The sequence below is a fragment of the Azospirillum sp. A1-3 genome, from assembly GCF_023806445.1.
Taxonomy (GTDB): Bacteria; Pseudomonadota; Alphaproteobacteria; order Azospirillales; family Azospirillaceae; genus Azospirillum.
The window spans coordinates 1518222-1573113 of the sequence record NZ_JAMSLU010000001.1 but is presented as its reverse complement, the minus strand read 5'-3'; the positions used below and the strand labels follow the sequence as shown (position 1 = coordinate 1573113).

General features: G+C 67.1%; 55 protein-coding genes (2 of these 55 only partly in view). 23 read left to right on the top strand and 32 right to left on the bottom strand.

Going from position 1 to position 54892, the window contains the following annotated elements; translation table 11 throughout:
- Together dprA and M5E06_RS07420 are read right to left on the bottom strand one after the other, a co-directional pair.
- Positions 1-857 carry the 5' portion of a DNA-processing protein DprA gene (gene dprA / locus M5E06_RS07425; RefSeq protein WP_252137699.1) on the bottom strand. It extends 280 nt beyond the left edge of the window, so 857 of the gene's 1137 nt are visible here — the first part of the coding sequence; it begins with the start codon at positions 855-857; its stop codon lies beyond the left edge, outside the window.
- Positions 858-1364: 507 nt separating this feature from the next.
- Entirely contained in the window at positions 1365-2162 is a 798-nt protein-coding gene (locus M5E06_RS07420) for an oxepin-CoA hydrolase, alternative type (protein WP_252137698.1), read from the bottom strand.
- A gap of 275 nt (positions 2163-2437) precedes the next feature.
- On the opposite strand from M5E06_RS07420, the gene M5E06_RS07415 reads away from it, so the two are divergent.
- Both M5E06_RS07415 and M5E06_RS07410 read left to right on the top strand, forming a co-directional pair.
- On the top strand, positions 2438-3070 hold the full coding sequence (locus tag M5E06_RS07415; protein WP_252137697.1) for a rhomboid family intramembrane serine protease: 633 nt from the start codon (positions 2438-2440) through the stop codon (positions 3068-3070).
- Between the two features lie 779 nt (positions 3071-3849).
- The gene (locus tag M5E06_RS07410) at positions 3850-4938 is read left to right on the top strand and encodes a TRAP transporter substrate-binding protein (RefSeq protein WP_109149873.1); all 1089 of its coding nucleotides are present in this window, start codon (positions 3850-3852) and stop codon (positions 4936-4938) included.
- Positions 4939-5028: 90 nt separating this feature from the next.
- Here the strand turns inward: M5E06_RS07410 and M5E06_RS07405 are convergent, their stop codons facing one another.
- Positions 5029-5472 carry a MaoC family dehydratase gene (locus tag M5E06_RS07405; RefSeq protein ID WP_136704228.1) on the bottom strand — a complete coding sequence of 148 codons (444 nt, stop codon included), beginning with the start codon at positions 5470-5472 and terminating at the stop codon, positions 5029-5031.
- 147 nt (positions 5473-5619) lie between these two features.
- On the opposite strand from M5E06_RS07405, the gene M5E06_RS07400 reads away from it, so the two are divergent.
- Positions 5620-6213: a TetR/AcrR family transcriptional regulator gene (locus M5E06_RS07400; RefSeq protein ID WP_252137696.1), complete on the top strand. Its 594-nt coding sequence runs from the start codon at positions 5620-5622 to the stop codon at positions 6211-6213.
- Positions 6214-6304: 91 nt separating this feature from the next.
- On the opposite strand, the gene sciP is transcribed toward M5E06_RS07400, so the two are convergent.
- From sciP to M5E06_RS07370, 6 genes are all read right to left on the bottom strand, one after another.
- Complete coding sequence (gene sciP, locus M5E06_RS07395; protein ID WP_109073795.1) at positions 6305-6631, bottom strand: CtrA inhibitor SciP; 327 nt, start codon at positions 6629-6631, stop codon at positions 6305-6307.
- Positions 6632-6821: 190 nt separating this feature from the next.
- On the bottom strand, positions 6822-7571 hold the full coding sequence (locus M5E06_RS07390; protein ID WP_252137695.1) for a flagellar hook assembly protein FlgD: 750 nt from the start codon (positions 7569-7571) through the stop codon (positions 6822-6824).
- An 81-nt stretch (positions 7572-7652) separates the two neighbouring features.
- Positions 7653-9518: a flagellar hook-length control protein FliK gene (locus M5E06_RS07385; RefSeq protein ID WP_252137694.1), complete on the bottom strand. Its 1866-nt coding sequence runs from the start codon at positions 9516-9518 to the stop codon at positions 7653-7655.
- A 301-nt stretch (positions 9519-9819) separates the two neighbouring features.
- Positions 9820-10329, bottom strand: coding sequence for a flagellar basal-body protein (locus tag M5E06_RS07380; RefSeq protein WP_149267690.1), 510 nt, complete (start codon positions 10327-10329; stop codon positions 9820-9822).
- Positions 10322-10693 carry a rod-binding protein gene (locus M5E06_RS07375; RefSeq protein WP_252137693.1) on the bottom strand — a complete coding sequence of 124 codons (372 nt, stop codon included), beginning with the start codon at positions 10691-10693 and terminating at the stop codon, positions 10322-10324. The genes M5E06_RS07380 and M5E06_RS07375 overlap by 8 nt, the downstream gene beginning before the upstream one ends.
- Before the next feature lie 5 nt (positions 10694-10698).
- Complete coding sequence (locus M5E06_RS07370; protein WP_252137692.1) at positions 10699-11841, bottom strand: flagellar basal body P-ring protein FlgI; 1143 nt, start codon at positions 11839-11841, stop codon at positions 10699-10701.
- Positions 11842-12071: 230 nt separating this feature from the next.
- Between M5E06_RS07370 and M5E06_RS07365 the strand changes: the two genes are divergently transcribed.
- The gene (locus tag M5E06_RS07365; RefSeq protein ID WP_109073789.1) at positions 12072-12497 is read left to right on the top strand and encodes a flagellar assembly protein FliX; all 426 of its coding nucleotides are present in this window, start codon (positions 12072-12074) and stop codon (positions 12495-12497) included.
- A gap of 256 nt (positions 12498-12753) precedes the next feature.
- Positions 12754-13173 (top strand): RNA polymerase-binding protein DksA, encoded by a 420-nt coding sequence (dksA, locus tag M5E06_RS07360; RefSeq protein WP_012974451.1) that lies wholly within the window; start codon positions 12754-12756, stop codon positions 13171-13173.
- 128 nt (positions 13174-13301) lie between these two features.
- On the opposite strand, the gene ybaL is transcribed toward dksA, so the two are convergent.
- Complete coding sequence (ybaL, locus tag M5E06_RS07355; RefSeq protein WP_252137691.1) at positions 13302-14999, bottom strand: YbaL family putative K(+) efflux transporter; 1698 nt, start codon at positions 14997-14999, stop codon at positions 13302-13304.
- A gap of 126 nt (positions 15000-15125) precedes the next feature.
- Between ybaL and M5E06_RS07350 the strand changes: the two genes are divergently transcribed.
- A complete protein-coding gene (locus M5E06_RS07350) occupies positions 15126-15383 on the top strand; it encodes a helix-turn-helix transcriptional regulator (RefSeq protein ID WP_252137690.1) in 258 nt (85 codons plus the stop codon).
- An 86-nt stretch (positions 15384-15469) separates the two neighbouring features.
- A complete protein-coding gene (locus tag M5E06_RS07345; RefSeq protein WP_109149881.1) occupies positions 15470-15688 on the top strand; it encodes a DUF6494 family protein in 219 nt (72 codons plus the stop codon).
- Positions 15689-15692: 4 nt separating this feature from the next.
- Here the strand turns inward: M5E06_RS07345 and M5E06_RS07340 are convergent, their stop codons facing one another.
- On the bottom strand, positions 15693-16658 hold the full coding sequence (locus tag M5E06_RS07340) for an ATP-grasp domain-containing protein (RefSeq protein WP_252137689.1): 966 nt from the start codon (positions 16656-16658) through the stop codon (positions 15693-15695).
- A 324-nt stretch (positions 16659-16982) separates the two neighbouring features.
- On the opposite strand from M5E06_RS07340, the gene M5E06_RS07335 reads away from it, so the two are divergent.
- The 3 genes from M5E06_RS07335 (at position 16983) to M5E06_RS07325 (ending at position 17777) form a co-directional block, all read left to right on the top strand.
- Entirely contained in the window at positions 16983-17129 is a 147-nt protein-coding gene (locus M5E06_RS07335) for a DUF1289 domain-containing protein (protein WP_252137688.1), read from the top strand.
- An 86-nt stretch (positions 17130-17215) separates the two neighbouring features.
- A complete protein-coding gene (locus M5E06_RS07330; protein ID WP_252137687.1) occupies positions 17216-17380 on the top strand; it encodes a hypothetical protein in 165 nt (54 codons plus the stop codon).
- Between the two features lie 205 nt (positions 17381-17585).
- Positions 17586-17777 carry a hypothetical protein gene (locus M5E06_RS07325; RefSeq protein ID WP_252137686.1) on the top strand — a complete coding sequence of 64 codons (192 nt, stop codon included), beginning with the start codon at positions 17586-17588 and terminating at the stop codon, positions 17775-17777.
- 214 nt (positions 17778-17991) lie between these two features.
- Here M5E06_RS07325 and flgH read toward each other — a convergent pair whose 3' ends face one another.
- The 4 genes from flgH to flgF are packed head-to-tail and all read right to left on the bottom strand — an operon-like array spanning position 17992 to position 21131.
- Positions 17992-18756 carry a flagellar basal body L-ring protein FlgH gene (gene flgH / locus M5E06_RS07320; protein ID WP_199232072.1) on the bottom strand — a complete coding sequence of 255 codons (765 nt, stop codon included), beginning with the start codon at positions 18754-18756 and terminating at the stop codon, positions 17992-17994.
- Positions 18757-18769: 13 nt separating this feature from the next.
- Positions 18770-19543 (bottom strand): flagellar basal body P-ring formation chaperone FlgA, encoded by a 774-nt coding sequence (gene flgA, locus M5E06_RS07315; protein WP_252137685.1) that lies wholly within the window; start codon positions 19541-19543, stop codon positions 18770-18772.
- A gap of 48 nt (positions 19544-19591) precedes the next feature.
- The gene (flgG, locus tag M5E06_RS07310; RefSeq protein ID WP_085089735.1) at positions 19592-20377 is read right to left on the bottom strand and encodes a flagellar basal-body rod protein FlgG; all 786 of its coding nucleotides are present in this window, start codon (positions 20375-20377) and stop codon (positions 19592-19594) included.
- A gap of 31 nt (positions 20378-20408) precedes the next feature.
- Positions 20409-21131 carry a flagellar basal-body rod protein FlgF gene (gene flgF / locus M5E06_RS07305; protein WP_252137684.1) on the bottom strand — a complete coding sequence of 241 codons (723 nt, stop codon included), beginning with the start codon at positions 21129-21131 and terminating at the stop codon, positions 20409-20411.
- Between the two features lie 488 nt (positions 21132-21619).
- Between flgF and M5E06_RS07300 the strand changes: the two genes are divergently transcribed.
- Genes M5E06_RS07300 through M5E06_RS07285 form a run of 4 tightly spaced genes read left to right on the top strand, consistent with a single transcriptional unit; the run spans position 21620 to position 24909 of the window.
- Positions 21620-22174: a flagellar basal body-associated FliL family protein gene (locus tag M5E06_RS07300; RefSeq protein WP_252137683.1), complete on the top strand. Its 555-nt coding sequence runs from the start codon at positions 21620-21622 to the stop codon at positions 22172-22174.
- A 28-nt stretch (positions 22175-22202) separates the two neighbouring features.
- Positions 22203-23276, top strand: a complete 1074-nt coding sequence (gene fliM, locus M5E06_RS07295) for a flagellar motor switch protein FliM (RefSeq protein ID WP_085089732.1) — start codon at positions 22203-22205, stop codon at positions 23274-23276.
- Positions 23273-23926, top strand: a complete 654-nt coding sequence (locus tag M5E06_RS07290) for a DUF6468 domain-containing protein (protein WP_252137682.1) — start codon at positions 23273-23275, stop codon at positions 23924-23926. Before fliM ends, M5E06_RS07290 begins: the two co-directional genes overlap by 4 nt.
- Positions 23923-24909 (top strand): MotE family protein, encoded by a 987-nt coding sequence (locus tag M5E06_RS07285; protein WP_252137681.1) that lies wholly within the window; start codon positions 23923-23925, stop codon positions 24907-24909. Before M5E06_RS07290 ends, M5E06_RS07285 begins: the two co-directional genes overlap by 4 nt.
- 152 nt (positions 24910-25061) lie before the next feature.
- Here M5E06_RS07285 and parC read toward each other — a convergent pair whose 3' ends face one another.
- Together parC and recO are read right to left on the bottom strand one after the other, a co-directional pair.
- Positions 25062-27287, bottom strand: a complete 2226-nt coding sequence (gene parC, locus M5E06_RS07280; protein ID WP_252137680.1) for a DNA topoisomerase IV subunit A — start codon at positions 27285-27287, stop codon at positions 25062-25064.
- A gap of 20 nt (positions 27288-27307) precedes the next feature.
- Positions 27308-28030 carry a DNA repair protein RecO gene (gene recO / locus M5E06_RS07275; protein ID WP_252137679.1) on the bottom strand — a complete coding sequence of 241 codons (723 nt, stop codon included), beginning with the start codon at positions 28028-28030 and terminating at the stop codon, positions 27308-27310.
- Positions 28031-28224: 194 nt separating this feature from the next.
- Here recO and M5E06_RS07270 point away from each other — a divergent pair, with 194 nt between their 5' ends.
- Both M5E06_RS07270 and M5E06_RS07265 read left to right on the top strand, forming a co-directional pair.
- On the top strand, positions 28225-30768 hold the full coding sequence (locus M5E06_RS07270) for a sensor domain-containing protein (protein ID WP_252137678.1): 2544 nt from the start codon (positions 28225-28227) through the stop codon (positions 30766-30768).
- Positions 30769-30804: 36 nt separating this feature from the next.
- Positions 30805-31188 (top strand): hypothetical protein, encoded by a 384-nt coding sequence (locus tag M5E06_RS07265; RefSeq protein WP_085089726.1) that lies wholly within the window; start codon positions 30805-30807, stop codon positions 31186-31188.
- 31 nt (positions 31189-31219) lie between these two features.
- Here M5E06_RS07265 and M5E06_RS07260 read toward each other — a convergent pair whose 3' ends face one another.
- Genes M5E06_RS07260 through M5E06_RS07250 form a run of 3 tightly spaced genes read right to left on the bottom strand, consistent with a single transcriptional unit; the run spans position 31220 to position 33994 of the window.
- On the bottom strand, positions 31220-32002 hold the full coding sequence (locus tag M5E06_RS07260; RefSeq protein WP_252137677.1) for an SGNH/GDSL hydrolase family protein: 783 nt from the start codon (positions 32000-32002) through the stop codon (positions 31220-31222).
- Positions 31999-32781, bottom strand: a complete 783-nt coding sequence (locus M5E06_RS07255) for an SGNH/GDSL hydrolase family protein (protein ID WP_252137676.1) — start codon at positions 32779-32781, stop codon at positions 31999-32001. The genes M5E06_RS07260 and M5E06_RS07255 overlap by 4 nt, the downstream gene beginning before the upstream one ends.
- 40 nt (positions 32782-32821) lie before the next feature.
- Entirely contained in the window at positions 32822-33994 is a 1173-nt protein-coding gene (locus M5E06_RS07250) for an OpgC family protein (protein ID WP_252137675.1), read from the bottom strand.
- 598 nt (positions 33995-34592) lie between these two features.
- On the opposite strand from M5E06_RS07250, the gene M5E06_RS07245 reads away from it, so the two are divergent.
- Positions 34593-35690, top strand: coding sequence for a TRAP transporter substrate-binding protein (locus M5E06_RS07245; RefSeq protein WP_252137674.1), 1098 nt, complete (start codon positions 34593-34595; stop codon positions 35688-35690).
- Positions 35691-35868: 178 nt separating this feature from the next.
- On the opposite strand, the gene M5E06_RS07240 is transcribed toward M5E06_RS07245, so the two are convergent.
- The 11 genes from M5E06_RS07240 to M5E06_RS07190 all read right to left on the bottom strand — a co-directional run bounded on the left by M5E06_RS07240 (position 35869) and on the right by M5E06_RS07190 (position 47343).
- The gene (locus M5E06_RS07240; protein ID WP_252138525.1) at positions 35869-36648 is read right to left on the bottom strand and encodes an MBL fold metallo-hydrolase; all 780 of its coding nucleotides are present in this window, start codon (positions 36646-36648) and stop codon (positions 35869-35871) included.
- A 26-nt stretch (positions 36649-36674) separates the two neighbouring features.
- A complete protein-coding gene (locus M5E06_RS07235) occupies positions 36675-37469 on the bottom strand; it encodes a TatD family hydrolase (protein WP_252137673.1) in 795 nt (264 codons plus the stop codon).
- An 8-nt stretch (positions 37470-37477) separates the two neighbouring features.
- Entirely contained in the window at positions 37478-39028 is a 1551-nt protein-coding gene (gene metG, locus M5E06_RS07230) for a methionine--tRNA ligase (protein ID WP_252137672.1), read from the bottom strand.
- Positions 39029-39077: 49 nt separating this feature from the next.
- Positions 39078-40211, bottom strand: a complete 1134-nt coding sequence (locus tag M5E06_RS07225; RefSeq protein WP_252137671.1) for a DNA polymerase III subunit delta' — start codon at positions 40209-40211, stop codon at positions 39078-39080.
- Positions 40208-40867 carry a dTMP kinase gene (tmk, locus tag M5E06_RS07220; protein ID WP_252138524.1) on the bottom strand — a complete coding sequence of 220 codons (660 nt, stop codon included), beginning with the start codon at positions 40865-40867 and terminating at the stop codon, positions 40208-40210. Before tmk ends, M5E06_RS07225 begins: the two co-directional genes overlap by 4 nt.
- An 11-nt stretch (positions 40868-40878) precedes the next feature.
- A complete protein-coding gene (locus M5E06_RS07215) occupies positions 40879-42069 on the bottom strand; it encodes a D-alanyl-D-alanine carboxypeptidase family protein (protein WP_136704205.1) in 1191 nt (396 codons plus the stop codon).
- Positions 42070-42156: 87 nt separating this feature from the next.
- Entirely contained in the window at positions 42157-43116 is a 960-nt protein-coding gene (locus tag M5E06_RS07210; protein WP_252137670.1) for a septal ring lytic transglycosylase RlpA family protein, read from the bottom strand.
- A 131-nt stretch (positions 43117-43247) separates the two neighbouring features.
- Positions 43248-44042: a YdcF family protein gene (locus M5E06_RS07205; protein WP_252137669.1), complete on the bottom strand. Its 795-nt coding sequence runs from the start codon at positions 44040-44042 to the stop codon at positions 43248-43250.
- A 75-nt stretch (positions 44043-44117) separates the two neighbouring features.
- Positions 44118-44708 (bottom strand): class I SAM-dependent methyltransferase, encoded by a 591-nt coding sequence (locus M5E06_RS07200; RefSeq protein ID WP_252137668.1) that lies wholly within the window; start codon positions 44706-44708, stop codon positions 44118-44120.
- A 38-nt stretch (positions 44709-44746) separates the two neighbouring features.
- On the bottom strand, positions 44747-45451 hold the full coding sequence (locus M5E06_RS07195) for an exopolysaccharide biosynthesis protein (RefSeq protein ID WP_252137667.1): 705 nt from the start codon (positions 45449-45451) through the stop codon (positions 44747-44749).
- Entirely contained in the window at positions 45448-47343 is a 1896-nt protein-coding gene (locus tag M5E06_RS07190; RefSeq protein WP_252137666.1) for an ABC-F family ATP-binding cassette domain-containing protein, read from the bottom strand. Before M5E06_RS07190 ends, M5E06_RS07195 begins: the two co-directional genes overlap by 4 nt.
- A 270-nt stretch (positions 47344-47613) precedes the next feature.
- Between M5E06_RS07190 and betB the strand changes: the two genes are divergently transcribed.
- From betB to M5E06_RS07165, 5 genes are all read left to right on the top strand, one after another.
- Complete coding sequence (betB, locus tag M5E06_RS07185) at positions 47614-49083, top strand: betaine-aldehyde dehydrogenase (protein ID WP_252137665.1); 1470 nt, start codon at positions 47614-47616, stop codon at positions 49081-49083.
- A 27-nt stretch (positions 49084-49110) separates the two neighbouring features.
- Positions 49111-50886, top strand: coding sequence for a choline dehydrogenase (gene betA, locus M5E06_RS07180; RefSeq protein ID WP_252137664.1), 1776 nt, complete (start codon positions 49111-49113; stop codon positions 50884-50886).
- A 46-nt stretch (positions 50887-50932) separates the two neighbouring features.
- Positions 50933-51910, top strand: a complete 978-nt coding sequence (locus tag M5E06_RS07175; protein WP_502801962.1) for a choline ABC transporter substrate-binding protein — start codon at positions 50933-50935, stop codon at positions 51908-51910.
- 222 nt (positions 51911-52132) lie between these two features.
- Positions 52133-52555 carry a nucleoside-diphosphate kinase gene (ndk, locus tag M5E06_RS07170; protein WP_085089708.1) on the top strand — a complete coding sequence of 141 codons (423 nt, stop codon included), beginning with the start codon at positions 52133-52135 and terminating at the stop codon, positions 52553-52555.
- A 155-nt stretch (positions 52556-52710) separates the two neighbouring features.
- On the top strand, positions 52711-53223 hold the full coding sequence (locus M5E06_RS07165) for a hypothetical protein (protein WP_109074353.1): 513 nt from the start codon (positions 52711-52713) through the stop codon (positions 53221-53223).
- Positions 53224-53250: 27 nt separating this feature from the next.
- Here the strand turns inward: M5E06_RS07165 and M5E06_RS07160 are convergent, their stop codons facing one another.
- Entirely contained in the window at positions 53251-53592 is a 342-nt protein-coding gene (locus M5E06_RS07160) for a cupin domain-containing protein (protein WP_252137663.1), read from the bottom strand.
- Between the two features lie 275 nt (positions 53593-53867).
- Between M5E06_RS07160 and M5E06_RS07155 the strand changes: the two genes are divergently transcribed.
- Positions 53868-54892: the start of a response regulator gene (locus tag M5E06_RS07155; RefSeq protein WP_252137662.1), read on the top strand. The gene runs 1510 nt beyond the window's last position; the window shows 1025 of its 2535 coding nt (coding positions 1-1025); its start codon is at positions 53868-53870; the stop codon falls past the right edge of the window.

The following is a 54892-nucleotide window of genomic DNA, read 5'->3' as shown; positions in this document are numbered from 1 at the left end:
CGCAGCACGTCGTCGGCCCGTTCCACCAGCGTGGCGCCCTGGCGCAGCAGGTTGTTGGTGCCATGGCAGCGCGGATCGAGCGGGGAACCCGGCACCGCCATCACCTCGCGCCCCTGTTCCAGAGCCATCCGCGCGGTGATGAGGGTGCCGGAGCGCAACGCCGCCTCCACCACCAGCACACCCAGTGACAGGCCGGAGATCAGGCGGTTGCGGCGGGGAAAATGGCGGGCCTGCGGCTGGGTGCCGATGGGGCTTTCCGCCACCACCACACCCTGCGCCACGATGTCGCGGTACAGCCCGTCATTTTCCGGCGGATAGACGACGTCGATGCCGCCGGCCAGCACGGCGGCGGTGCCGCTGGCGATCGAACCGGCATGGGCGGCGGTGTCGATGCCGCGGGCAAGGCCGGAGACGACCAGCAGTCCGGCCGCTCCGAGTTCGCGCGCCAGCGATTCGGCGAACTTCTTGCCGTTCAGCGAGGCGTTGCGCGCGCCGACGATGGCGACCGCGCGCCGCCGCAGCAGATGGGCGTGTCCGGCGACGGAGATCACCGGCGGCGCATCATCCACCGCGGCCAGCGGCTCCGGATAATCAGGTTCGCAGGCGCAGAGCAGTTGAGCGCCGAAACGCCGGTTCGCCTGCATCTCCCGCTCCGCCTCGGCCTTGGAGGCGATGCGCAGCGGCTTCGCCCGCCCGCCGCGCCGCGCCAGATCCGGCAGGGCGTCCAGTGCCCTGGCGGCGCTGCCATACTGCTCAAGCAAGCGGTGAAAGGTGATCGGCCCCACATTCTCCGTGCGGATGAGGCGGATCCAGTCGAGCCGTTCGGCGTCGGTCAAGGGGCGGCGCGGTTGTGTCATGCGAATAGTTTCTACAACCGATACGCAGCTGGATTCAACATGCAATCGTGTGAAATTGGGATGACGATCGCTATGGCGAGAATTTGTCGCGCTGGGCAGCCTCAAGGCTGAAGACGCCTTGCCGAAATGCAACTTGTCCAATGTCCCCGTCGCGGGGCTACAGGTCGCTTGCCGCCTTGAACTCTTCGGCGGCGATGGTACCCTCAGCGGTCAGGAGGTGACGCGAGTTCTCGTCCTGAAGGCGGAGCCGGTTTCCCGACCCCGCCCCTTGGCTCTTACCTGTCCTGATCCTTGTTGAAGCCGGCTTGGAACTCGATCTTCAACTTGAACCAGAAGCGGTTGAGCCACCTCAGGAACTTCTTCACTCGCGTCACTTCCTTTCGGACGCCGTTCGGCAGCATGCCGCACGGCCCGCAAAGAGCAGCCGGAACATACCCATGTGTCAATTGCGGCGGGGTGACGCGCGTTCGGGCGCCGCGATCCGCGACGCCCGGCCCTTCGCATCCCTCAGCGTTTGTGGAAAACCGGCCGGCGTTTCTCGAAGAAGGCGGTGATGCCCTCCTTCGCCTCGCCATGGTGCAAGGCCTCGACGAACAGGTCGCTTTCGCGAGCGAGCTGGGTGGCGAAGCTGCCATAAGCCAGCTCCATCAACTTCTTCGCCCGGCCCATGGCGCCGGCCGGCCCCTCGGCGATGGTCTGCGCCCAGGCGGTCGCCTCGTCCAGTGCCCGGCCCGGCGCGGTGACGCGGTTGACGACGCCGGCGGCATGCAGGCGCGCCGAATCGACTGGGCCGCCAGTCAGCATCAGTTCGGCATAAAGCTGCGGCGGCAGCGCGCGGGCAAGCGAGGCAGAGGCACCGCCGTCGGCGGTCAGCCCGACCCTGACATAGGCGGTCAGGAACTGCGCATCCTCCGCCGCGACGATCAGGTCGCAGGCCAGCGCCAGCGAGAAGCCGGCGCCGGCGGCCGGCCCCTCCACCGCGGCGATGATCGGCTTGGGGCATTCGCGCATCGCCCGGACCCAGCCGTGGAAACGTTCGATCCCGTCACGATTCTCCGACCGTGAGCGGCTGCCGTGGTGATAGAGGTTGTTCAGGTGCCCGCCGCTGCTGAAGGCGCCGTCTGCGCCGGTCAGCACGATGGCGCCGATGCCGGGATCGTGCGTCGCCTCGTCCAGCGCGTCGCGGCCGGCAGCCATCATCTTCAAGCCCAGCGCGTTGCGGGTGCCGGTATCGCTCATGGTCAGCACCATGACGCGCCCCTGGCGGTCCACCGTCATGCTGCCGGTATCCTGACGTTCGTTCATGGTCGTTTCTTCCCCGTTTGTCATTGCCCGGCGAAGGGACTCTCACCGGGTGGTAGAGCCACTGTGCCAGCCGGTGCCCGGCGCTCCAATCCGTCCGACCGGTATAGGAGGACCCTGAGCAGCGGAGAAAACCGCTGTTTTTCGCCAATACCCATTCTTACATTGGGGTGAGACTTATCGCCGCGCGAAGCGGCGGCACCGAACAGCGGGGGCAGGGGATGGCGCTGGCGCTGGACCGGCGTGGCCGGAGCGGAGGAACTGGACCGGTCGCTGTCGTGCCCCTACCGCCCTATGCCAACCGCACCGTCATCCTTGTCTGCGTGCTGGCCTTCGTCCTGCGGTTGCCGCCGGAATCCTTCGCCTTCGTCCCCGCCTATTTCTTTGGAACGGTCGAACTGGCCGGGCCGCTGCCCACCGGTGCGCTGTGGCGCGGGCTGTTCGGGCATGTGCTGATCCATGGCGACCTGACGCATCTGGTCTCCAACATGGCCGTGCTGTGGCTGTTGGGCGACGTGGTGGAGCGGGAGGCCGGGCATCTCCGCTATCTGTCGCTGTTCTTCACTGGAATGGTGGCAGCGGCGCTGATGGAGGGGCTGCTCGCCGTCGACCGGATGGCGCCGTTGATCGGAGCGAGTGGGGCGATCTGCGCGCTGATGGGCGCCTTCCTGTGGATGCGGCCGCGCTTCGGGCTGTTGTCGCGACGCTTGCCCCGGCGGTTGGTCCAGGGGGCGATCCTGGTTTTCGCGCTGTTGAACGCGGCAATGACGCTGGTGCCGCTGAAAGCCGACTCGCCGCTTGCCGAGGTCGGCTGGGCGGCGCATGCGGGCGGGCTGGCGGCCGGACTGCTGTTGGGCGGCGTGTTGCTGTGCCTGCATCCCAAGCACGGCCGGCCGGTTGGCGTTCCTTGAGCGATCGCGATTCTCCCCCGTCGCCGATCGTGAAGCGCATGCTGGGGTGAGGCGTTGCCGTCGGCGTGAAAAAGCACTATTTTCGGGGAAGGCGCGCCGAGGTCGTGACCCCCGGCGCGCCGACCCGATCAGCGGTTCAGGTACTCAAGCACCAGCTTGACCACCTGCAACAGCAGGATCAGGAGAGTGAGGATTTTGTCCATCCTCTTGCCCTCCGTTGGTGCGGCGCGGGCGGTGGCCGTTCCACCGCCCCGACCGCGCGGCAAACATGCCAAGCATCCCATCCCGTTGGAAGCTGCAAGTTGCATGCGATCGCGTGCGCTCGCCTTTATGTGCGTACGAAGCGATTGCAGGCGGCGCGGCCGATGGCGTGTCTCGGACTTGGTGTGGATGAACGAAAGTAGGGGTGGGTGCTATTCCGCGCGTCGCATATATCATCGGTACACGTAACCATTCAGATGACGGCAAGACGGTTCCGCGGTTGATCGATGCGGCTGATGGATGCTCTCAGGAGCGGACGCCAGTCTTCGTTTCTTCCGGCGATGCATTGCTTTGAAAATCCCGCAGAGGTCGACGGACTTCTGTCGCTGTTTCAGTCGCGCCTGCGCACTGTATTTTCCATGCGATGGAATAGGGTGGGAATGGAAGCCATGCGTTTTGACGAATTGTCCTACAGCCATCGCGATTTTTAGAATTGTTCAGGCACCATAGTGCCTTTTGTTCGGCAAATGGCGTCATCGTTCAACCGACGCCATGGCCATAACGATGAGGAAACGTTCATGAAGCGTCGTTCCTTCCTGACCTCCGCCGGTGTCGGCGTCGCCGCCAGCACCCTCGCGGCCCCCGCCATCGCGCAGACCCAGCCGGAGATCCATTGGCGTCTGGCGTCCAGCTTCCCCAAGAGCCTGGACACCATTTACGGCGCCGCCGACACCATCGCCGCCCGCGTCGCTGCGGCCACCGACGGCAAGTTCCAGATCCGTCCCTTCGCCGCCGGTGAACTCGTCCCCGGTCTGCAGGTTCTGGACGCGGTGCAGAACGGCACGGTCGAATGCGGCCACACCGCCAGCTATTACTATGTCGGCAAGGATCCGACCTTCACCTTCGACGCGACGGTGCCCTTCGGCCTGAACGCCCGCCAGCAGAACGCCTGGATCTACAATGGCGGCGGCATGGCGCTGCTGCGCGAGTTCTTCGATGGCTACGGCGTCGTGAATTTCCCGGCCGGCAACACCGGCGTGCAGATGGGCGGCTGGTTCCGCAAGGAGATCAAGACCGTCGAGGACCTGAAGGGCCTGAAGTTCCGCATCGGCGGCTTCGCCGGCCAGGTTCTGGCCAAGCTGGGCACCGTGCCGCAGCAGATCGCCGGCGGCGACATCTATCCGTCGCTGGAAAAGGGCACCATCGACGCCGCCGAGTGGATCGGCCCCTATGACGACGAGAAGCTCGGCTTCAACAAGGTCGCCAAGTACTACTACTATCCGGGCTGGTGGGAAGGTGGTCTGACCGTCTCGCTGCTGGTCAACAAGCAGCAGTGGGAACAGCTGCCCAAGCAGTACAAGGCCGTCCTGGAGGCCGCCTGCTTCGAAGCCAACGTGACCATGGCCGCCAAGTACGACGCCGAAAATCCGGCGGCGCTGAAGCGTCTGGTCGGCGGCGGCGCCCAGCTGCGTCCCTTCCCACGCGACGTGATGGAAGCCTGCTACAAGGCCGCCACCGAGCTGTATGAGGAAACGGCGAAGACCAACCCGAAGTTCGCCAAGATCTACGAGCCGTGGAAGAAGTTCCGCGACGACGAGTATCTGTGGTTCCGGGTGGCCGAGAACTCCTTCGACAACTTCGCCTTCACCGCCGGCCTGAAGCGCTGACGGCAGAAACCCGCGACTGAGAGAGCAAAAACTGCCGCCCCCGCATCCACTCCCGGATGCGGGGGCTTTCTTTTTCAGGTGTTTGCTATTTCAGGTGGGGCGGCCGGGTGCCAGCAGGTTGGCGATCATGGTCTGCACCACCTCGTCATTCTGGTTGAAGGTGGTGGTCTTCACCCGCAGCACGCCCTGGTCGGGACGTTTGGCGGAGCGGCGGGCCTCCATCACCTCCATCTCGATGCGCAGCACGTCGCCGGGCCGGGTCGGGCGGGGCCAGCCGATGGAATCGACACCCATGCCGATATAGCCGCCCGCCAGTTCGGCATCGCTGCCGACGATCATCCGCATGGTCATCCCGGCGGTATGCCAGCCACTGGCCGCCAGCCCGCGGAACAGCGTGTCCTTCGCCGCATCGGGATCCAGGTGGAAGGGCTGCGGGTCGAACTTCTCGGCATAGGCGACGATCTCCGCCGCCTCGACCGTCAGCGGCCCGCCGGTGAAGCGGTCGCCCACCGTGACATCCTCGAAATAGCGCATCCCCCGGAACTCCGTTCATTGTGGTGGTCAGGTCCGGATCGCCCGGCGATGATACAGACCTGTCTCTTCGTTGCGATGGTAGAGACAGGTCTGTATCATTGTCAACGGCGGGCTTGAACCCGGCCGTTCGGAACGGATGGGGTGGGAATGTCAGAGGCGACGAGCGCAAGGAAGCCGGCGCGGGAGCGGATTCTCGATACGGCGGCGGAACTGTTCTATCGCGAGGGCATCCGCGCTGTCGGCATCGACACGATCATCGCCAAATCCGGCGTCGCGAAGATGAGCCTGTACCGGAACTTCGCGTCCAAGGACGATCTGGTCTGCGCCTATCTGGAACGCAGCATCGCCCAGCATGGCGCGTGGTGGGACCGAGTGGTGGCCCGCCATCCCGGCGATCCGCGCGCCCAGATGAAGGCGCTTTTCGTGGCGCTGGCCCACTGGATCGATCATCCGAAATTCCAGGGCTGCCCCTTCACCAGCGCCGCCGCCGAACTGCGCGACCCCGCCAACCCCGCCCGTGCGCTGGCTTTGGCCCACAAGCGGATGGTCCGCGACCGCCTGCACAGGTTGGCGGTGGCGGCCGGAGCCGACGATCCGGACCGGCTGTGCGCCCAATTGCAGTTGCTGATGGAAGGCGCCTATGCAGCCGGGCGGGTGCTGGACTTGGGACCGGCCAATGACGCGGTGGCAAGCGCGGCTGCGATGCTGATCGACGCGGCGTGTGCGCAGGCGCGGCCATAGGCGACGGATGCCCCCGGCCTCAATCGCCCCAAACGCAACGAAGCGCCGCAGGTCAGCCCTGCGGCGCTTCGTCGACTCTGTATGCGCTGCCTCAGTCCGCGCCGATGCGGTCGCGGACGGGCTGGCCGGGGCGGTAATCCTGCAGGCGGGTGGCGCGCAGGCCGCGCATGCCGTGGCTGTCGATCAGCCGCTGCCAGGACAGGAATTCCTCCACCGACAAGGTATAGCGGCGGCAGGCCTCTTCCAGGCTGATCAGGCCCGAACGGACGCCGGCGACCACTTCCGCCTTGCGGCGCATCACCCAACGCTTGGTGTCGGGCGGGGGAAGGTCGTTTTCGGTCATGGGACGCCCCTCAGGACCAATGACCGATGCACCGGCTGCAGAGTCGTCGCCGGTGTCGAGTTCGATGAGTGCCATGCGCGGACGCTCCAACCCAAACTGTGGATTCCACGATTTCGGGGTACTGTAGGCGCCGGCACTTAACAAATGCCTAAACGAAAGGGTTAACTTTTTATCGGGTGGTAGTTGCCTGTCCGAACGGATGGGGGCGGTGGCGACGCCCCGTCCGGCAAGCGGACCGACAATCCGGATGTGCAACGAGTCCCGATCAATAGACGGTGGTCAGCTTCGACAGCGGGACTTCGCTGGTGCCGATGTTCAGCACGGTTTCGCCGTCCTTGCTGCTGCCGATACCGGCGACGGTGCCGAAGGTGTAGGTGGTGGTCTTGATGGTGTCGTTCTTGTTCTCCGCCACCGGCGCCACGTTCATGCGATAGGTGCCGGGCTGCACCGCACGGCCGTTGTTGTCCTTGAAGTCCCAGCTGACCGCATGCTTGGTGCCGGCGGTGGTCTCGCCCGGCATCGAGCGGATGATGTTGCCGTTGGCATCCAGGATGTCGACGCGCACCGACTTGGCCGAGGTTTCCAACTCGTAGCCCAGCGGCGCCTGGGCCATGCCCTGGCTGTACTGGAAGCTGTCGCCCTCGAAGGCGACGGTGCGACCAAGATAGGCGAGGTTGGTCGACGCGGTGCCGGCCGATTGCAGCTGAACCAGCTTGTCCAGCCGGCTGTTGGTGCCGATGTTCTGCTCGACGTTGGCGAAATCGACCAGCTGCTTGGTCATGTCGTTGGTGTCGAGCGGTTTCAGCGGGTCCTGGTTCTTCATCTGCGTGGTCAGCATGGTGAGGAACGTCTGGAAATTGTCACCGAGGCCCTTGGTCGCCGACGCGGTCTTGTCGGCATCGGTCTGCGGGGTCTTGGCGGTTTCGGACGCCGTCTTCGACCCGGTGGACAGGCCACCCGAATAGGTGCCGTACTGGTTCAGGGTCGGGCTGGTGGTGTTGGTCGTCGTGGTCATGGCGGTCGTCCTTCATTGGCCTTGCGGCCGATATCTCTCATGTGACGGTGGGCTGAGGCGGGATGGCCGCCGGCGTCGCCGTCAGGCGCGGATGTCGACGCGCCCGTTGCCGAGCGTTGCCGTGTAGACGGCGCTGTCGGTCACGTCATCGTCGCCACCCCCGCCGAAGCCGCGGCCGCGCCGACCCGATCCACCGTTCTTGCCGTCGCCCCGGCCGTCGCCGGCGAAGGGGTTGCCTTCGCCGCGCAGGCTGAAGTTCAGGCTGTTCGAGTCCGTCTGCAGTCCGGCGTCTTGCAAGGCGCGTTCCAGGCTGCGGCTGTCACGCTGCAGAAGTTCGAGGGTCTGCGCCTTTTCCACCGCGACCATCGCGTTGACCCGGCCATCGGCACCGATGTCCAGCTTGATGTCGATCCGGCCCAACTCGGCCGGATGCAGGTTGATGGTGAACTGGTCGACCTCGTCGCCGACATTCTTCTTGATGTGGACGGCGATCTGGTCGTGCACGCCCATCGGCATGCCGGCGCCGCGCGACGGGCGGAGCGTCGCGGTCGCCTGCGGCTGGTCGAGGCCGGGAATGCCGCCGTGGACGCCTTCCATCGCGGCCAGGGCCGGGTGGGTGTGCGGGCTGGCGGTGGACGTGCCGGATGCCCCGCCGGCCGAGCCGGCCGCATCGATGCCCTCCAGCGCCGCGGTGGCCGTACCCGTCGCAGCGGACGTCACGGCTTCCGCCACCGGGACGGCGGGCGGAGCCGGCGGAACCGGCTGCTGCGGCATCGCCTGAGTTTGGGGCTGGGCGTCGTTCCGGCCGCTGCCCTCGCTGCCGGCATGCTTGCCGTTCTGCTTGGCTTCACCCGTCTTGGCCTTGGCTGCGGCCAGCAGGTCGGCGAAGCGGTCGGGCAGGGCGACGTCCTCGTCGCTCGGCAGGGCTTCGGCGCGGGCGTCGGCCTGGGAGGCGTCCGTGGTCTTCGCGGCGTCGCCATCCACGGCACCACCCTTGCCGGCAGCCTTCGCGGCCACGTCGGCACCGGCGGCCTGTCCGCCCGCCGTCGCGCCGGCAGCGGCAGCGGCAGCGGCAGCCTGCGCCTGGGCAAGCTGGGCGGCGGGATCGAGGGCGCCGGCCGTGCCGGTCGCCGCGGCTCCGGCCTTGGCAGTGTCTTCTGCGCCGGCGCCCGCCTCGTCGGTGGGATCCTTCGCCGCGGCCTGTCCGGCCGGCATCAGTCCGGCGAGGATCAGATCGCTGGCTTGCGGCACCGGCAGCGGCGGCACCGGCTGAGCGGCCGGAGGCTGTTCTGTGGTGGACTGGTCGCCGGGCTGGGCCTGTTCGTCGGTTGTGGCGGTCGGGTCACCGTCGCCTGCGGCATCGGCCGACGCGGTTTCGCTCTGACCGGCATCCTCAGTTGAAGCGGTGGCATCCTCAGTCGCAGCGGCTTCGTCGGCCGCCACGGTCTTGGTGTCGTCCGTCTTCGCTGCGGAAGTCTTGGAGGGATCGGCCTTCGCCCCGTCTGCCTTCGGATCCTTCGCCGGCTTTTCGGCTTTGGCCGGCCGGCGGTCGTCCTGCCCGGCCTGAACCTTGCGGTCGTCGTCGGCCTTGGCGGTCTTCGGTTCCGGAGCGGGGGCCGTGTCGAGGGCATCGGTGGCCGGACGGGCGGCCTGGGCCGTGCGCTCGCGGGTCAGGTCCGGCTTCGGTTCGGCGCGCACCGGTTGCTTGCGCTGGGCCTCCGCCTTACGGGCGTCGCTGGCCTCCTTGACCGCGTCCTTTGCGGCGTCCTTGGCGGAATCGCGTGCCGCCGCATCGGCCTGCTCGCGCTTGCGCGCGGCGGCGTCGGTCAGCATGCGGTCCATCATCTTGGAAAACAGGTCGTTTTTTGCCCCCGTCCCCTGCGTCTGCTGGGACTGGCTGAGACCGTCGAACAAGGACGCGGCGATGTTGTTCGATTGGACTTCCATGGAACGGCCTCTCAGGGACGGCGGAACGCACCGACAGCGATGCGGAGAGACCAATGCAACAGGCGGGCCAGTTGGTACTCCGCGCCATTGGGCCATTCATGCGCTGCGGGGTGGCAGTTCCCGCCGCATGATGCAGGCCGGACCGGCAATTTCCGCCGGGTGTAGGGTCTTTCTTGCCGCAGCGGCCCAATCCCAAGGAACCGGCCCCCAAGGACAAAGGCCCGCAAAGAAAAAGGCCGCCCCTGTGGAGAGAGGCGGCCGTCCGAAAAATCTCGGCAGTCACGGATGAAGGCGGTTGGGATCAAAGACGGGTGTTCAGCGCCGCCGAGGTGCGCGGCCCGCTGGGCGGCGGGGAATAGCCGCGGCCCCCGCCCATGTGGGCGGCATAGGCGGTGGTCGGCGCCTTTTGCTGGCGGGTGATGACGGTGACCACGGTGTCGACCATCACCTTCTGCGCCTCGCCGCCGATGCGCAGGGCCTCCGCATTGTCGGCGGTGGCGGCATAGAGCTTGCCGGTCGCATCCTTCAGCGCGGTCTTCATCTCCTGCGGCAAACCCATCAGCCCTTCGCGGTCGACGCGCAGCATGCGGCTGATCTCCTCATAGACCAGCGTCATCGGCTGCTTGTCCTTGACGATCTGCGCCAACTCCTTGGCCGGGCGGCGGGCACGGACGGCGGCGGCCTCGCGCTCCAGCAGGGCGGTCAGGCGGCCCATCAGCTCGACCAGCGCCACCGCGCGTTCCTGCGCATTCTTCGGCAGGTTGGCGGCCGGCTTGGCCGGCTGGGGGAAACGGACGTCGACCTTATCCATGGCTGGCCTCCTGGGCGCGAAGAAGCTCTGCGTAAACCTGCTTGGCGATGCCGAAGCCGCCGCGCTGGGTGATCTGCTTGCCGAACTGCTCGACCAGCATCGGCCGGAACATTTCCTCGCCGCGCCCGCCGCCGAAGGTCTCGTCGGTCTGGATCCCCTCGAACATCGGGCTCAGCATCTGCGACACGAACTGGCTTTCGAACTCGTTGGCCGACTTGCGCAGCTGGGCAAGCTTTGCCGGGTCGGTCTTGGCCTCCAGATCGGAAATCTTTGCCAGGGTCCGCACACCGAATCCGGCGGCCTGGGCGCGCTCGACAAGCGAGGAACTGCGCGGGGCCGAAGCGGCGGAAAGGGTGGGGCTCATGGACATCAGATCACCTCGATCTCGGCTTGCAGGGCTCCGGCGGCCTTGATCGACTGGAGAATGGCGATCATGTCCCGCGGACCCACCCCAAGCGCATTCAAGGATTGTACCAACTCCTGCAGGGTCACCCCGGAATTCATCACAGCGAGGCGGTTGTTGGACTGTTCGTCGACCTGGATGTCGGTGCGCGGCACCACTGCGGTCTGGCCCTGGCTGAAGGGGCCGGGCTGGCTGACCTGCGGGGTTTCGGTGATGCGGATGGTCAGGTTGCCCTGGGCGATGGCGACGGTGGAGATGCGGACATTCTCGCCCATCACGATGACGCCCGATTTCTCGTCGACCACCACGCGGGCGACCTGATCGGGGGTGATGCGCAGCTGTTCGATCTCCGTCACCAGCCCCACCACGTCGCCGCGGCGCGTCTCCGGCACGTTGATGAGGACGGAGGCCGGGTCGGTCGCCTGGGCGCGGTTGCCGCGCAGCTGGATGTTGATGGCGGTCGCCACCCGCTGGGCGGTGGTGAAGTCCGGATTGCGCAAGGACAGCCGCAGCACGGGCAGCTCGGCCAGCGAGAACTGGATTTCCCGCTCCACGATCGCGCCGGAAGAGATGCGGCCGGAGGTCGGCACGCCGCGGGTCACGCTGGCGCCCTGGCCCTGGGCGGTGAAGCCCGAGACCGCGATCGGCCCCTGCGCCACGGCATAGACCTCCCCGTCGGCGCCCATCATCGGGGTGACCAGCAGGGTGCCGCCCAGCAGGCTCTTGGAGTCGCCCATCGCCGACACGGTCACGTCGATGCGCGTTCCCTGCGCCGCATAGGCGCCCAGCGTCGCCGTCACCATCACCGCCGCCACGTTCTTGGTGCGCAGGTTGGTGCCGCGGGTGTTGACGCCCATCCGTTCCAGCATGCCGGTCAGGCTCTGCTCGGTGAAGGGAGAGTTGTTCAGGCTGTCGCCGGTGCCGTTCAGACCCACCACGAGGCCATAGCCGATCAGCATGTTGTCGCGCACGCCCTCGACATCCACGATGTCCTTGATACGGGCGGATGCGGCCAATGCCGGTGCGGCCGGGATACCGAACGCCAGCAGGGCGGTCAGCACGGCCAGAACGGCACGGCGGCGCAGAAGGCGAAGGGCGGTGGGAAGCATGACGCGGACACTCCTGAACTCGTGCCCATCCCTATACAAACGCCGTGCCAGACGACGGAAACGGCAGCAATCCGTGCTTGTCCTGAAAAACGGCCCAAAGATGGCGCCTTTCGGTCACAGCCGACCGGCAAATTTTGCCCGATTGCGGCAAACCTTGACCGGATGTTAAGGTTGGTCCATCTACAGTGCGCGCGTTTACGAATCCTTTACTGCAAACGGTTGCACGGATCATGAAAGTCGAAGGCTCCGGTAACATACGCGGCAGCGGTTCGGTACGCCGCACCGGCAAGTCCGAAGGCTCGTCCGGCGCCGCGTTCTCCAAGCAATTGGTGGGGGAGGCGGGCTCGGCCCACGGCGTCAGCGGCACCGCCGCCACCGCCGGGGTTTCGGGCGTGCTGGCCTTGCAGGAGGTCGATGCGACCGACGACGCCACCGCGCGCGCCTCGCGCGGCAAGATGCGGGCGGAGGAGATGCTCGACCGGCTGGAGGAAATCCAGCACGGCCTGCTGTCTGGCACCCTGTCGATGCAGAAGCTGGTCGATCTGGCGAAGGTGGTGCAGACGCGCCGCGCCCAGGTCGACGATCCCAATCTGGCCGAAATTCTGGACGAGATCGACCTGCGGGCGCAGGTCGAACTGGCGAAGCTCACTTCCTGAGCCTTCCCGAGCCGGTGGGCCGACGCCCCGTTGCCGTGAGCCGGCAGTCAGGCGGGGCAGGGCGCGGCCAGACCCATGGTCCCATGCCCCGATGGGGTAGCGGCACGGCGCGGCCAATGTGCCACTCTGACAAATCTTTTTTATTCCAATGGCTTGTTTGGTCGTTTTAGGGGCGAACCAATGGGTTGCGGTCCCGGCGTGGCGTGCCTATACTCCGCGCCGCCCGGATCACCCCTTTTTCGCTGGATGCTTTCGGATGACGTCGCCGCTTCTGCCCCAGAACTATTCCCCGTCGGAAGACGAGGAGTTCATGAACCCGATCATGCGGGAGTATTTCCGCCAGAAGCTGCTGCGCTGGCGCGCGGAGCTTCTTGCGGAATCAACCGGCACGCTGAACAGCCTCCAGGAAGGCGGTATCCAGGAACCGGATATCGCCGACCGCGCCTCGGCGGAGACCGACCGCGCGCTGGAGCTGCGCACCCGTGACCGCGAACGCAAGCTGATCTCCAAGATCGACGCCGCGCTGGAGCGGCTGGTCGACGGCAGCTACGGCTATTGCGAGGAGACGGGCGACCCCATCTCCGTTCGCCGGCTGGACGCCCGCCCGATCGCGACGCTGAGCCTGGAGGCCCAGGAGCGTCACGAGCGGATGGAACGGACCCAGCGCGACGACTGACGCCGCGCCGTCTTTCGGCAGGTCACGGCCTTCCCGGTGCCGGTCGCCGGGGGAGGGGCGTGTGCATCGCCGGAAGTTGCACCGACGGATTTGAAAGCGCCGGTCCCTGACCGGCGCTTTCGCTGTTTTCAGGTCGCTGCCAGCAGTCCGGCTCCATTTGCCTCGTCCCCATCGGTGCGGCCGGCATATTCGAACATCCGCCGCGCGATCTCGCGTTCGCCCATGAAGACGACATCGGCGCCGGTGCGGTCGAGATGGGCCACCGCCTCGTCGCTGTGGGCACGGGCGGCGATGGCGATCGTTGGATTCAGTGTCCGGGCCTGCTGCACCACGCCGCCACCCTCCAGCGCATCGGGAACGGTGACCAGCAGCAGCGAGGCTCCCTGCACCCCGGCGCGCTCCAGAATTCCAGCCGCCGCTGCATTGCCGTAGACCGCACGCACGCCGGCCGCCTGCAGGGTCTTCACCCGTTCGCGCTGCAGGTCGATCACCACCACCGGCCGCTCTTCCTCCGCGGGCACCTCCTGAAGGGCCTGCGTGACGAAGCGGCCAACCCGCCCATGGCCGACGACGATGACATGGCCGCTCAAGGCTTGGTAATCGCGGAGTTCCGGCGCGGTGTCGGCCGGCGGCAGCGGCTCCGCCTCATCCGGGAACAGGCGCTGGACCGCTGCGAACAGCAGCGGGTTGGCGGTGATCGACAGCAGGGCGCCCGCCAGGATCAGCCCCTGGCCCTCTTCCGGCAGGATGCCCAGTTGCATGCCAAGCGCGACCAGAATGAAGGAGAACTCGCCGATCTGCGCCAGACTGACCGCCACCGTCACCGCCGTGCGCAACGGATAGCGGAACAGCAGGACGAGACCGAAGGCCGCCGCCGACTTCCCCAGCAGGATGATCGCCAACGTCGCCAGCACCGCCCATGGTGACCGGGTCAGCACCGAGGGGTCGAACAGCATGCCGACCGATACGAAGAACAGCACGGCGAAGGCGTCCTGCAGGGGCAGGGTCTGTTCCGCCGCCCGGTGGCTGAGATCGGATTCGTTCAGCACCATCCCGGCGAAGAAGGCGCCCAACGCGAAGGACACGCTGAACAGGGTAGCGGAGCCATAGGCGATGCCGAGCGCCAGCGCCAGGACGCACAGGGTGAACAGCTCGCGCGAGCCGGTGCGGGCGATGCGGTCCAGAACCCAGGGCACGATCCGCCGGCCGCCGACCAGCATCAGGGCGACGAACAGTGCGACCTTGCCCAGCGTCAGCGCCAGCGACCACAGCACCTCGCCGTCCAGCCCGCTGCCGCTTTCCAGCATGGTGGCCACCGGCGGCAACAGCACCAGCGCCAGCACCATCGCCAGATCCTCGACGATCAGCCAGCCGATGGCGATCCGTCCCCGTTCGGTGCGGAACAGGTCCAACTGCTCCAGCGCGCGCAGCAGCACCACCGTGCTCGCCACCGACAGCGCCAGGCCGAATACCAGCCCCGCCGCCAAATTCCAGCCGAGAAAGCGGGCCAGCCCCCATCCCATCGCTGTGGCGATGGCGATCTGCACCACCGCGCCCGGAATGGCGATCGACCTCACCTTCATCAGGTCGCTCAGCGAGAAATGCAGCCCCACGCCGAACATCAGCAGGATCACCCCGATTTCCGCCAACTGCGATGCCAACTGCATGTCGCCGACGAAGCCCGGCGTGAAGGGGCCGATGGCGACGCCGGCCAGCAGATATCCCACCAGCGGCGACAGGCGCAGCCGGTGGGCCAAGGCGCCGAAGACGAAGGCCAGGACGATGGCGGCCACCATGGTGGCGATCAGGGGAACGTGATGGGGCATGCGGCGGCGTCTCCGGCGGCAGGGGAAGGGCGCGGATGGAACTTGGATTCCGGGGTGGTAATGCCAATATTGTGGTGAAAATGGTCAACTTCAACGTTTCTGGCCAAGCTTTCTCGGAGAAAAAATATGCTTACGAAGGGTGTTTTGACTCCGGGTCAGTGCCGAGCGGCCCGCGGCTTTCTCGACTGGACGCAGGAGGAGCTGGCGGATCGGGCGACGGTCTCCCGCGGGACCATCCGCGACTTCGAAAAGGGCCGTCACGCTTTGCACCGGAGTACGGAGACCCTGCTGACCGCGGCCTTCACTGCCGCCGGCCTGCGGCTGGTTGCGCGTGAGGACGGGGGACCGGGCGTGCTGTATCCTGGCGAGACGTTGTCCGAATAAGGGCAGGGCCGGCCATGGAACCAACCCCGCTCCCCGAGGGTTCGGAACGGCAGGCGAAACAGCGGTTCCCAACCCGGAGGCCGGACATGGACAACGAGACCTTCAACCTTGACCTGCGCAAATTCCTCAAGCAGGTCGGTGTCACCTCCCAGCGGGAGATCGAACTGGCCGTCGGCCGCGCGCTGGCGGAAGGACGGCTGGCCGGGATGAAGTCACTGCCGGTCCGTATGGTGCTGACGGTCGACGGCATCGACCTGACGCACGAGGTCACCGGCGAACTGTCGCTGGACCAGCCGCCGCAATGACCGGTCAGGCGGAATTCAGCTGCGGCGTGATGTTCAGGATCGCCGCGGTCATCCGCCGTTCGCTCCAAGGCACGTCATGGTGGGCCGCGGTCAGATAGCGGCTGTTGGCATCGCGAGCCCATTCCGCCGGGAACAGGGCAACCGTCTTGCCGGAGGTCCGTCCGAACACGCCTTCATGGGGCCGGCCGTCCAGCGCGCAGGCCATCGCCCGGCACAGGTCGCTGCCCGCCAGACTGCCGAGATGGGTGGTCTGGGTCGGACGGCCGTTGAACTCCAGGAAGACGGGCGGGCCGCCATCCTCCGGCAGGATGGCGTCGATGCCGCCGAAGCCGGAGTAGCGCGTCAGTTCCACCATCCGGCGGGCCATGTCCATCAACTGCGGCAGGTCCGCCAGTTCGATCACCGAGGCCGGGCCGAAGGGTTCCCGCTGGTGTTGCAGAGTGATGTAGGCGAAGCCCTCCAGCATCCGCCCGCCCAGCGCGCAGAACGACACCGAAGCCGCCCGTCCGCGCACGAACTCCTGCGCGACGGCCCGCCGGTCGGCCGGAAAGGCGCTCATCTGCTCCAACCCCGTCAGCAGTTCGGACGCATGCCGGGCGTCGGACGCGAGAAAAACCCCGCGGCCGGCGGTACTGCCATCGTATTTCAGCAGAAGCGGCGCGCCGAGGGCGGACAGGTCGTTTGGACCGGTGCGCCGCGGATCGACCACGACCTGACGTGGCGTCCGAATGCCGGCTTCCGCCGCCAGTTCGACGCAACGCGAGCGCGTCTCTTCCCAGCAGACGCCGTCGTACCAAACCTGGAGTAAGCGCAGCTTGTGTGCGTCGGCGCTGTCCTCGGCCACCTGCGCAAGAAGGCGGCCGGCCAAGCCGAGCACCTTGACCGCGCTTTCCTCGCAACCGATGACGATGTTCGCACCCAGTTGCGTCGCCGCACGCGCGGCGGTGACCGTCAGATCGTCGACCGACATTCCCGGGGAGAAAGAGTGCCGCCCGTCGACATGGTCGCTGAACTCGAGCAGAGAATTTTGGGGGCAGATCGCGAAGACGCGAAATCCTGCTGCTTTCAGCGCGGCGGGCATTCTGGCGGTGCCGTGACGATACATCGCGCAGGACACCAGCAATGCCGTTGGCATACATACCTTCGCAGGGTGTGGAAAGAGCGGATGCTTTATACGCTAAACACCCCGACCGCAACCCATTCCGCCTATGCCTCCGACCCGGACGCTTGAGATGGAATTTGCTTTCCGATAGGGATGGATCCGCACCGACAACCGTAAGGAAAGCCCACTGCCATGAGCGACGATCCCGATTGTCTGGGCATGTGTGCCATCGACGGCGACGTCTGCACCGGCTGCGGCCGCACGCTGGACCAGATCAACGCCGCTCTGGACCGTACCGAAAGCGATAACGACGGTGAGACCACCCGCCCGGCCGTCTGAGGCCGCCAGCCTTCTTCCGGGACGATCTCCGGCCGACGCTGTTTCCCACTCATCGCCAGTCGGAAAAACGACCGAGGAGCAGCAAGATGGCCGACCAGCCCAACCGGAATCCGGCCGATGCCGGCCGCAGCGAATCGCCGCAGAAGCCTGCCGACACCGACAAGGCCGGCGGCGGAAAGATCAGCCGCGTCACCGAGAAAGCCCAGGAGGAAGCCGCCAAGGACCGCGCCCGCGAAGGCGGCTACCAGTAGGCGGCAACCATCCCAAAGCGAGACGGCCCGGCTCTCCCCCTGGGAGGCCGGGCCGTTTCTTTTTGGGGTGGCGCCGGACCGGCATTCGTTCTGTAAAGGGATTGGTCGCGGGCCAAGTTCGTGAAGCACGCCACAGCGGATCAAAGGGCCGGTGCGTATGGTCATCCTCATCCTGCCGATCCTGGCTTGTCCGAGGAGATGAACAATGACGAGCGACCTCACCTTGTCCCAGAGCATCACCAACGCGGCTGATCTGATCGACTGCGTTGCCCAGCGCGAGGCTTACCGTCGCGCGACCGAACTTATCGGGCCGGCCTTGGGGCGCGTCGGCGGCAACATGGCGGTCGGCGTGATGGATGGGTTCACCGCGGTATCGCAGCAGTCGCTGGAAGGCTAAACCGCAGCCGCGCTTCACCCTCATCAGGATTGACGGCCCGGCAACATCGCCCCGGCACAACCCACCGGGCGGCAGCAATTGCCGACCCGCCCGTATCGCGGGAGCTTCCGATATCGGTGCCGATGCCGGAGTTCGTAATCACCCGCAACGCGGTCGGGCCACAGGGGAACTACTCCCCCATGGCCCCGCTCCTCAACCGTTAAACCCGCCGTCCTCAGAACGGCATGATGATGTCGTACAACTGCTGGCCATAGCGCGGCTGCTGGACGTCGGTGATCTGGCCGCGGCCGCCGTAGGAGATGCGCGCTTCGGCGATCTTCTCGTAGCTGATGGTGTTCTGCGCGGTGATGTCTTCCGGGCGGATCACGCCGTGGATTTGCAGGTCGCGCAGCTCGTAATTGACGCGGACCTCTTGGCGGCCCTGGATGACCAGATTGCCGTTGGGCAGTGACTGGACCACCAGCGCCGCCACCTTCAGGTCGATCTGCTCGTTGCGGTTCACCGACCCCTTGCCGTCGTTCGACGTGTCGCTCGACAGGTCCACCAGGCTGGAGGCCGAGGCGCCGGCCGGCAGGACGCGGCTCAGCGTGGCGCCTTCCAGGCCGAACAGGCTCGGCATGCCGGCCTTCTCGGTGTTGGCGCGCGACCGCTTGCTCTCGTTCGACAACTTGGCCTGATCGGCGATGGAGATGTTGATCGTCAGGATATCGCCGACCTTGGCCGCGCGCTGGTCCTTGAAGAAGGCCTTCGCGCCGGTCCGCCACAGCGAGTTCGGGTTGCGCTCCGTCGGCAGCGGGGTCGGCATCGGCAGGCTGATCGGCTGGTAGCCGGGCTTGGCCTGCGGATCCTGGATGCTGGACATCTCCGGGGCCTTGCCGATGTCGGCGATGCGCGAAGCGGCGCCGCAGGCGGTCAGGGAGGTGGCGGCGGCAGCGACCATCGCGAGGCGGATCAGACGGGCGGTCATGGTGGCGGACATTGGAGCTTTCTCCTTACTGCGCGATGGTGCCGGGCTTTGCCACGGCGACGACGTTGGGGCCTGCGACCGTCGCTTCGACGATGCGGTTGGATTGGGTGTTCACGACGCGGATCACCTCGCCCTTCCCGCCGTCCTGCAGGGCCTTGCCCTGGGTGGTCAGCGTCATGGACGGCGTCTGCAGGGTGATGGTGACCATGGCGCCCTTGTCGACCATGCGCGGCGATTGCAGGTCGCGCAGGCGGACGGGCTGGTTGGTGGACACGCCGCGCTTCGGGGTCATGCCGATCAGTTGGGCGTCGGTGGCGGCGGTGTCGCTGGTGGTCTGGTCGGCCCGCATGTCCTGCCAGTCGATGTCGCCCGGGCCGATGATGTCGCCGGGCAGGACGCGGCGCGACAGCACCGGGATCTGCACCACCCCGAAGGCGCGGCCCGACACCGGTAGGCGCACCTGGCTGCCGGTCACCACGATCTCGGCGGCGAAGCGGCCCTGGACCGGGCTGTAATAGAGGTTTTCCACCGCCAGCCCGCCAGCGCCCTGGGGAGCGCGCAGTTCGACCGCGCGGTTGTCCAGCTCCATCTGCAGCCGGCCGGCGGTGATGACCCGCGACAGTGCGTCGGACAGAACCGCCTCGACATGCGGCATGCCATAGACCACGTCCGGTGCCGGGGCCGCCATGCCGGCAGCCGGAGCCGCAACCGTGGCGGCCTGCACCGTGACCGGAAGGGTCAGCAGGGCGGCGCCGAGGAGCAGGGCGGGCAGACGGCGGTTGGCGAGGTGGCGGATCATGGCGGTGGTTCCCGATGTGAAGGCTGAAGCGAAACGACGGTGGCGCCGTTACTTCATCTGGCTGGCCTGCTGCATCATCTCGTCGGTGGTCTTGATGACCTTGGAGTTCATCTCGTAGGCGCGCTGGGCGGTGATCAGGGTCGTGATCTCCTGCACCACATTGACGTTGGAGGTCTCCAGCGCGCCCTGGGTGACGCGGCCGAAGCCGGGGGCGCCGGGGTTGCCAGTCACCGACTGGCCCGACGCGCCGGATTCCAGGAACAGGTTGTCGCCGGTGGCTTCGAGGCCGGCCGCGTTGGCGAAGGTGGCGAGCTGGAGCTGGCCGACATTCTGGGTGGCGGTCTGGCCGTCCAGCTTCACCAGCACCTCGCCCGACGAGTTGATCGAGATGTCGACGGCGTCGGTCGGGATGGTGATGTTCGGCTGGACCGGATAACCGTCGGCGGTGACGATCATGCCTTCCGGCGACAGCTTGAAGTTGCCGGCGCGGGTATAGGCGGTGTCGCCGCTGGGCAGCGTCACCTGGAAGTAGCCCGACCCGTTGATCGCGACATCCAGCTTGTTGTCGGTGATGTTCAGGTTGCCCTGTTCCAGCACGCGGGCCACAGCGGCGACGCGCACGCCGGCACCCACCTGCACGCCGGTCGGCACCACGGTGCCGGCATCCGACGAGGTCGAGCCGATGCGGCGGAAATTCTGGTACAGCAGGTCCTGGAACTCGGCCCGCTGCTTCTTGTAGCCGGTGGTGGTCGAGTTGGCGATATTGTTGGAGATCGTCTCGACGTTGAGCTGCTGGGCGATCATGCCGGTGGCGCCGATGGCGAGGCTGCGCATTGTGGTCTTCTCCTCTCGTCGTCGGTCTGGTTCAGGCCGTCCGGCCCAGACGCTGGATCATCGTGCGGATACGTTCGTGCTCGTTTTCGATCATCCGCTGGGCGGACATGTACTGACGCTGGATTTCGATCATCTGCGTCATCTCGACGACGGGCTTCACGTTAGAACCCTCAAGCAAGCCCTGTGCCACTTTCGTTTCGACCGGGGCCGGCTCCGGCTGCTCGTCGCTGACATACAGGCCGTTGCCGACCTCGGTCATCAGCTGCTCGTTCTTGAAGGTGACGATGTTCAGCTTGCCGACCGGGCCCAGTTCGGTGGCGACGGTGCCGTCGCCGCTGACCTTCACGTCGCTGGTGCCGGCCGGGATGGTGATGGGCTGGCCGTTGTTGGCCAGGACGGGCAGGCCGCCGGCATCCACCAGCTGGCGCTGGTCGTTCAGGCGGAAATTGCCGGCGCGGGTGTATCGCGGGCCGCTGGCGGTATCGACGGTGAAGTAACCCTGGCCGGTCAGCGCCAGATCCAGCGGATTGCCGGTCTGGGTCATGGCGCCGTTGGCGAGATCGCGCACCACCGCACGGTCCTGGACGAAGCTGACCTTCTCGTGCAGGCCGGGCTTTTCCAGGAATTCGGTGAACATCATCCGCTGGTTCTTGTAGCCGGTCGTGTTCATGTTCGCGATGTTGTTCGACGTCACGTCCAGCTGGCGTTGCAGCGCCATCTGGCGCGACAGGGCGACGTAGATCGAATTTTCCATCTTGCGGCCTCTTCACCTTGCGAACGGATCGGGCGACAGCGTCCGACCGGCGAAAAGGGTATTGCAGGCGGCGTGCCAACTTCGGGAAGCGCTGTAAATCCGCAGAGTCCGGGCAAGACGGGGGCGTTCCCGCCGCATGGGGCAGGGGGTGCCGGGCAGAATCTGCCGGGGTAGGGGCGTTCCTTGCCGGGTTGGACCGGGCAAGACTCTCCCGTTCCCGCCGCAGGGTCGGTGCGGCAGGGCGATGGACCGTGGCCCCGCCTGTCCCAAGGGGATTGCGGGCGGTCGCGGTCGGACTCCGGACGCGGAGTGCCGGGCAGACCCAATCAAAAACCGTGCCGAAATGGTGACAGAGGGGGGAAACCTGCCCGTCCGGGGCGGTCCATTCCCCACTCGAAAGGAGTTATTAACTATCCCAAAAGTAGCTTTGACCTAGTCAGGCGTTGAAAGCCTGAGCCGTTGCGCACCTCGAACGATCCCAGGATGTCATGGCTGCCGAAACCGACGCCGGCGAACTTTCGACCGACGGCCTGCCGCGGAAGAAATTCAGCGGCAAGAAGCTGGTCCTGTTCGTCGTTCTTCCCCTGGTCCTGCTGATCGGCGCCGGTGCCGGCGTCTATTTCTCCGGTCTGCTCGACGGGCTGCTGGGGAAGGAAAAGCCGGCGGAGGAGGGGGAGCATGCCGCCGCCGCGGAGGGCGAACATGGCGCGGAGGCCGGCAAGGCCGATCCGCACGCGGCACCCATCTTCTACGATCTGCCGGACATGCTGGTGAACCTGAACACCGGCAACAAGCGTCCGGCCTTCCTGAAGATCAAGATCTCCATCCAGCTGTCGAAGCCGGAGGATGTCGGTGCGGTGGAACATGTGCTGCCGCGCATCATCGACAACTTCCAGGTCTACCTGCGCGAATTGCGGCTGGAGGATCTGCGTGGGTCGGCCGGCATGTACCGGCTGCGCCAGGAACTGCTTCTGCGCATCACCGCCGCCGCTTTTCCGGTGAAGGTGAAGGACGTGCTGTTCAAGGAAATGCTGGTCCAGTGAGGGCCCGGTCAGCTGGGGATAAGGGCCGATGAGCGACACCGGTGAACTGAGCGAAGAGGAACGGCTTGCCGCGGAATGGGCGGCATTGGCCGAGGACAGCGGCGACGTCGGTGACATGGGCGGCGGTGGTTCGACGCGCGTCCTGAACCAGGACGAGATCGACAGCCTGCTGGGCTTCGACCAGGGTGGCGCCGGCGACGGCGACAACTCCGGCATCATGGCGCTGGTCAACTCGGCGCTGGTCAACTACGAACGCCTGCCCATGCTGGAGGTGGTCTTCGACCGCCTCGTCCGCATGATGTCCACGTCCTTGCGCAATTTCACTTCCGACAACGTCGAAGTCAGCCTCGACCAGATTTCCTCGGTTCGTTTCGGCGATTACCTGAACTCCATCCCGCTGCCGGCGATGCTGTCGGTGTTCAAGGCGGAGGAATGGGACAATTACGGCCTGATGGTCGTCGACTCCGCCCTGATCTATTCGATCGTCGACGTGCTGCTGGGCGGCCGGCGCGGCACGGCGGCGATGCGCATCGAAGGCCGTCCCTACACCACCATCGAACGCAACCTCGTGGAACGCATGGTCCATGTGGTGCTGTCCGACCTGTCCGCCGCCTTCGATCCGCTGTCGCCCGTCACCTTCCGCTTCGACCGGCTGGAGACCAACCCGCGCTTCGCCACCATCGCGCGGCCCGCAAACGCGGCGGTGTTGGTCAAGCTGCGCATCGACATGGAGGATCGCGGCGGCCGGTTGGAGCTGATGATCCCCTACGCGACGCTGGAGCCGGTGCGTGAGCTGCTGCTCCAGATGTTCATGGGCGAGAAGTTCGGCCGTGACTCGATCTGGGAAACCCACTTGGCCTCGGAGCTGATGGTGACGGACGTCGATCTGTCGGCCGTGCTCGACGAGGTGACGATGACCCTGCACGACGTGCTGAACTGGCGCGTCGGCACCCGCATCCTGCTGAACGCCACCCCAGACGGAGCGATAGAGCTGCGCTGCGGCGACGTGTCGATGTTCCAGGGGCGGATGGGGCGCAAGGGCGGGCACATTGCCGTCCGCCTGGAAAAGGAACTGCCCAAGCAGGAGGTCATGAGGCTATGAGTCCGCTGGTCTCCATCATCATCGACGTCGTGATGGTCGGCCTGCTGGCCGCGACCATCGCCTACGCGATCATCTTGAACCGGCAGATCATCGCGCTGCGCGAGAGCCGCGGCGAGATGGCCGAACTGATCCAGGGCCTGAACGACGCGATGGCGCGGGCGGAGACCGGCGTGCGCACGCTGAAGAAGGCGGCCAGCGACACCGGCGAGGACCTTCAGCGGACGGTGAACAAGGCGCAGACCCTGCGCGACGAGCTGGAATTCATGATCGAGGCGGCCGACGCGCTGGCCAACCGGCTGGGCAATGTCGGGGACCGTGATGGTGGCCGGCGCGACAGCGGCCGTGATGGTGGGCGTGATGGTGGCCGCTCCACCGCGGTGGCCCCGGCGCTGGCGTCGCGCGCTCCCGCCAAGGCACCGCTGGTGGCGCCGCGTCCGGCCCTGCGCAGCCTGCCGGTCGAGGACGAGCACGACCATGACGACCATGCCCCGCCGCCGGCCCGGCTGGACGCGCCGCCGCGCCGCGCCGTCGCCCGCGCCGAACCGCCGGCCGAGGCGCGCGACCCCATCACCCGGGATGGCGAGAGCCTGTCCAGGGCCGAACGTGAACTGCTGCAGGCGATCGAGAACGCCGGCAAGGGGCTTGGATGACCATGCGCACCAGTGACGGCAAGCCCGCGTCGGCGGGCGGCGAACCCAAGGTCGTGATCCGCCCGGCCGGCTCCGCGCCGACCGGCGTCCGCACTTCGCCCACGCTGGCCGCCCAGCAGGCGCAACTGCCGGCGGTGCGTCCCGCAACCGGCAAGGTTCCGGCCAAGGCTTCGGCGAAGAAGAGCAAGGCGAAGGCCAAGGCGCGCAAGCCGGCGTCACCGCGCGTGCCGCTGACCGAGCGGCTGCGCGCCCGAGTGCGCGGTGCCCGTTTCCGTCTGCTGCCGCTGACCATCTTCGTGGCGGTGCTGATGCTGGGCGTGCGCGTCGGCGACCTGTGGCGCCTCGCCACCCACGACGCCCGCCTGCCGGACTTCCCGGTCACCCTCGCCCAGGGGCCGCAAAGCTCCACTCCGGCGACGCCGCCCACTCAGATGCCACCGGGTCAGCCGCCGTCCGCCACGACGAAGCCGGCCGGCAAGGACGCGCCGCCGGCGCCCGGCGGGGCGAGCGGCCCGGCCAATGCTCCGGCCGCCAACGCGCCGCTGGCGCCGCTCGGCCCCATCGACAACCAGGAGTTGCTGCAGCATTTCGCCGAGCGCCGCGCCGAGATCGAGCGTCGCACCAAGGAGATGGAGCAGCGCGAAGCCCTGCTGGCCGCCGCCGAGAAGCGGATCGAGCAGAAGGTGGCGGAGATGGAGAAGACGAAGGCCGACATCCAGAAGCTGATGGCCCAGGGTGACGAGAAGCAGTCGGCCCAGTTGGAAAGCCTGGTGAAGATCTATGAGACGATGAAGCCGAAGGAAGCCGCCCGCATCTTCGAAGAGCTCGACATGCCGGTTCTGCTGGGCGTCATCCAGAAGATGAAGGAACAGAAGACCGCTCCGATCCTGGCCGCCATGGACCCGGTCAAGGCCAAGGAGGTCACCTCGGCCCTGGTCGAACGCCGCGTGCCGCTGTCGGCGACGGTCACGGCGCCGAAGTAGGGGGCGGTTTTACTTGGTGGGTCTAGCTGCGGTGCCCCCTCCCTAACCCTCCCCCTCTTCGAGGGAGAGGGAACTGCCGCCGTCCTGCAAATCTACCCTCTACCGCCGAAGGCGGGGGAGGGAGGGGGCACTCGTGAGCACCCCACCCAACCTCACATGAACCGATTGTTCTTCGGGAACCCGTTCGGCGGCATCTTGCCCTGGCCGGCGCGGTCGCCCATCCAGCCGGTCAGGTCGGTGACGACGAAGTTGCGCTCCCCGTTCTTCCAGCTCAGGCCCTCGGCCAGCGTGAAGGTCTTCACGTCGGCAACGCTGGCGTCCTTGTACTTCTGAAGCTGGACGCCCTTGCCGCGGGTCATCACCGGCACCTGTTCCAGCGGGAAGACCAGCATCTTGCGATTGTTGCCGATGATGGCGACGGTGTCGCCGCTCACCGGATGGCAGATGCGGGCCGACTTGCCGTCCTCCAGGTTCAGCACCTGTTTGCCGGCGCGGGTCTGGGCTAGCACCTCCGCCTCCTCGACGCGGAAGCCGCGGCCATCCTCCGACACCACCATCAGGGTGCGGCCGGGCTGGTGGCGGAACAGGTCGACGATGTCGACGTCGTTGCCGAGGTCGATCATCAGCCGAACCGGCTCGCCGAAGCCGCGGCCACGCGGCAGCTTGTCGACGCCGATGGTGAAGAACTTGCCGTTGCTGGCGAAGACCAGAAGCTTGTCGGTCGTCTCGCACCGCTCGACGAAGCCGCGCGAATCGCCGTCCTTGTACTTCACGTCCTCCGCCTCGGCATCAGTCAGATGGCCGCGCACCGTGCGGATCCAGCCCTTGGCGGAGCAGATGACGGTCACCGGCTCGCGCTCCACCAGCGCGTCCAGCGGCACCTCGATCACGGCGGGGGCGTCGGCCACGTCGGTGCGACGCTTGCCGAGCGCGCCGGCGCCGAACTTCTTCTTGATCTCGGCGACCCCCTCGGCGATCCGCTTCCAGCGCAGGGCCTCGTCGCCCAGCAGCTCCAGCAGGCCGTTCTTTTCCTTGGTCAGGGCGTCGTGCTCGCGCCGGATCTCCATCTCCTCCAGCTTGCGCAGATTGCGCAGGCGCATGTTGAGGATGGCGTCGGCCTGCACGTCGGTCAGGGTGAAGGCGCGGATCAGCTCCTGCTTCGGCTCGTCCTCCTCGCGGATGATGCGGATGACCTCGTCCAGGTTCAGATACGCGGCGAGATAGCCGCCGAGAACCTCCAGCCGGTGATCGATCTGCTTCAGCCGGTGGTTGGACCGGCGGACCAGCACCTCGTGCCGGTGGTCGAGGAAGGCCTGCAGCACCTCGCGCAGGTTCATCACCCGCGGCACATGATCCGCACCCAGCACGTTCATGTTCATCGAGAAGCGGATTTCCAGGTCGGTCGCCTGGAACAGCGAGGCCATCAGCACCTCGGGATCCACGTTCCGGCTCTTCGGCACCAGGACGAGGCGGACGTCCTCCGCCGATTCGTCGCGGACGTCCTCCAGCAGGATCAGCTTCTTGGCCAGCAGCAGTTCGGCGATCTTCTCTACCAGCCGGGCCTTCTGCACCTGATAGGGCACCTCGGTGACGACGATCTGCCAAGTGCCCTGGCCCAGCTTCTCCACCTCCCAGCGGGCGCGCAGGCGGAAGGCGCCGCGGCCGGTGCGGTAGGCTTCGATCACATTCTGTCGCGACTCGACCAGCACGCCGCCGGTGGGGAAATCCGGGCCGGGCATGAAGTTGACCAGCGTCTCGATCGAGGCGTCGCGGTGCTTGATCAGGTGGCGCAGCGCGTCGCAGATCTCGCCGACATTGTGCGGCGGGATGTTGGTGGCCATGCCGACGGCGATGCCGCTGGACCCGTTGGCCAGCAAATTGGGGAAGTTGGCGGGCAGAACCGCCGGCTCGTCGCCGTCGCCGTCGTAGGTCGGGCGGAAATCGACCGCGTCCTCGTCGATGCCCTCCAGCAGGGCCTTGGCGACTTCGGTCAGGCGGGCTTCGGTGTATCGCATCGCCGCGGCGTTATCGCCGTCGATGTTGCCGAAATTGCCCTGGCCGTCGACCAGCGGATAGCGGACGGAGAAATCCTGCGCCAGACGCACCAGCGCGTCGTAGACGGAAGTGTCGCCGTGCGGATGGAACTTACCGATCACGTCGCCGACGACGCGGGCCGACTTCTTGGGCGGCGTCGTCGGCTCCAGCCGGAGCTGGCTCATGGCGAACAGCAGCCGCCTGTGCACCGGTTTCAGCCCGTCGCGCACGTCGGGCAGCGAGCGGGACATGATGGTGGACAGCGCGTAGCTGAGATACCGCTCGCCGAGCGCGTCGGCCAGCGGCTTTTCCAGAATCTCGGAGGCGGGGTTTTGCGGCTTCATGATGATGGGGTCTAGCAGTTTCAGGCGGAACGCGCTACCGCGTTCGCGTAACGTTCTCTCAACCGTTCACGCGCGGGCGGCAGCGGCCCGTTCAGCACGTGGCGTTCCAGGAAATGCGCGGTCAGCCGCAGCCCGTCGGCCACCGCCACCGGTCCGCCGCCGCCGCGCCCGGCCAGGAAGTCGGGCAGGGGAAGCAGCCGGTCGCGATAGGGCTCGCCCACCGACGCGGTCACCGCGCGGCCGGTGCGCGGGCTGACATAGGCGAGATAGTCGTTGGCCCCCGACACCGCGCAGCGGTCGAGGTCGAGGCCGAATCCAAGCTCCGCCAGCAACCCGATCTCCCACCGCACATAGCTCTCGGCCCAGGCCGGGTTGTCGAGCAGGTCGAACAGGGCGAGCAACCCGTCGAACAGGGCAGGGTGCGCCTCCCGCTCCGGCAGGGCCGCCTCGACCAGCGCGCAGGCGCTGATCAGCGCGGCCAGAGCTTGCGCGTCGTCGAAGAAGTTGGCGGCATAGCCCTTCACCGGCTCCAGCGTGAAATGGCCGAGATGCTCCGGCAGCCGGCCGCGCCAGCGGGCGTGGACCAGCGTCCCCGGTTCCAGCGTGCCGCGCTGGCGCACCGAACGGCCGCCCATCACCATGCCGGCATGGCGACCGTGCTCGCGCGTCAGCAGAGTCGCGATGGCGGACCCTTCCCCCTGGGGGCGGGCGGACAGAACGATTCCCTGATCGGACCAATCCATCGGTGCCGGTCCCGGATGAGGTGGTGAGCTATCCTAATATAGGAAAAGATTTCGCGGATGGAACCCTTGGCAACCAAGTTGGCCGGCCCGTCGCATGCATTTATGGTTTCTTCACCAAAATACCCCTACCATCGGAGGCTCAACGGTGGGAGGCCCCACCAATCGCTGACCGCCGACTGGTCCGACGAGGGGTCTTGAACACCAACATCGACCGATATCTGCTGGCGGAAAAGGCCGGAACCGAAGGCGTCTGGGATTGGGACCTGCGCAGCGACACGCTGTACCTCTCCCCCCGCTTCAAGGAGTTCCTCGGGCTGCCGCCGGGCGATTCAAGCCGCGGCTCCAATCGGCCGATCGACTGGCTGTCGCTGGTCCACCCGGAGGACGTCGACTGGCTGCATGCGTCCTTCGAGGCGCAGATGGTCGGTCTGTCCGTTCCCTTCCAGATCGAACACCGCGTCCGCCGCGTCGACTCCACCGCTGCGAAGCCACACTGGCGCTGGCTGGTCTGTCGCGGCATGGCGGTGATGGACGATTCGGGGGAGCCGATCCGGCTGGTGGGATCGGTCGCCGACATCACCGACCGCAAGCATGCCGAAAAGGAACTGCGTCGCAGCGAGGAACGCTATGCGCTCGCCGCCGCGGCCAGCAACGATGGGCTCTATGACTGGGATATGGTCACCGACCGCGTCTATTTCTCTCCGCGCTGGGCGTCGCTGCTGGGGCTGTCGCCGGGCGACCTGACCGACAATCCGCAGGAATGGCTGGGCCGTATCCTTCCGGCCGACCGGGCGATCCTGACCGACGCGATGGCGGCACTCGGCGGGGCAGCGGCAGGTGTAGAGGCAGGGGCCGAATCGGAAGCGGCCTTCCAGGTCGAATACCGCATGCGCAACGCCGCCGGAGCCATCCGCTGGATGGCCTGCCGCGGCATCGCCGTGCTGGATGCCGACGGTAGGCCGACCCGGCTGGTCGGCAGCCAGGCCGACGTGACCGACCGCAAGACTGCCGAACAGCGCCTGCGCCAGAGCGAGGAGCGCTATGCCCTTGCCGCCGCCGGGGCCGCCGACGGGCTGTGGGACTGGCACATTGACAGCGGCGAAGTCTATTACTCGCCGCGCTGGAAGGCGATGTTGGGCTTCGAGGAGGCGGAGATCGCCGGTTCCATCGACGAATGGTTCCAGCGGGTCACGCCCGGCGACCTGGACGGGCTGCGCACCGCGCTCAACCTGCATCTGACCGGCGAACGCCCGCATCTCCAGCATGAATTCCGTATCCGCGACAAGGCCGGGCTGGAATTGTGGATGCTGGTGCGCGGATTGGCCGTCCGGAACGAGAAGGGCTGCGCCGTCCGCATGGCCGGCTCGATGACCGACATCACCGCGCGCAAGAAGGCCGAACAGCAGATCCTGTTCGATGCCGTCCACGACAGCATGACCGGCCTGCCCAACCGCACGCTTCTGCTGGACCGCATCGGGCAGGCGTTGGACCGCAACCGCCGCGCCGGCGCCCGGCCCTTTGCCACCATCATCATCGACCTGGACCGCTTCAAGGCGATCAACGACGCGCTCGGCACCAGCGCCGGCGACCGCGTGCTGCGCATCATCGCCAGACGTCTCGACGCCAGCCGCCGCGTCGGCGACACGCTGGCCCGGCTGTCGGCCGACGAGTTCGCCGTTCTGGTGGACGAACTGGACGATGCCGGCGACGCGCTGGAGGCGGCGGAACGGATGGCCCGCTCCATCTCGCGGCCGGTCACGCTGGAGGAGGGGCGCGACATAGTGCTGACCGCCTCCATCGGCGTGGCGCTGAGCCAGACCGGTTACGACCGGGCGGAGGACATGCTGCGCGACGCCAGCCTCGCCATGTACCGGGCCAAGAGCGGCGGGCGCGCGCGCATCGACGTGTTCGACGCCAACCTGCGCCGGCAGGCGATGGCCGCGATGCAGATGGAGGCCGACTTGCGCGCGGCTATGGAGCAGGGGCAGCTCTGTCTGCATTACCAGCCCATCGTCCTGCTGGAGACCGGCGCCATCGCCGGCTTCGAGGCGCTGATGCGCTGGAACCACCCCGACCGCGGTCTGGTCTCTCCCGCCGAGTTCATCCCGCTAGCCGAGGAGACCGGGCTGATCGCGCCGATGGGCCGCTGGGCGCTGGGCGAAGCGGTTCGGCAGCTTGCGGCGTGGCAGGCGCGTTTCCCCCGCGCCACGCCGCTGTTCATGAGCGTCAACGTTTCCACCCGCCAGTTCCGCGACGACGACATCGTCAGCGCGGTGCGCGACCTGCTGGACGAGGTGCCGATCCCGCCCTCCAGCCTGAAGCTGGAATTGACCGAAAGCCTGCTGGTCCAGGATCCGGACGAATGCCGGATGCTGATGCAGAGCCTGCGCGACATGGATGTCCGCCTGTCGATCGACGATTTCGGCACCGGCTATTCCTCGCTGGCCTACCTGCACAAGCTGCCGGTGGATGTGCTGAAGATCGACCGCAGCTTCGTCCGCGCGGTGTCGACGGGGGAAGGCAACGCCGCCATCGTCCAGGTCATTGCCGGCCTTGCCACCATTTTGCGGCTGGATTGCGTGGCGGAAGGGGTGGAAACGGCGGACGAAGCGGTGTATCTGCGCGGTCTGTGCCAATACGCCCAGGGCTACCACTTCGCCCGCCCGGCCCTGCCGGAGGCGGTCGAGCGGCTGCTGGCCGCCGAGGACGAGCACATTGCCCTGCCAGCACCGGCGTAAAGCCGCTGCGAGCCGTTGTTATTTGGAGTTTCCGTGATGTCCGACCGCAACTGCGGTGAATGCACCCTCTGCTGCAAGCTGATGGGCGTGCCCGAGTTGAAGAAGCCCGCCGCCAAATGGTGCGCGTCCTGCGACCAGGGCAAGGGCTGCTCGATCTACGAGGAGCGGCCGCAATCCTGTCGGAACTTCCAGTGCTTTTGGCTGATGGACGAGAATTTCCCCGACGAGTTCCGCCCCGACCGCATCCACGCGCTGGCCGCTTTCAACGACGTCAAGGACAGTTGCGTCCTGCATGTCGATCCTGCCAAGCCGCGTGCCATGGGCAGTCCCGAGGTGCAGGCGCTGACCGACGCGCTGCTGAAGGTCTATTCGAAGGTGTTCTTCCTTTGCGGCAAGGAAAGCGCGATGATGCAGCGCTGAGGGAACGGGGCGGAGGTCCGCCCCGCTTCTGTTACCGCTGAAGCCCGCTGTTGTGGACGTTCACCGCGTCCTCGATGCCGACCGCCAGTATGCGGGCGACGCAGTCGTATCCGACGTCGTTCTGGTGGATGCCGTCGGGTCCGATCAGGTCGGCCATGGTCATCCCACGGCTCTCCACCAGCGACCGCATGACGTCGAAGCGGTGGAACAGGCCGATGTGGTTGTCGGTGGCGATCCCGGTGATGCGGCTCAGCATCGGGGCGACGCCGGTCTTTTCCAGCATCTTCGGAGCATATTGCAGGTCCATCAGCACCACATCGACCCCGGCGGCGCGCAGCCGCGCCACGCCTTGGCGGATGGACCGTTCGCTCAATCCCTGGTCTCCGTCGCGCAACACCGTGTTGGCGCCGACTTGCCAGATCACCAGATCGGGCTTGGCGCTCAGCGCATCGGCCTCGATCCGCTTTTCGGTCTGGTCGTCGGTCTCGCCGTTGATCCCGCGGTTCAGCACCGCGATGTCGGCATTGCGGAACCGCTCGCTCAGGTAATGGTCGAGCCGGGCCGGATAGGCATTGTTCTGCGAACTCGCCCCCGCTCCGGCGGTGGAGGAGGAACCGATGGCGACGATCCGGATCGGCGCGCCGGCCGCGATGCGTTGTGACAGTTGCGGTAATGGCACCGACAGGGCCGAGGCGCCGCGCGGCAACTGGCAGCTTGCGGACGCCGCAGATTCCGCGGCGAAGGCCGGGACGGAAACGGCGAGGGCGGCGATCAGCGACAGGATTCGGATTGCGGACGGCAGAACAGGGCTCAATTGCTCGCTCCGGTGCGCCGGCCGATCGACAGGGGGTCGATCATCGTCGCGACGCTTTGCGCCAGCAATTGTCCGATGCATTGGTGAACGAAATCATAAGCACGCTGTTTCGCCCCGTCCGATTCGTCGGCGAAATCGACGCGGCCATCCTCCACCCAGTAGCGCATGATGTCGTAACGGGGAAAGTGGAAGATGTCCGAACTCTGGGCCAGCCAGGACATGTAGGACACGTAGGGCGCGAAGTCGATCAGCTGTGCCGTGTGCATGCTGTACTGCATGTCCATGATGACGATGTCGGCACCGCGGCGCTGAACCTCGGCGATGCCCGACTGAAGGGCTGAACCGAAACTCTCCAGATCCAGGCTGTGCATGGCGTCGACCGTGCCGGTCTGCCAGACGACTAGCGCCGGCCGCTGGTCCTCCACCGCCTGGGTCAGCGGGCCGACCATGGCGGGCGCCGCCTCGCCGGGCAGGCTCAGCACGGCGGTGCTGACCTCGCGGCCGGGCAGGCGGCGCTTCAGTTCGTTTTCCAGCCGGGCGGGATAGCTGACGATGCCGGGCTTGGGTGCCGATTTGGCGGAATGAACGACCAGCACCGACAGCGGACGCCCGGCGGCGAGCTGCGCCGAAACCCGCGGCAATCCGCTGCCGGGGGCAAGCACGGATTCCGGCACGACACAGGCGGAATCGACGGATGGGGCCGCCGGTTGGCCGGCAAGGACGCGATCCGGCGAAGCGAACAGCGCGGCCGCCAGCAGGATTGCCGTGACCGTCAGCATCTGTCGCTTCCGCCCTCGCCGTCCTCGCCCCATGAACCCGTCATGTGCCCATTTTCGTGGTGGCAGCAACCCGATGGCGCCGTGCCCGCTCCGCCGACTGGTACCAGTTCAGGAAGCGCGCCATCAGCACCATCGCGGCGATGCCGACCACGGTAACAAGGAACTGGGCGGAAAGCGAGCCGCTGACATGAACAAGCACGGTCTGTCCGGCGAAGGACAGCAGCACGCCCAGGCAGAACACGTGCAGCGACTGCTTCCCGCAGGCGAGCACCGGGGCGGCCAGGGATCCACGCAGCCAGGACGCCCCCGCCGGCACCAGCCACAGCACCAGATAGGCCAGCGCGAAGAAATGCAGCAGGCGCAGCGGGTCGAGGTCGGTCTTGCTGATGGGATAGAGGATCTCCGTCAGCCACACCGGGATCAGCGCGTGCAGCGGGGCGAATTTCCAGGACAATGTCAGGAACAGGCTGGCCAGCAGGATCACCGCCGCCGCGACACCCACCGGCCGGCGGAAGCGGGTCAGCACAGCCCGCAGGTCCGGCTGGAACTGCAGCGACGCGCCCAGCACGAACAGGAACTGCCAGGTGAAGGGGTTGAAGTACCAGACGCCGCCGTCGGGATAGGTCGGCAGGTTCCACCCCCACTGCCGCGCCGCCAGATACAGCGCGCCGGACCCCGCCAGCACCCCCAGCGGCCGGCGGCGCAGAGCCGGCAGCAGCAGCGGAAAGCCCAGCAGAAGCACGATGTAGAGCGGCAGCACGTCCAGGTTGGCCGGTCGGAATTTCAGCAGGATGGCCTGGGTCAGGGCGGTGACGGGATCCTGGAAATAGCCGGCGATGCCCATCTCCTCCGCGAACAGCGGACTGTCGAAGGCGTGGGCGGTGTAGGCGATCTGCGCGGTGTAGGCGAAGAACAGGATGATATAGGTGGCATACAGCGTCCAGCAGCGGTGCAGCACCTGCGCCGCCGCCATCGGCATTCCCTGCCGGTCCAGCGTCCGGCCATAGACCAGCGCGGCGGTGTAGCCGGAGATGAAGACGAAGATCTCGGTGGCGTCGCTCAGTCCGAAATTGCGCGGCGTGGCCCACGAGATCTGGTTGGCCGGGATGTGATTCACGAAAATGAACCACAGGGCCAGACCGCGGAAGAAGTCCAGCCGCAGGTCGCGTGCGTCCGTCTCGTTCCCGCTCTCCGCCGCAGTCGCCTTCTTCATGGCCGCGTCTTTCATGGCCGTTCAACCCGCAAGTGCCTGTTCCGCCCTCTTCAACATTCCAGCCCGGCCGGGTTCCCGGGGCACGCCTTGCAAAAGATGGGGGTGCCGCCGCCGGAGTCGAGACGTTTAGCGTCGAATGGATGCGGAACACCAGCGGGCCTTTGATTGAATGAAACCCGCGGCTTCGCGCCGCAGCGTTAAACCTCTGAAATACAGGCTTCAATTCCCGATCGCGCTTGATCCCGACCGTTTGCTTCCTGCATAATCCGATTGGCAAAAGAAAGTTGGGGCGGATCGGCCGGAAGGCCGGCGGCAAGCCCGGATGGACGGGAGGAAACGCACACCAACGTCGGGACGCCATGGAACCGGGCGGATGGCGCAACGCGCCGGTGCCCACCGGTTCCATGGGTTCCGAGGGTGCGCCGTCCGGGTCGGTCGAGCGTGCATCCCATTCATTCCCGCTTTCCCTGCTCACCCGGCATCGCCCGGTCCCGTGAGGGGCCTGCCATGCCCGGGTGCGGGCCGGCACGCCTTGGCAGGGTGTCCGCCGGTCCGGCAATAAGAACGCATAACAGAGAATGAACAAGGGAGCTTCTGCATGAAACGTCGTGCATTTCTGACCTCCGCCGGTGTGGGCGTCGCCGCCAGCACGCTTGCCGCCCCCGCCATCGCCCAGTCCACGCCCGAGATCAAGTGGCGCTGCGCCTCCAGCTTCCCGAAGAGCCTCGATACCATCTATGGCGGTGCGGAGTTCGTGGCGAAGCGCGTGGCCGAACTGACGGACGGCAAGTTCCAGATCCGCGTCTTCGCGGCTGGCGAGATCGTTCCGGCCCTGCAGGTTCTGGACGCGGTCAAGGACGGCACGATCGAGTGCGGCCACACCGTCTCCTATTACTACGTCGGCAAGGATCCGACCTTCGCCTTCGATGCGGCGATGCCGTTCGGCCTGAACGCCCGCCAGCAGAACGCCTGGATGACCCACGGCGGCGGCAAGGAGCTGATGGCGGAGTTCTTCGCCGGCCACAATCTGGTTGCGATCGGCGCCGGCAACACCGGCACGCAGATGGGCGGCTGGTTCCGCAAGGAGATCAAGTCGGTCGAGGACCTGAAGGGCCTGAAGTTCCGCATCGGCGGCTATGCCGGCACCATCATGGCGAAGTTGGGCGTCGTGCCGCAGCAGATCGGCGGCGGCGACATCTACCCGGCGCTGGAAAAGGGCACCATCGACGGCGCCGAGTTCGTCGGCCCCTATGACGACGAGAAGCTCGGCTTCAACAAGGTTGCCAAGTACTACTACTATCCGGGCTGGTGGGAAGGCGGGCCGCAGGTCTCCATGCTGTTCGGCAAGGAGAAGTTCGAGTCGCTGCCGCCGGCCTACAAGGCGGCGCTGCAGGCCGCCTGCTCCGACGCCACGCTCGACATGCTGGGCAAGTACGACGTCCAGAACATGACCGCGCTGAAGCGTCTGGTCGCCGCCGGCACCCAGCTGCGCCCCTTCCCGAACGAGGTGATGCAGGCCTGCTATCAGGCCTCCATCGAAGTGTATGAGGAAGAGGCGGCGAAGAACGAGAAGTTCCGCAAGATCTACGAGGCGTGGAAGAAGTTCCGCGAGGAAGAGTATCTGTGGTTCCGCGTCGCCGAATACAGCTTCGACCGCTTCGTCTACGCGGCCCCGCCGCTTGAGAAGAAGAAGTAAGATCGAGTCTGATTAGGCTTTTGCCCCCTCCCTAACCCTCCCCCGCTTCTGGCGGGAGAGGGGACTGCCGCTGCTCTGCAAACTCCTCCCTCTCTCGCCGAAGGCGGGGGAGGGGAGGGGCCCGCGGCGAAGCCGTGGGAAGGGAGGGGGCAATCACCGCAGAACCTAAAGCAGCCCCTCAAACCTCGATCACCAGCCCGTCATACGCCGGCTCGACCCCCTCCGGCAGAATCCGCCGCAGGCTGTCGTAGTCCATGCTGTTGTCCATGTGGGTCAGATAGGCCCGCCTCGGCTTCACCCGCTCGATCCACTCCAGCGTCAGCGCCAGATGGGCGTGCACGGGGTGGGGAGGCTCGATCCGGCCGCAATCGACAATCCAGGTATCCACCCCCGCCAGCGCCTCAAACGCGCTGTCATCCAGCCGCACCACGTCGGTCGAATAGGCGAAGCGCCCGAACCGGTAGCCGACCGTCCGCATATAGCCGTGGTCCTGTTCGAACGGCGTCACCTCCAGCCCTTTCACGCTGAACGGGCCGTCGACGCGGTGCGTTTTCAGCACCGGCCGGTAGAAGGGATACCCTTCGGGCAGCGGATCGAAGCAGTAGGGGAAGCGGGTTTCGATGTCCCGCAGATGCTCGTCCCAGCCATAGGCGTCGATCGGCGCATGCATGTGCCGGCAGATCTCGCGCAGCTCGTCGATGCCGTGGCAATGGTCGGCATGCTGGTGAGTCCACAGCACGGCATCCAGCCGCGCACAGCCGCTGTCCAGCAGTTGCTGCCGCAGGTCGGGGGAGGTGTCGACCAGCACCGATATCTCGCCGCTTTCCACCAGCACCGACGGGCGCAGGCGGCGGTTCTTCGGATTGGCGGGATCGCAGCGGCCCCACTGGCCGCCGGGTATGCCGGCGATCACCGGCACGCCGCGCGACCCGCCACAGCCAAGGACGGTCACGCGCATCGCACCGGTTGATGCGCCGTCCACTGTCATGCAGCCGCCTTAACTTTGGACGCCTTGTCGAACAGGCGGAAGAAATTGTCGGTAGTGACCCGCGCCAGTTCCTCCGCCGACACGCCCTTCACTTCAGCCACGCAGGCCGCGGTGTGGGCGACGTAAGCCGGCTCGTTGCGCTTGCCGCGGAAGGGGATCGGCGCGAGGTAAGGCGCATCGGTCTCCACCAGGATGCGGTCGATCGGCACGTCCTTCACGATGGCGCGCAGGTCTTCCGACTTCTTGAAGGTGACGATCCCGGACAGCGACAGGCTGAAGCCGTACTCCACCGCCTCTTCCGCCAGCGCCCGGCCGGAGCTGAAGCAGTGCAGCAGCCCCTTCACCGGTTGGCCGGCCGCTTCCTCCTTGACGATCCGCATGGTGTCGTCGTCGGCATCGCGGGTGTGGATGATCAGCGGCAGGCCGGTCTCCAGGCTGGCGCGGATGTGCCGGCGGAAGCACTCCTGCTGCTGGTCGCGCGGGCTCTTGTCATAGAAGTAATCGAGCCCGGTCTCGCCCAGCCCGATCACCTTGGGATGGCGCGACAGCTCCACGAGCTTCTCCACCGTGGTGATGGCGAACTCCTCCTGCGCCTGGTGGGGATGGACCCCCACCGAGCAGAGGATGTCGTCATACCGCTCCGCCACCGCCAGGATGCGGTCGAACCGGCTGATGTAGGTGCAGATGGTGACCATCCGCCCGATGCCGGCCTGCCGGGCGCGGTCGACGACCGCGTCCAGTTCTTCGGCGAAATCGGGGAAGTCGAGATGGCAATGGCTGTCGACGAGCATCAGGGAACTCAGGCCTTCGGTTCTTCGACGTAACGCGGGAAGACGCCCTGCGGCGTCGGCAGCGGCGTGCCGGCGGCCAGCGCCCCCGACGGACCCAGCGTGCCGAAGCCGCGCGCATCCGGTCCCAGCGCCAGCAGGTCGAGGATCTTGGCGGAGCTGTCCGGCATCACCGGCTGGGTCAGGATGGCGAGATGACGGATCGTCTCCGCCAGCACATACAGCACGGTCGCCATGCGCGCCGGGTCGGTCTTCTTCAGCGCCCACGGAGCCTGTTCGTCGACATAGCGGTTGGCGTCGCCGACCACGGCCCAGATGGCGTCCAGCGCCTTGTGGAACGCCTGTGCCTTGATCTCCGCCCGGACGATGTCCAGCATGCCGTAAGCCGAGCCGAGCAGCGTGTTGTCAGCCTCGGTGAAGGCCCCCGGCGTCGGCACGGCGGCACCGCAGTTCTTGCCGATCATCGACAGCACGCGCTGCACCAGATTGCCGTAATCGTTGGCGAGGTTGCCGTTGATCCGGTTGACCATCTGCTTGTGCGAGAAGTCGCCGTCATTGCCGAACGGCACTTCGCGCAGCAGGAAATAGCGGGTCTGGTCGAGGCCGTAGGTGTTGACCAGCGTTTCCGGCGCGATGACGTTGCCCAAGGACTTCGACATCTTCTGGCCTTCGATCGTCCACCAGCCATGGGCGAACACGCGGCGGGGCGGCTGCAGGCCGGCGGCCATCAGGAAGGCCGGCCAATAGACGGCGTGGAAGCGCAGGATGTCCTTGCCGACCATGTGCAGGTCGGCCGGCCAGTACTTGGCATACTCCCCCGTCGTGTCGGGATAGCCGACGGCGGTGATGTAGTTCGCCAGGGCGTCGAGCCAGACATACATGATGTGGGCGTCGTCGCCCGGCACCGGGATGCCCCACTTGAAGGTGGTGCGGCTGACCGACAGGTCTTTCAGCCCCGACTTGACGAAGGCCATCACCTCGTTGCGCTTGCCGGCCGGCGCGATGAAATCCGGGTTCTGTTCATAGAACTCGATCAGCCGGTCCTGCCAGGCCGAGAGCTTGAAGAAATATGAGGGCTCCTCCACCCACTCGCACTCGGCGCCGGTGGGGGCGATCTTCTTGCCCTCGGCATTGGTGGTCAGCTCGTCTTCGCCATAGAAGGCTTCGTCGCGAACCGAATACCAGCCGGCATAGGATCCCAAATAGATTTCGCCGCGATCCTTCAACACCGTCCACAGCGCCTGCACCGACTTGACGTGGCGCGGCTCGGTGGTGCGGATGAAGTCGTCGTTGGAATAGTTCATCAGCGACACGAGATCGCGGAAGTTCTGCGAGACCCGGTCGGTGAACTCCTGCGGCGCGATGCCGGCCTTCTCCGCCGACTTCTCCACCTTCTGGCCGTGCTCGTCGGTGCCGGTCAGGAACTTCACGTCATAGCCATCGAGGCGCATGAACCGGGCGAGGACGTCGCAGGCAAGCGTCGTGTAGGCGTGGCCGATGTGCGGCACGTCGTTCACGTAATAGATCGGCGTCGTCAGATAGAAGGTCTTCGGCCCGGCCATTTGTGGCACTTTCTTCAAGTAGGTTTAACCGGCAGGTTCTGAAATAACGCTAGACGGCTGCCGTTTCCAGCGCCGACAAGGCGTTCAGGACCACCTGCTTGCGGTCCAGGTTTGCGGATTCCGCGCGCGCGAAAAGACGCTGAACCTTTTCCCACACCTCCACCCAACGTTCAAGACCGCGAGCATTGGCCAGCCGGGTCATCAGGGCGGCCTCTCCCGGCACCACCTCCGCCGGCCAAGCCCCGCGGGCGAGCGACCGGGCGAAGCGGGCCAGCCACCAGACCAGCAGCTCCGTCGCCGTCTCGTACATGCCGTCGTCCTGTTTGCGGACCAGCTTGTCGCCGAAGGCGTGCGCCGCGACGATGTCGATACGCGGCAGGTCGGACAGCAGCCCGACCATCTCGCGGTACAGCGCCAATCCACCGGCATCGGCCAGATCGATGGCGCGGCCGACGCTGCCCTCCGACAGGCGGGCCAGCGCCGGGCGATCGTCGGCGGCGATGTCCGGCCGGTGCTGCCCCAGCAGATCGATGACGGTGTCTTCCGCCAGCGGCTTTAGCGTCAGCTTGCGGCAGCGCGAGCGGATGGTCGGCAGCATGCCGCCGGGATTGTCGCTGACCAGCAGCAGCAGGGCGCCGGGCGGCGGCTCCTCAAGGATTTTCAGGATGGCGTTCAGGCCGCTGAGATTCATGCGGTCGGCACCGTCGATCACCGCGACGCGCCAGCCGCCTTCCGCCGAGGTGCGGCGCAGGAACGGACCGATCTTGCGGACGTCGTCCACCGCGATGTCGCGCTTCAGCCGGCCCTTCTTCTCGTCGCGCTGGCGCTCGATGGTCAGCAGGTCGGCATGGCCGCCCGACGCCACCCGGCGGAACACCGGATGGTCCGGCCCGATGTGCAGCGAGGTGACCGGCGCCGCTCCGCCCAAGAGACTATTGCCGAACAGGCTGTCCCCCGGCGGGTCCTGCGCCAGGACGAAGCGGGCGAAGCGAAAGGCCAGCGTTGCCTTGCCGATCCCCGGCGTGCCGCCGATCAGCCAGGCATGCGGCAGCCGGCCGGAATTCCAGGCCTCCAGCAGGAGCCGTTCCGCCTCCTCATGCCCGACGAGGTCCGGGTTGCGCCGGGGGGCGAGCGCCTCTTCCGCCGTCGGCGTTGAGGGGGCAGGGGTGCGCGCCTTGCTCACGACTGCAGCCCCAGGCGGGTGGCTACGGCGTCCCAGACGCGGGCCTGCACCCCGTCCAGATCGGCGTCGGCGTCCACCACTGCGCAGCGCTCCGGCTCCCGCCGGGCGATGTCGAGGAAGCCGTCGCGCAGCCGCTGGTGGAAGCCGATGTCCATCCGCTCATAGCGGTCCTCGCCGCCATGGCGCGAGGCGGCGCGGCGCAGGCCTTGCCCGACGTCGATGTCCAGGATCAGCGTCAGGTCGGGGCGGAACTCGCCGAGCGCCGCCCGCTGCAGGGTCTCCACCAGTTCGCGTCCCAGCCCCAGCCCATAGCCCTGATAGGCCATGGTGCTGTCGAAGAAGCGGTCGCACAACACCCACCGCCCGGCCTCCAGCGCCGGCCACACCGTCCGTTCCAGATGGTCGCGGCGGGCAGCGGTGTGCAGCAGCGCCTCCGTCACCGGGCTCCAGCGGCCGGTCTCGCCGGTTACCAGCAGGCCGCGGATTTCCTCCGCCCCCGGCGATCCGCCCGGCTCGCGCGTCGTCACCACGTCGATGCCCCGGGCGCGCAGGGTCTCGGCCAGACAGCGCAACTGGGTCGACTTGCCGGCCCCTTCGCCGCCTTCCAGCGTGATGAAGCGGCCACGGTTGGCGGAGGCGGTGAAGAAGGTCGGCATGGTCGTCACGATTACAGGCTGTTGCCGAAGACGAGATATTTGGCGGCGGCGAAGGCGCGGCCGACGAAGCCGGCCTTCGGCACGTCCTGCGCGGCCACCACCGGCACCTCCTTGCCCGGGAAGCCGGGTGCGGAGATGACCAGCTTGCCGACAGTGTCGCCCTTCTTGATCGGGGCGGCAACCGGCGCGCTGCTGACCAGCGACACCTTCATGCCGGGGCGGTCGGCGCGAGCCATCGTGACGCTCAGGTTCTGCGGCACGGTGACCGGCACCATATCCTGCTCACCCAGCCAGACCGGCACCTGCTCGATCGTCTCGCCGCCCTTGTAGAGGGTGTAGGAGGCGAATTCACGGAAACCCCACTCGATCAGCCGGGCCGATTCGTCGGCGCGCGCCTGCATGCTCGGCAGGCCGTTGACCACCAGCAGCAGGCGCCGTCCCTCGCGCTCGCCCGACGCGGTCAGGCCATAGCCGCCGGCGTCGGTGTGGCCGGTCTTCAACCCGTCCACATTCATGTTGCGGTAGAGCAGCGGGTTGCGGTTGCCCTGGGTGATGCCGTGATACTTGAACTCCCGGATCGAATCGTACTTGTAGAACTCGGGGAAGTCCTTGATCAGGCGTTCGGCAAGAAGCGCGAGGTCACGGGCGGTCATATAGTGGTTCGGGTCGGGCCAGCCGGTGGCGTTGACGAAGTTGCTGTTCTTCAGCCCCAGCTCGCGCGCCTTCTTGTTCGCCTGTTCGGCGAACGCCCCTTCCGATCCGGCCAGCCCTTCGGCCAGCACGATGCAGGCGTCGTTGCCGGACTGGACGATCATGCCCTTCAGCAGGTCGTCGACCTTGATGTTGTTGTGAAGCTCCACGAACATCTTGGAGCCCTGCATCCGCCAAGCCCGCTCGCTCACCGGCAGCGTGCTCTCCAGCGTCAGGCGGCCGGCCTTGATCGCCTCGAAGACCATGTAGGCGGTCATGATCTTGCTCATCGACGAGGGCGCCATGCGCTCGTCGGCGTTCTTCTCGAACAGTACGGTGTCCGAGGTCAGATCGACCAGGATCGCCTGCTTGGCGATGGTGTCGATGGTCGCGGCCTGGACCGAGACCGCGGTGAAGCCGGCGCCAATTGTGGCCCCGGCCATCGCAATTCCGGCCGCAACAGCAACGGAACGGCCGAAAACGGCGCACAGGCGGACGACAACAGCGTTCATGGCAACAATCCTCCAAGGGCACTCGGTACAGGCATTGGGTCATTGGCGCTCGTGAAGAGCAGCCGGGATGGAAGTCGGGTGGACGGATCAATCCACCACGATTTTGGCCTCCGTAAGGCCGGCCTGGATGATCTGGTTCAGCAGGCTGTCGGCACGGTCCACATTGTCCAGCGGGCCGACGCGGACGCGGTGCAGGGTCATGCCGGCCGACCGCGTCTGGCTGACGCTGGCGCGCTGGCCGATGGCGGACAGCCGGGCACGAGCCTTCGCCACATTCTCCTCGCTGCCGAAGGCGCCGACCTGCACATAGATGGCCTCGTGCGCCCTAACCGGCAATTGCGACACCACCGGGGCCGGCACGAAGCGTCCTTCCGACATGCTGCCGGCGACGGTCGTCGGCGGGGGAATTGGAGCGCCGACCACCGCCGGGCGGGCGGCCGCCAGCGTCGTCACCGGTCCGGCCGGCCCCGTCACCTCAATCCGGCCGCGCGGGGCGGCCTTCGGCGGCGGGCCGTCGAGTTCGGCCAGCATCGGGGCGGGCGTGCCCTGGCGCGCGGCGGCGGCGATGGCGCGGCTTTCCTCCGCCAGGATCTGCACGCGCACCTTGGCGGTGCCGGGGCCGTCGAAGCCAAGCAGCTGGGCGCCGCGCCGCGACATGTCGATGATGCGGCCGTTGGCGTAGGGTCCGCGGTCGTTGACGCGCACCACGATGGCCCGGCCGTTGTCCAGATTGGTCACCCGCACCAGACTGGGCATCGGCAGCGTCTTGTGTGCGGCGGTCAGCTCGTTCTGGTCGTAGATCTCGCCGTTGGCGGTATTCTTCTCATGGAAGCCGGGGCCGTACCACGAGGCGATACCGGTCTCGTCGTAGCTGTAATCTTCCTTGGGATAGTACCAGACGCCGTTGATCTGATAGGGCTTGCCCACCTTGTAGACGCCGCTGGTCGGAAGGCCCGAGCCGGTGCCGGCGGGCTTCTGCGCACAGGCGGCGAGCGCTGCCACGCCGACCAGCACGAAGACCCTGCTCACCCCGCGCCAGCGACGCATCCGCCAATTTCCTTCTTTCCCGACCCGGCCCCACCACCGGAGCGGCGGCACTCTAGCGGAGTGGCATCGCCGCGCCAATGCCTCGAACGCGGCAGAAACACGATGACACAGCCCGCACGCGGGCAGGACCCTCAGGGGCCGGGGAACAGGCTTTCGGTGCGGCCCATCAGCCAATAGGCGGTCAGCCCGATCCATTCCCGCACCGCGTCGTCGAGGATCACCAGATTCTGTCCGAACTCGAACCGCAAATAGGGCTTGGCGTCGTGGCGGGTGCGGTAATCGACGGGGTAGGGAATCACCTCCCACCCGATCTGCCGGAAGATGCCGACCGACCGCGGCATGTGCATGGCCGACGTGACAAGGACCCAGCGCTCCCCCGGTGCCGGCTTGACCATCTCCTTGCTGAAGACCGCGTTTTCCCAGGTATTGCGGGAGTCCGCCTCGTAGATCACGCGGTCGGCGGGAATGCCGGCCTGAGCCAAGGCGGCGCGGGCGGTGACGTCCTCCTTGTACTCCTGGCCCAGCAGCCGGCCGGACCCTCCGGTGAAGACCGCCTTGGCCTCCGGATGGCGGCGGACGAGGTCGGCGAAGCCCAGGATGCGCTCGGCCGCCTCATTGACGGAGGGGTCGCCGCGGTCGGCGGTGATCGGCGGGTTGACCGCGCCACCCAGCATGACGATGCCGTCGATCCGCCCCTCCGGCTCCACCCGCGGGAAGCGGTTCTCCAGCGGCAGGGCGACCAATGCGCCCACCCCCGTATACATGACCAGCAGAAGCAGCACCGCCGCCAGCGTCACCAACCGCCGCCCCGCGCGCTGCCAGTGCCGCGTCCGCATCAGCACCACCCCCAGCGTCACCGCCAGCACCAGCGCATTGCCGGGCGCGAAGACGCCCCACAGCAGCTTCGACAGGATGAAGGACAGCACCGGCACGCTCACAATGGTGAAGGGGGAGGGGGCGGAGCATAAGCGGGGCGGTTGGGATGGAGCAACCGGCCACCGCTATCCCCGCCAATACCCCCACACCGATGCCGGCGGCAGGTTCCGCAGCGTAAACCCCAGCCGCTCCCCCTTCAGCCCCAGCGCCCCGCGGTTCAGCGGCGAATGCGGCATGAAGCTGTAGAGCAGGAAGCGCCCGCCCGGCCGCAGGATGCGGAAGGTGGCGTCCAGCACCTCGCGCTGGAACTCCAGCGGGAAGGTGATCATCGGGATGCCGATCACCACCGTGCCGACCTTGCCGCACAGCGCCTCGCCCAGCAGCTCCGGCGCCTTGCGGCAGTCGTCGGCGATGACGGTGACGGCGGGGCAGCGGGCGCGCAGATGGCTAGCGAGGTCGCGGTCGATCTCGAAACTGTAGAGCCGGTCGGCGGGGATGCCGGACTCCAGGATCGCGGCGGTGATCGGGCCGGTGCCGCCGCCGAACTCCACCACCGCTTCGCCCGGCTCGCAGCGGATCTCGCGTGTGATCCGCCGTCGCAGGGCGGTGGAGGACGGGGCGACCGACCCCATCGCCCAGGGATCGGCCAGCCAGCGGCGGAAGAACAGCCAGGATTCGGAAAGCGACGCGGGTGCCGTCTCGATCTTCTCGGTCATGCAAGGCCTCCCTGGTTCGGGACAGCCCGGCGGCCGCCCTACAGCGGAGTTGCTGCCAGAAGTTGGTGACCTGCGTATGACAGCCCGCTCGCCACCAGCGTCAAAAACACCAGCGCCGCCACGGTCAGCCCCAGCCCGATGCCGATGGCGCCGCCGTCGCGCTCGATCAGCCCCAGCGAGATCAGCACCAGCGCGAAGCCCGGCAGCCAGCCGGTCAGCGGCAGCGGCACGATGCAGGTCAGCGTCAGGATGAACAGCAGAAGCCCGAACCAGCGCTCCTGATCGATGCGGGCGAGCCGGTGGAGCCGCGGCTTCAGCATCCGCTCGATCCCGGTCAGACGCGGCATGGCGGCGTCCAGCGTGCGCGCCGCCAGCCTGGTGCCGATTGACCGCCGCAGCAGCCAGTCCGGCAGCCCCGCTCCGCGCCGGCCGAAAGCCAACTGCGCCGTGTAGAGCACGATGGGCAGGTCGAACAGGCAGGACACGCCCAGCGGCACCGGCGCGATGGTGGGCAGCGACAGCGCCAGCAGGATGGTGCCGAGCGAACGGTCGCCCAGTGCCCGGATCAGATCGCCCAGCGTAACCCGCCCCTGGGGCAGGTTGGCGCGGAAGCGGGCCAGCACGTCCGACGTGCGCTCCTCCTCCACCGTTCCGCACAGGGCGGGCAGGGCGATGGCGCCGTCGCGCTGCGGCCCGCCGACCTCATCGGCGAGCGGGTGGTCGATGTGGTGATCGGCGTTCAAACGCCAGCCTCCGCCGCGGCGCTCTCGTAAAGTTCGAGCGCCTCCAGCCAGGTTTCTTCCGCGGTCGCCAGCTTCTTCTCCACCGTGCCCAGGTCGATCTGCAGCTTGGTCAGCTTGTCCGACGGGCCGCTGTAAAGCGCGGGGTCGGCCATCTTCGCTTCGATCTTGCGCTTCTCCTCGCTCAGCTTGGTCACCAGCGCCTCGGCGTCGGTGGCCTTGCGCTTCAAGGGGGCGAGCGCCGTGCGCGCCTCGGCGGCGGCGCGGCGCTGGTCCTTCTTGTTCGGTCCGGCGTCACGCTCCGCGCCACCCTTGGCAACAGCCCGCTCCGCCTTGGCGCGGTCGAGCAGGTAGCGGCGGTAGTCGTCGAGGTCGCCGTCATAGGCCTGCACCGTGCCGTCGGCGACCAGCAGCAGGCGGTCCACCGTCATTTCGATCAGGTGGGGGTCGTGGCTGATGATGATGACGGCGCCGGGGAAATCGTTGATCGCCTCGATCAGCGCTTCGCGGCTGTCGATGTCCAGATGATTGGTCGGTTCGTCCAGCATCAGGATGTGCGGGACTTCCCTGCTCATCAACGCCAGCAGCAGCCGGGCCTTCTCGCCGCCCGACAGGTTGGCGATCTTGGTCTCCGCCTTCGCCTGGGGGAAGCCGAAGCGGCCCAGATGGGCGCGGACTTTCTCCTCCAGCGCCAGCGGCATGATGCGCTGGGTCTGCTGGATCGGCGTCAGCGACAGGTCCAGCTCCTCGGCCTGGTGCTGGGCGAAATAGCCGATGCGCAGCTTGGACGACCGCCGCATCTCGCCGGCCATCGGTTGCAGCCGGTTGGCCAGCAGCTTGACCAGCGTCGACTTGCCGTTACCGTTGGCGCCCAAGAGGCCGATGCGGTCCTCCATGTCGATGCGCAGGTTGACCCGCCGCAGGATCACCTTGTCGCCATAGCCGATGCTCACCCCCTCCAGCGCGATCAGCGGCGGCGCCAGCTCGTCGGGCGGGGGGAAGTTGAAGACGACCTCGGGATCGTCCTCCATCAGCGTGATCGACTCCATCTTCTCCAGCAGCTTCAGGCGGCTCTGCGCCTGACGGGCCTTGCTGGCCTTGAAGCGGAAGCGGTCGACATAGGACATCATGTGCTTGCGCCGCGCCTCCTGCTTGGCGGCCATGGAGGCGATGCGCTCCTGGTTGGCGCGGCGCTGTGTCAGGAACTGGTCGTAATTGCCGCTGTAGGTGACGAGCTTGCCCTGGTCGATGTGGATCGTCGTGGTGGGCACCGCGTTCAGCAGCTCGCGGTCGTGGCTGACCAGCAGGATGGTGTGCGGGTAGTTCTTCAGATAGCCCTCGAGCCAGATGGTCGCTTCGAGGTCGAGGTGGTTGGTCGGCTCGTCCAGCAGCAGCAGGTCGGGGCGGGAGAACAGCACGCCGGCCAGCGCCACGCGCATCCGCCAGCCGCCGGAGAAGTCGGAGCAGGGCCGCTGTTGCGCCTCGGCGTCGAAGCCCAGGCCGGATAGCACCTGCGCGGCGCGCGATGGGGCGGAATGCGCCTCGATGTCGGCGAGCCTTGCGTGGATTTCGCCGATGCGCATCGGATCGGTCGCCGTCTCCGCCTCCGCCAGCAGGGCGGTGCGTTCGGTGTCGGCTGCCAGCACGGCGTCGATCAGCAAGGTCGGGCCGCTGGGGGCCTCCTGCGCCACCATGCCCATCCGCATGCCGGCCGGCAGGGTGACGGCGCCGGCATCCGTCTGCAGCTGGCCCGAGATCAGCTTCAGCAGGGTCGATTTCCCGGTGCCGTTGCGCCCGACCAGCGCCACGCGGTGCCCTTTGGACACCACCGCCGTCGCATGGTCGAACAACACTCGGCCGCCGAAGCGGAAGGTCAGGTCATTGATGTGCAGCATAGCGCGCGAGGATGTAGCACGAGGGGCCGCGGATTTGAAGCGGGGGCCGGCGAATGGCACGGCTTTGTCCCGCGCGGGACGGCCCGAATGCCGGGCCAGCGGCCGGTTGCGGACCCTCCGGTTTGTTTGAACACGACTAATTCGGAGAACGAAACCGCCACCCGGTCTTTTTTGATTGAACGTCCAATCAATAAAAATCAGTCTCTCCTTGTGGAATGATCGTGCTGCGATCCAATGCACCTCTGGGACCCGGAATCAGGGAGACGGGACATGATGCGATTCGGACGGCAGGCCCATTACATCCACGGCCGTCCTGTTGAAGGCGAGGGTGAGGAGCGTTTCGCCACCGTCAATCCGGCGACCGGGGAAACTCTGGCCGAGGTGGCGCAGGCGACGCCCGCCGATCTGGATCGCGCGGTGGACAGCGCGCGGGCCGGGCAGGCGGTGTGGGCGGCGATGACCGCGATGGAGCGGGCGCGGGTGCTGCGCCGGGCGGTATCCCTGCTGCGCGAACGCAACGACGCGCTGGCGGAAATCGAAACGCTCGACACCGGCAAGCCGCTGAGCGAGACGCGGGCGGTCGACATCGTCACCGGCGCCGACGTGCTGGAATATTACGCCGGCCTCGCGCCTGCGCTGGAAGGGCGGCAGATCCCACTGCGCCCGACCTCCTTCGTCTATACGCGGCGTGAACCGCTGGGGGTGGTGGCCGGGATCGGCGCCTGGAACTATCCGATCCAGATCGCGCTGTGGAAATCGGCGCCTGCGCTGGCCGCCGGCAACGCCATGATCTTCAAGCCGAGCGAGGTGACGCCGCTGACCGCCCTGCATCTGGCGGCGATCTACAGCGAGGCTGGGCTGCCCGACGGCGTGTTCAACGTCCTGCAGGGCGACGGCCGGGCCGGCGCCATGCTGGCCACCCATCCCGGCATCGAGAAGCTGTCCTTCACCGGCGGGGTGGAGACCGGCAAGCGGGTGATGGCGACGGCGGGCGGATCGACCCTGAAGGAAGTGACGATGGAGCTTGGCGGGAAATCGCCGCTGATCGTCTTCGCCGACGCCGACCTCGACCGCGCCGCCGACATTGCCATGATGGCGAACTTCTACAGCTCCGGTCAGGTCTGCACCAACGGCACCCGCGTGTTCGTCCACCGCAGCATCGCGGCTGCGTTCGAGGAGCGGCTGCTGGCCCGCGTCCGCCGCATCCGCATGGGCGATCCGCTGGACCCCGACACCAATTTCGGCCCGCTCGCCAGCTTCCCCCACCGCGACAAGGTGCTGCGCTACATCGAGGCCGGCAAGGCGGAGGGGGCGCGGCTGCTGGCCGGCGGCGGCGTTCCGGAGGGGCCTGCCTTTGCGCGCGGCGCCTATGTGGCGCCCACCGTTTTCACCGACTGCCACGACGGCATGACCACCGTGCGCGAGGAGATTTTCGGCCCGGTCCTGTCGATCCTGACCTTCGATGGCGAGGAGGAGGTCATCACGCGGGCCAACGCCACCAGCTACGGCCTTGCCGCCGGGCTGGTCACCAGCGATCTGGCCCGTGCCCACCGGGTGATCCACCGGCTGGAGGCCGGCATCTGCTGGATCAACGGCTGGGGTGAATCGCCGCCGGAGATGCCGGTCGGCGGCTACAAGCAGTCGGGCATCGGCCGCGAGAACGGGGTCGAGACGCTGGACCACTACACCCGCCTGAAGTCGGTCCAGGTCGAGTTGGGAGCCTACTCCTCGGTGTTCTGAGCCCGCTCTTCAAAGAAGGGGTGTTCGATGTCGAATTCACCGACCTCCGGGGCCGCTGCGCCGGAGAACGGCACTGCCGTGCCCGCCGCCACATCCTCCTTCGCCCCGGCGGTGCGCGAATATGACTACATCATCGTCGGCGCCGGTTCGGCCGGAAACGTCCTCGCCTGCCGCCTGACGGAGGATGCCGGAGTCAGCGTCCTGCTGCTGGAGGCGGGCGGACCCGACCACCGGCTGGACTACCGCACCCAGATGCCGGCGGCGCTGGCCTTCCCGCTGCAGGGCCGCCGCTACAACTGGGCCTATGTGACCGAACCCGAACCTCACATGGACAACCGCCGGATGGAGTGCGGGCGCGGCAAGGGGCTGGGCGGGTCGTCGCTGATCAACGGCATGTGCTACATCCGCGGCAACGCGCTGGATTATGACGGCTGGGCCGAGCTGCCGGGTCTGGAGGACTGGAGCTATCTCGACTGCCTGCCCTATTTCCGCAAGGCGGAGACGCGCGACGTCGGTCCCAACGCCTATCACGGCGGTGACGGCCCGCTCTTCGTCACCACCGCCAAGCCGGGTGTCAACCCGCTTTACGAGGCGATGGTGGAGGCCGGGGTGCAGGCCGGCTATGGCCGCACCGACGACCTGAACGGCTACCGCCAGGAGGGCTTCGGTCCGATGGACCGTACTGTGACCGCGCAGGGGCGGCGCTGCAGCACGGCCCGCGGCCATCTCGACCTAGCTCGGGGGCGGCCGGGGCTGACCATCGTCACCCATGCGATGACCGACCGCATCCTGTTCGACGGACGCCGCGCCGTCGGCGTCGCCTATCTGCGCAACGGCACGCCGGTGACGGCGCGGGCGCGGCGGGAGGTGCTGTTGTGCGCCGGCGCCATCGCCTCCCCGGCGATCCTGCAACGCTCAGGCGTGGGGCACTCGCCGCTGCTGCGCGAGCTGGGCGTGCCGGCGGTGATCGACCTGCCGGGGGTCGGCGGCGATCTCCAGGACCATCTGGAGATGTACATCCAGTATGAATGCCGCCAGCCGGTGTCGCTCTATCCGGCGCTGAAATGGTGGAACCAGCCGGCCATCGGCGCCGAATGGCTGTTCCTGGGCACCGGTATCGGCGCCAGCAACCAGTTCGAGGCCGGCGGCTTCATCCGTACCGGCGACGACGTGCCCTGGCCCAACATCCAGTATCATTTCCTCCCCGTCGCCATCAGCTACAACGGCACCAACGCGGTGGAGGCGCACGGCTTCCAGGCCCATGTCGGCTCCATGCGCTCGCCCAGCAAGGGGCGGGTCCATGCCCGGTCGCGCGATCCGGGGCAGGCGCCGAGCATCCTGTTCAACTACATGGCCGATCCGCAGGACTGGCGGGAGTTCCGCGCCGGCATCCGCATCACCCGCGACATCATGCGCCAGCGCGCCCTGGCTCCCTACCGCGGGGAGGAGATCAGCCCCGGCGCCCATTGCGTCACCGACGCCGACCTCGACGCCTTCGTCCGCCATCACGCCGAGACGGCCTATCACCCCTGCGGCACCTGCCGAATGGGGACCGACGACGGCGCGGTGGTGGACGGCCAGGGCCGGGTGCATGGGCTGGAGGGCCTGCGCGTCATCGACGCCTCGATCATGCCGCGCATCGTCACCGGCAACCTGAATGCGCCAACCATCATGATGGCGGAGAAGCTGGCCGACGCGGTGCGCGGCCGTCCGCCGCTGCCGCGCGCCGACGTGCCCTATTACGTCGCCGAGGCCGCCGTCATCGAGAAGGAGGGCCGTAGGGACCAACGACTGCGGGCGTAAGACCCGTACGCCGACAACAACAACCACAAGCAAGGAGAACAGGGATATGGGCAAGACATTCGGTAGGATTTCCAGTCTCGCCGTCGGCCTGATGCTGGTGGCCGGGACCGCCGCCATGCCGGCGGGGCCGGCGCTCGCCGCCGATCCGGCCTCCTGCCAGTCGGTGCGTTTCGGCGACGTCGGCTGGACCGACATCGCGGCGACGACGGCGCTGGCGTCGGTCACGCTGGAGGCGCTGGGCTACAAGCCGACCACCAGCATCTCGTCGGTGCCGGTCGTCTATCTGGGGCTGAAGACCAAGTCGCTGGACGTGTTCCTGGGCAACTGGATGCCTACCATGGAGACCTTCATCAAGCCGGTGCTGGAGGACGGCTCTGTCGAGGTGACGCGCGTCAACCTGGAAGGCGCCAAATACACGCTGGCCGTGCCGACCTATGCCGCCGAGGCTGGGCTGAAGAGCTTCAAGGATCTGGCGAAGTACAAGGACAAGCTGGACGGCAAGATCTACGGCATCGAGGCCGGCAACGACGGCAACCTCGTCATCGACAAGATGCTGAAGGCCGACGCCTTCGGGCTGAAGGACTTCAAGATGGTGGAATCCAGCGAGGCGGGCATGCTGGCCGAGGTGAAGCGGGCGGTCCGGTCCAAGAAGTGGATCGTCTTCCTGGGCTGGGCGCCGCATCCGATGAACAAGACGATGGACATCACCTATCTGGCCGACGGCGACGACTGGTTCGGCCCGAATTTCGGCGGCGCCACCGTCAGCACCAACGTGCGCAAGGGCTATGCCGCCGAATGCCCGAATGTCGGCAAGTTCCTGTCCAATCTGGTCTTCACCCTGGACATGGAGAATTCGGTGATGGACGGCATCATGAACGGCGGCCGCAAGCCGGAAGCGGTGGCCGCCGATTGGCTGAAGAAGAACCCCGCCATCCTGAAGACTTGGCTGTCCGGCGTCACCACGCTGGACGGAAAGGACGGTCTGGCTGCCGCGCAGGCCAAGCTGGGTGCGCTGAAATCCTGACCTGACGCCGCGGTTCCGCATTGCCTCCTCGACTCCGGCCGCGACGGGATGCCGTCGCGGCCGTCTTTTTTCGGGAGGCAGGCGACGCCCGCCCCGCAACGAACGCCTTGCCGCGCCGCGAAAGCGCCTCTATAAAGCGGCCCATCCGGCGCCCCGGTCTTCCGGCGGCGCCTGCGTGTTTTTAAATCGGCGAAAAGCCCCATTCCCGCAGGAGTCACCACCATGGCCGTCGAACGGACCCTCTCGATCATCAAGCCCGATGCCACCCGCCGCAACCTGACCGGCAAGATCAACGCCAAGTTCGAAGACGGCGGCCTGCGCATCATCGCCCAGAAGCGCGTCCAGCTGTCGAAGGCCCAGGCCGAGCAGTTCTACGGCGTGCATCGCGAGCGTCCGTTCTTCGGCGATCTGGTCTCCTTCATGATCTCCGGCCCGGTGGTCCTGCAGGTCCTGGAAGGCGAGAACGCCATCGCCCGCAACCGCGAGATCATGGGCGCCACCAACCCGGCCAACGCCGCCGAGGGCACCATCCGCAAGGAGTTCGCCGAGTCGATCGAGGCCAACTCGGTCCACGGTTCGGACGCCCCGGAGACCGCCGCCCAGGAGATCGCCTTCTTCTTCGCCGGCATCGAGCTGGTGGGCTGATCCTGCTCGCTTGACCTTCGTCAGGCTTGCCGAAAGGGCCGCTCCCACAAGGGGGCGGCCTTTTTTGCGTTTTGCGTCAAGCTCTGGCAGTATCGGGGGCCATGAACATGTTGCCCCGCAAACGCCGGGGCCGATCCCGACAGGAGTTGCCCGCGATGGAATCCCAATCCGCAAAGCCGATCATCGCGGCGCTGCTGCAACCGCTGCCGGTGCTGACCCAGCCGCAGGCCCGCAACGACCTGTCCGACGAATCCGTGGTGCGGTTGCTGGTCCGCCAGTTCATCGACCTCAGCCTGGACGCCTTCAATCAGGTTCTGCAGGGCAAGCTGGACCAGGACGAGGCGGTGGACGGCATCAACCGCCAGGCCATCGCGCTCAACTCCGTCTTCCTCGGCACCAGCGGCTTCGAATCCGTCATCACCCATCCGTGGAACACGCCGGAACAGTTGGGCGCCTTCCTCAAGGACGTGGTGGCGCTGGAGTATCCGGAGGATGACTGCGTCCGCGCCATGCTGATCCATCTGGCGACCCAGGTGATGCACGCGCTGCGCCTTCCCGACGAGGAGCGCAACGAGGAGGTGGAGGCGCTGACTCTCGACGCCGCCGACCTGCTGCTCGGCCGCGCCCCGGAAGACGACGGCGAAATCGACATCGACATCGACGTCTGAGCGCTCGCCTCCCGCATCCCGGCGGCTTCACCCCGCCGGGTTCAGGTTCACCTCGATCAGCACCGTGTCCTCGATGAAGTCGGCGCTGTGCCAGGCCTCGGGGTCGAAGCGGATGACCATCCCCGGCCGCAAATCCACCGGACCGGCTTCGCAGGTCAGCAGGGCGCGGCCTTCCACGACGATGACGAACTGTTCATGCGCGTGTGCGTGGTGCGGGGCGGCGGTCCCGGCCTTGATGACGATGTGCTTCAGCGACGCACCGGTGCCGGGAAAGCTGCGCCGCTCCACGCCGTCCGCCGTCTGGGCCGGCAGGTTGCTCCAGGTGATCACGTCGGCCTTCGGGGTGCCAGGCGGAGTGGCGGGGGGCATGGTAGGGTCCTTCCTTGCGAAGCTCACCGGCTTTTCAACGTCAACCCGTTGATACGGGCTCCGTCGCATCCCGGATCTCCCGCCGGTCGCCGGATCTGCTTCAGGCTGTCGCATCCGTGCCAAAGCTGGGGTGCTAAACCTGCTGTTAACGCCTGACCTTCTAAGACGGGACAGTTCGGCGGCGTTACTGCCGGACGATCTTCCGGACCGACGGAGGCTTTGTGGACGTTGCAGACACCGACCGACCGCTCCGCACTGCGGGTGCCGCTGAACCGGTGACCGGGCCGTCCCGTCTTTCCGCCTCGCTTCCCGGCGCCCTGGCCGGGCTGACCGGCATCGGCACGCTTCTGGCTCTGTCCGTATCCGGCCGGATTGATCTGCCGGCCGCCGCCGCGCTGGGGGTCGCCGGCGGGCTGGCGCTGTGGAGCGCGGTTCGTGCCGGGTCCGCCGCCTCGGCACTGGCCCGCTCCGACGCCGCCCTGCTCCAGGCGCGGGACGAGTTGGAGGGGCTGCGCGCCCGCTCCCGCGACTTTGCCGCCGTCTCCCCCGGCTGGTTCTGGGAAACCGGGTCGGACCACCGCTATCTATCGCTGTCGGGCGGGCTGACGGCTCTGCTCGGCTGCGATCCGCGGACCGTGTTCGGCGATTCGCTGTTCGACCTGGGGACCTTGGTCGCCGACGAGGCGACCTGGGCCGAATACCGTGCCGACATCGAGGCCGGCCGGCCCTTCCGCGACCTGGAGGTCAGCTTCGAAGGGGTGGACGGCCGCGACCTCGTGCTCCGGCTCAGCGCCGATCCGGTGCGCGGCGCCGACGGGCGCTTCCGCGGCTATCGCGGCTGTGGCGTCGATGCCACCACCGAAACGCTGGCGCTGGTGGAGGCGCGCTTCATGCAGGCGGTGGTGCATGACGCCATCGACAGCGTGTCCGAAGGCTTCGTCCTGTTCAGCGCCGACGGCCGGCTGCTGATCTGCAACGAGCAGTATCGCCGCGCCTATCCCACCATCGCCGACATGCTGACCCCCGGCCGCAGCTTTGCCGAGATCCTGCGCGCGGCGGCTGAGCGTGGCGGCTTGGAGGGCGCGGACGACATCGGCGCCTGGGTGGAGCAGCGGCTGACCCGCCACCTGCAACATTCCGCTCCGGTCGACGGCCGGCTGTCCGACGGACGCTGGTACCGCATCAGCGAACATGCCACCGGCACCGGCGGCGTGGTGAAGATCCTGATGGACATCACCGAGCTGAAGACGCGGGAGCAGGAGCTTGCCGACCAGACCGCCCGCCTCGAACGGACCGTCGG

What these genes read in the sequence shown, in the direction of transcription:
- M5E06_RS07420 (WP_252137698.1), bottom strand. Translation starts at nt 2,162, where the DNA reads ATGAACGAACGTCAGGATACCGGCAGCATGACGGTGGACCGCCAGGGG.
- M5E06_RS07410 (WP_109149873.1), top strand. Translation starts at nt 3,850, where the DNA reads ATGAAGCGTCGTTCCTTCCTGACCTCCGCCGGTGTCGGCGTCGCCGCC.
- M5E06_RS07405 (WP_136704228.1), bottom strand. Translation starts at nt 5,472, where the DNA reads ATGCGCTATTTCGAGGATGTCACGGTGGGCGACCGCTTCACCGGCGGG.
- M5E06_RS07400 (WP_252137696.1), top strand. Translation starts at nt 5,620, where the DNA reads ATGTCAGAGGCGACGAGCGCAAGGAAGCCGGCGCGGGAGCGGATTCTC.
- sciP (WP_109073795.1), bottom strand. Translation starts at nt 6,631, where the DNA reads ATGGCACTCATCGAACTCGACACCGGCGACGACTCTGCAGCCGGTGCA.
- M5E06_RS07390 (WP_252137695.1), bottom strand. Translation starts at nt 7,571, where the DNA reads ATGACCACGACGACCAACACCACCAGCCCGACCCTGAACCAGTACGGC.
- M5E06_RS07385 (WP_252137694.1), bottom strand. Translation starts at nt 9,518, where the DNA reads ATGGAAGTCCAATCGAACAACATCGCCGCGTCCTTGTTCGACGGTCTC.
- M5E06_RS07380 (WP_149267690.1), bottom strand. Translation starts at nt 10,329, where the DNA reads ATGGATAAGGTCGACGTCCGTTTCCCCCAGCCGGCCAAGCCGGCCGCC.
- M5E06_RS07375 (WP_252137693.1), bottom strand. Translation starts at nt 10,693, where the DNA reads ATGAGCCCCACCCTTTCCGCCGCTTCGGCCCCGCGCAGTTCCTCGCTT.
- M5E06_RS07370 (WP_252137692.1), bottom strand. Translation starts at nt 11,841, where the DNA reads ATGCTTCCCACCGCCCTTCGCCTTCTGCGCCGCCGTGCCGTTCTGGCC.
- M5E06_RS07365 (WP_109073789.1), top strand. Translation starts at nt 12,072, where the DNA reads ATGAAAGTCGAAGGCTCCGGTAACATACGCGGCAGCGGTTCGGTACGC.
- dksA (WP_012974451.1), top strand. Translation starts at nt 12,754, where the DNA reads ATGACGTCGCCGCTTCTGCCCCAGAACTATTCCCCGTCGGAAGACGAG.
- ybaL (WP_252137691.1), bottom strand. Translation starts at nt 14,999, where the DNA reads ATGCCCCATCACGTTCCCCTGATCGCCACCATGGTGGCCGCCATCGTC.
- M5E06_RS07350 (WP_252137690.1), top strand. Translation starts at nt 15,126, where the DNA reads ATGCTTACGAAGGGTGTTTTGACTCCGGGTCAGTGCCGAGCGGCCCGC.
- M5E06_RS07345 (WP_109149881.1), top strand. Translation starts at nt 15,470, where the DNA reads ATGGACAACGAGACCTTCAACCTTGACCTGCGCAAATTCCTCAAGCAG.
- M5E06_RS07340 (WP_252137689.1), bottom strand. Translation starts at nt 16,658, where the DNA reads ATGTCGGTCGACGATCTGACGGTCACCGCCGCGCGTGCGGCGACGCAA.
- M5E06_RS07335 (WP_252137688.1), top strand. Translation starts at nt 16,983, where the DNA reads ATGAGCGACGATCCCGATTGTCTGGGCATGTGTGCCATCGACGGCGAC.
- M5E06_RS07330 (WP_252137687.1), top strand. Translation starts at nt 17,216, where the DNA reads ATGGCCGACCAGCCCAACCGGAATCCGGCCGATGCCGGCCGCAGCGAA.
- M5E06_RS07325 (WP_252137686.1), top strand. Translation starts at nt 17,586, where the DNA reads ATGACGAGCGACCTCACCTTGTCCCAGAGCATCACCAACGCGGCTGAT.
- flgH (WP_199232072.1), bottom strand. Translation starts at nt 18,756, where the DNA reads ATGTCCGCCACCATGACCGCCCGTCTGATCCGCCTCGCGATGGTCGCT.
- flgA (WP_252137685.1), bottom strand. Translation starts at nt 19,543, where the DNA reads ATGATCCGCCACCTCGCCAACCGCCGTCTGCCCGCCCTGCTCCTCGGC.
- flgG (WP_085089735.1), bottom strand. Translation starts at nt 20,377, where the DNA reads ATGCGCAGCCTCGCCATCGGCGCCACCGGCATGATCGCCCAGCAGCTC.
- flgF (WP_252137684.1), bottom strand. Translation starts at nt 21,131, where the DNA reads ATGGAAAATTCGATCTACGTCGCCCTGTCGCGCCAGATGGCGCTGCAA.
- M5E06_RS07300 (WP_252137683.1), top strand. Translation starts at nt 21,620, where the DNA reads ATGGCTGCCGAAACCGACGCCGGCGAACTTTCGACCGACGGCCTGCCG.
- fliM (WP_085089732.1), top strand. Translation starts at nt 22,203, where the DNA reads ATGAGCGACACCGGTGAACTGAGCGAAGAGGAACGGCTTGCCGCGGAA.
- M5E06_RS07290 (WP_252137682.1), top strand. Translation starts at nt 23,273, where the DNA reads ATGAGTCCGCTGGTCTCCATCATCATCGACGTCGTGATGGTCGGCCTG.
- M5E06_RS07285 (WP_252137681.1), top strand. Translation starts at nt 23,923, where the DNA reads ATGACCATGCGCACCAGTGACGGCAAGCCCGCGTCGGCGGGCGGCGAA.
- parC (WP_252137680.1), bottom strand. Translation starts at nt 27,287, where the DNA reads ATGAAGCCGCAAAACCCCGCCTCCGAGATTCTGGAAAAGCCGCTGGCC.
- recO (WP_252137679.1), bottom strand. Translation starts at nt 28,030, where the DNA reads ATGGATTGGTCCGATCAGGGAATCGTTCTGTCCGCCCGCCCCCAGGGG.
- M5E06_RS07265 (WP_085089726.1), top strand. Translation starts at nt 30,805, where the DNA reads ATGTCCGACCGCAACTGCGGTGAATGCACCCTCTGCTGCAAGCTGATG.
- M5E06_RS07255 (WP_252137676.1), bottom strand. Translation starts at nt 32,781, where the DNA reads ATGCTGACGGTCACGGCAATCCTGCTGGCGGCCGCGCTGTTCGCTTCG.
- M5E06_RS07250 (WP_252137675.1), bottom strand. Translation starts at nt 33,994, where the DNA reads ATGAAGAAGGCGACTGCGGCGGAGAGCGGGAACGAGACGGACGCACGC.
- M5E06_RS07245 (WP_252137674.1), top strand. Translation starts at nt 34,593, where the DNA reads ATGAAACGTCGTGCATTTCTGACCTCCGCCGGTGTGGGCGTCGCCGCC.
- M5E06_RS07240 (WP_252138525.1), bottom strand. Translation starts at nt 36,648, where the DNA reads ATGCGCGTGACCGTCCTTGGCTGTGGCGGGTCGCGCGGCGTGCCGGTG.
- M5E06_RS07235 (WP_252137673.1), bottom strand. Translation starts at nt 37,469, where the DNA reads ATGCTCGTCGACAGCCATTGCCATCTCGACTTCCCCGATTTCGCCGAA.
- metG (WP_252137672.1), bottom strand. Translation starts at nt 39,028, where the DNA reads ATGGCCGGGCCGAAGACCTTCTATCTGACGACGCCGATCTATTACGTG.
- tmk (WP_252138524.1), bottom strand. Translation starts at nt 40,867, where the DNA reads ATGCCGACCTTCTTCACCGCCTCCGCCAACCGTGGCCGCTTCATCACG.
- M5E06_RS07215 (WP_136704205.1), bottom strand. Translation starts at nt 42,069, where the DNA reads ATGAACGCTGTTGTCGTCCGCCTGTGCGCCGTTTTCGGCCGTTCCGTT.
- M5E06_RS07210 (WP_252137670.1), bottom strand. Translation starts at nt 43,116, where the DNA reads ATGCGTCGCTGGCGCGGGGTGAGCAGGGTCTTCGTGCTGGTCGGCGTG.
- M5E06_RS07200 (WP_252137668.1), bottom strand. Translation starts at nt 44,708, where the DNA reads ATGACCGAGAAGATCGAGACGGCACCCGCGTCGCTTTCCGAATCCTGG.
- M5E06_RS07190 (WP_252137666.1), bottom strand. Translation starts at nt 47,343, where the DNA reads ATGCTGCACATCAATGACCTGACCTTCCGCTTCGGCGGCCGAGTGTTG.
- betB (WP_252137665.1), top strand. Translation starts at nt 47,614, where the DNA reads ATGATGCGATTCGGACGGCAGGCCCATTACATCCACGGCCGTCCTGTT.
- betA (WP_252137664.1), top strand. Translation starts at nt 49,111, where the DNA reads ATGTCGAATTCACCGACCTCCGGGGCCGCTGCGCCGGAGAACGGCACT.
- M5E06_RS07175 (WP_502801962.1), top strand. Translation starts at nt 50,933, where the DNA reads ATGGGCAAGACATTCGGTAGGATTTCCAGTCTCGCCGTCGGCCTGATG.
- ndk (WP_085089708.1), top strand. Translation starts at nt 52,133, where the DNA reads ATGGCCGTCGAACGGACCCTCTCGATCATCAAGCCCGATGCCACCCGC.
- M5E06_RS07165 (WP_109074353.1), top strand. Translation starts at nt 52,711, where the DNA reads ATGGAATCCCAATCCGCAAAGCCGATCATCGCGGCGCTGCTGCAACCG.
- M5E06_RS07160 (WP_252137663.1), bottom strand. Translation starts at nt 53,592, where the DNA reads ATGCCCCCCGCCACTCCGCCTGGCACCCCGAAGGCCGACGTGATCACC.